A 57,671-nucleotide genomic window follows, 5' to 3' on the forward strand; every position below is an offset into this window, starting at 1 on the left:
CTGCTGCTGATGGAGCAGATGCAACAGGCGTCCTGCAGCCACCGGATGAACGGGAGTGCGCGAGCCCTTATGGCCCGCTCCGCTTCGTGGAGCCGCCCTTGGTGGTGGATGGCGCTCAACTGCACTATCGGCGGCCTCCCGTGCTCTACGGATCCTCCGTTCTGGCGTGGCGCTAAGACACCTCGCTGCTGCTAGTAAGCTCGGATGCATGAGTGTAATCCGCCACGCTACCGTTGAAGACGTCCCTGCGATCCTGCGTATGATCCACGATCTTGCGATCTACGAAAAGGAGCCGGATGCCGTCAAGAACACACCGGAGAAGCTCACTGAAGTGCTCTTTGGCGAGAACCCGCGGGTGTACGCCACGATCGCGGAAAACGCAGCCGGAACCGTACAGGGATTTGCCCTGTGGTTCCTGAACTACTCCACCTGGGAAGGCGTCCACGGGATCTACCTTGAGGACCTCTACGTCGAGCCCGACGCCCGTGGCGAAGGACATGGCAAGGCACTCCTGCAGCACCTGGCCGCGACCGCCGTCGAGCGAGGGTACGCCCGCGTCGAATGGAGCGTCTTGAACTGGAACGAGCCTTCCATCAACTTCTACAAAAAGCTTGGCGCTTTTCCCATGGAGGAATGGTCCACGTTCCGCCTCACCGGAGAGGCCTTGGAATCGTTTGGGGCAACAACCGTCGTCCAGGCTCAGGAGTCGTTTGCCCGTGGCTGAGACGCACTCATCCACCCCGGAACACACCATCCGGGCGCGCCACGAATTCCGCGGTGTGCGCACGGCCGAGCACTATTTCACGGTGCCCTTGGTGCATTCACCCGCAAACGACGGGGAAAGCGGCGAAACGATCACAGTCTTCGCCCGGGAATACTCCTCCACCGCACACACGGCGGAGGAAGCGGCAAAGCTTCCCTGGTTGTTGTTCCTGCAAGGTGGTCCTGGCGGCAGGGGGAACCGGATCACGTCCCTGGCCGGCTGGATGAAAGCCGCGGCTAGGGAATTCCGCATCCTGATGCTCGATCAACGAGGCACAGGTCTTTCGACGCCTGTTGAGCAGCGGTCGCTTGAGCTTCGCGGAGATGCCTCAGCCCAGGCGGAGTATTTGGCCCACTTCCGCGCCGATTCCATAGTTGCCGATGCCGAATTCATCCGTGGTGTCCTCGGCTCAGGTCCCTGGAGCGTCATGGGCCAGAGCTTTGGCGGGTTCTGCGCATTGACGTATCTGTCCTTCGCCCCTGCCGGCTTGCGCGAAGTCCTCATCACCGGCGGCCTGGCCCCGCTGGAGGGACCTGCAGACCGCGTTTACCAGGCCACATTCAAACGCGTTGCCGCCCGTAATGCCGAGTATTTCCAGTGGTACCCGGAAGACCGTGAAAAGGTCACAAAGATCGTCCGGCACTTGGAACAGACACCTGAGTTCCTCGCCAGCGGTGAAAGGTTGACTCCGGAAAGGTTCCAAATGGTGGGTTCGTTCCTGGGTGGCAACACCAGGGTGGATTCGCTGCATTACCTCCTGGAAGATGCCTTCATCGAGACCCTCGACGGTCAACGGCTCTCACAAACGTTCCTTGAGCAGGTGCGCAGCCTCGTCAGCCGGGCCGGCAACCCCCTTTACGCCGTGCTGCACGAATCAATCTACGGCCAAGGCGAAGCCACCAACTGGGCAGCATGGCGGGTCTTGGACGAATACCCGGAATTCGAGCCGGGAGCCGACCAGCCCCTGCTCACAGGAGAGATGGTCTATCCATGGTACTTCGAGCAGGATCCGGCCCTCGTGCCCCTGCGTGACGTTGCAGAGCTCCTCGCAGCCCGCAAAGACTGGGAGCCTCTGTACGACACAGCGGTATTGGCCACAAACACTGTTCCTGTTGCTGCCGCCGTATACCAGGACGACATCTACGTGGACCACGATCTTTCGCTTGAAACCGCGGCGGCCGTCCGCGGACTCCAAGCATGGGTCACCTCGGAGTTCCACCACGACGGTATCGCGGAGGACGGCGAAGGGATTTTCAAGCGCCTCCTTGGCATGGTCCGCAACGCGCACTGACCGAGGCCAGTGTTCCTCAGTTGCTGATGACGCTGGCACGCCCGCGGAGGGCCACAACGAGTGCCAGGACAAAAACTGCCGCGACCACGACGCTGGACGCCACGTTGAGTCCCTGGTAGCCAATCCAGGCCAGAAGAAGACCGGAGGTTGCGCCGCCGAGCGCTCCCGCGGCACCCATCAAGGTGTCCGAAACTCCTTGGACTGTGACCCGGGCATCGGGACTCACGCTCTCGGCAAGCAGTGTGGAGCCCGCAATGGTTGCCGCCGACCAACCCAGCCCCAGCAGGACCAACCCCGCAGTCACCAGCGCGGGTTGGTCCTGCCCCAAGCCCGCGATAAAGACTGCCAGCAAAAGCATGCCGTGGCCCATGGCAATCGTCTGAAGCCGTCCTGCCCTGTCCGTCAGCCACCCCCACAGCGGGGACAGCGCGAACATGCCGGCTATGTGAAGCGAGATGGTAATCCCGATAACCACCAAGGCATCCGTGTCGTCGGTGTTTCCCCCATGGTGGCTGGCGTGTGATCCTGCCACCAGCTGCTGAAGGTGAAGCGGCGTCATCGACATGACGGCCACCATCACTCCGTGGGCGGCGACTACTGCAGCCAGTGACAACACAGCCTGCCCGGACGCACGAACCGCGCGCAATCCGGACGCCACCGTTCCCCTGCGAGGCAGACCATTGGAATCATCACCGCCCTTTGCACTGGAGGCCAGCCTTCGGGCAAGCAACAAAGGGTCCGGCCTCAAACCCAGGAACAGAAGGACCGAGGCCAACAGCAGGCCGGCAGCCGAGAAGACGAAGGGACCGGCGATGGGAGGCAGGCCCAGCGCCTGGCCCACGACGGCCCCCGGCTGAATGAGGTTTGGACCGGCAACGGCCCCGATCGTTATGGCCCAGACCACCGTGGACAGCGACCTGCCCCGACGTTCCGGCTCCGCGAGGTCGACAGCGGCAAAGCGTGCCTGGAGGTTCGCTGCTGTGCCCAAACCCAGCAATGCGGCGCCCAGGACCAGGACGGGGAATGACCTGGTCATCACGGCGACGATGAAGAGAAGTGCTCCCATCATTGCCGCAACAAGGCCAGTGACCAGACCCACGCGTCGCCCGCGGGCCTCCGCCAGCCGTGCCAGGGGAAGGGCAGCAATGGCTGCCGCCAGCGTCAGCACCGTCGTAATGGAACCTGCCCACGCTTCAGATCCGGAGAGGTCGACGGCGAGCAAAGAGCCGATGGACAAGGTGGCGCCGTTTCCGACACCGCTGAGCAGTTGGGACGCACTGAGCAGGAAAACCGTACGGCGCTGGACCCGGTGTGGGTCCAGCGCCGTAGTTGAGGAGGTAGTCACGTGATGAGACTACAACTTCCGCTGAAGTTACTCTGCTTCGCTCATGCTCTTTCGTGCGTCTTCTTCCAGCCGGGCGTCCAGCTTGGCCTGGCGGGCCGCCGGGCTGAGCAGGCTTGCCACGACTGCCACGACGATCGTTCCGACGATGACCGCGAGCGACACGTAGGTGGGAATCTCCGGCGCCCATTCGATGTGGTGTCCGCCGTTGATGAAGGGAAGTTCATTGACGTGCATTGCGTGCAGGACCAGCTTGACGCCGATGAAGGCCAAAATGACCGACAACGCGTGCTTCAAGTACACAAGACGGGTCATGAGACCGCCGAGCAGGAAGTACAGCTGGCGGAGGCCCATCAGGGCGAAGATGTTGGCCGTAAAGACGATGAAGGCGCTCTGCGTGAGGCCGAAGATCGCGGGGATCGAATCGACGGCGAACAGGAGGTCGGTCAGGCCAATGGTCACGAAGACGATCAGCATGGGGGTGAAGACCTTCTTGCCGTCAACAGTGGTACGCAACTTGCCGCCGTCGAACTTTTCCGACATCGGAAGAACCTTGCGGAGGCGTCCGATCAAGGGGTTCTCGGCACCCTCTTCTTCATCCTCACCGGAATCCTTGGCCTGCTTCCAGGCGGTCCACAACAGGAAGGCACCGAAGATGTAGAACACCCAGCTGAACTGCTCGATGACCACGGCACCGAGGGCGATGAAAATACCGCGGAGGACCAACGCGATGATGATGCCCACCATCAGCACTTCCTGCTGGTACTTACGGGGCACAGCGAAGCGGGCCATGATGATGATGAAGACAAACAGGTTGTCGATGCTGAGACTGTACTCAGTGACCCAGCCCGCAATGAACTGGCTGCCGTACTCGGGACCCGTGAAGTAGAACATGGCTCCGGCGAACACCATGGCCAGGGCCACGTAGAAGGCGACCCAGAGGCCGGCTTCCTTCATTGAGGGTTCGTGAGGGCGCTTGACCACCAAAAGCAGGTCGATCAGCAGGATAATTCCGAGGACGACGAACGAGCCGACCTCGAACCAGACAGGGAGCTCCATTAAAGGGCCTTTCGCAGGGTACGGGAAAACGGTGTAAGTCTCTCCGGCCACCGCGGAGCGTTTGATGCTCTGACATGGTGACCCGCTAGGCCCGGCGAGGCAACCATGCCTTGCGTGCTGACGAACCTAGCGCTTGGGATACTCCCCTACGTGGCTTAAACCTTACCCTAGGCGTGGCCAGCGGTTTGCATCTGGCGTAATTCGCGCTTCAACTCCTTGACTTCGTCACGGATCCTTGCAGCTACTTCGAATTGCAATTCGGCAGCGGCACCATGCATTTGTTCCGTGAGCTGTTCGATAAGGCCCACCAGGTCTTCGGCAGGAGCAGCGGCGAGGCCGTCCTGACGGACAGTGGCGGCACCCTTGGCAGCGGACTTGCCACGTTTGCCGCCCTTGGCCAGCCTGTTGTTGTTGAGCAGCTCTTGGGTATCGGCGTCTTCCTTGGCCAACTGGTCGGTAATGTCGGCGATCTTCTTGCGCAGTGGCTGGGGGTCGATACCGTGTTCAGTGTTGTATTTGACCTGGATGGCACGGCGACGGTTCGTCTCATCAATGGCGTGCGCCATCGAGTCGGTGATCTTGTCGGCGTACATATGGACCTGGCCTGAAACGTTACGGGCGGCACGGCCGATGGTCTGGATCAGGGAGGTGGAGGAACGCAGGAAGCCTTCCTTGTCGGCGTCGAGGATGCTCACCAAAGAGACTTCGGGCAGGTCCAAGCCCTCCCTCAAGAGGTTGATGCCCACCAGGACATCAAAGACGCCCATCCGGAGCTCACGGAGGAGCTCCACGCGCCTCAACGTGTCGACGTCTGAGTGCAGGTACTCAACCTTGATGCCATGGCCCACCAGGTAATCGGTAAGGTCTTCCGCCATCCGCTTGGTCAGCGTGGTCACGAGGACACGCTCGTTCTTCTCGGTACGGATCCGGATCTCGCCGAGAAGATCGTCGATCTGGCCCTTGGTGGGTTTGACCACGACCTCCGGGTCGATAAGTCCGGTGGGACGGATGATCTGCTGGACGTAGCCATCGGCCTTGCCGAGCTCGTACTTGCCGGGCGTGGCCGAAAGGTAGACCGTCTGGCCGATGCGCTCCAGGAATTCATCCCATTTCAGCGGACGGTTGTCCATGGCCGAGGGCAGGCGGAAACCGAAGTCCACAAGGTTGCGCTTGCGGGACATGTCGCCTTCGTACATTGCACCGATCTGGGGAATGGTGACATGCGATTCGTCCACCACCAGCAGGAAGTCATCCGGGAAGTAATCGAGGAGGCAGTGCGGCGCCGTGCCGGGATCGCGGCCGTCAATATGCACCGAGTAGTTTTCAATGCCGTTGCAGAAGCCCATCTGCTGCATCATTTCGAGGTCATAGGTGGTTCGCATCCGCAGGCGCTGTGCTTCCACCAGCTTGTTCTGGGCTTCAAGGACCTTCAAGCGGTCGGCGAGCTCGTCTTCGATCCGCTTGATGGCCCGGGCCATTCGCTCGGGACCAGCGACATAGTGCGACGCCGGGAACACATACATCTCTTCCTCGTCCCGGATGACCTCGCCGGTCAAGGGATGAAGGGTTTGGATGTTCTCGATCTCATCGCCGAAGAACTCGATCCTGATGGCCAGCTCTTCGTACATCGGAATGATTTCTACGGTGTCGCCACGGACCCGGAAGGTCCCCCGGTGAAAGTCCATATCGTTGCGCGCATACTGCATGGACACGAACTTCCGCAGCAGATGGTCGCGGTTCATCTCCGCACCCTTGCGCAGCGTGACCATGCCGGCAATGTACTCTTCCGGCGTACCCAGACCGTAGATGCAGGAGACCGTGGCCACCACCACGACGTCGCGGCGGGTCAACAAGGCGTTGGTTGCGGAGTGGCGCAAGCGTTCGACTTCCTCGTTGATGGAGGAGTCCTTTTCGATGAACGTGTCAGTCTGCGCGACGTAGGCTTCCGGCTGGTAGTAGTCGTAGTACGACACGAAGTACTCAACCGCATTGTTTGGCAGCAGCTCCCGGAATTCGTTGGCCAGCTGCGCGGCAAGGGTCTTGTTTTGGACCATCACCAGCGTTGGCCGCTGAACCTGCTCGATGAGCCAGGCCGTGGTGGCGCTCTTACCCGTACCGGTGGCGCCCAGGAGAACAACGTCCTTTTCACCGTTCTTGATGCGCTCGGTCAGCTCCGCGATGGCCGTTGGCTGGTCACCTGCAGGCTTATAGTCGCTGACAACTTCAAAGGGCGCGACAACACGGTTGATTTCCTGGGCAAGGCTCATGCATCAAATCTACCCCCGCCCCAGGACAGTTACTGTCCGCGTTTGCGCACAGCGGAAGATGCGTACGACGGCGGTGTCCAGCCCGTGCGGTTGGCCCACTCTTCCATTGCGGGCCAGGCAACCGTGGTAAACCACGGTTCCTTGGCCTCGGCGTACGCAGCTGTCCCGTTGTCGCCGGAGTGGGCGGCCGCCAACTGGCGCTTAAGGGCTTCGTACTGCGCCAGGGCTGAAGGATCTGCGCGCAACCAATCGCGAAACAGCAACGCGTAGTGCCAACCGGCTGACCCGGCTGCACGGACATGCAGGTTAACGGGCCTGCCTGGATCAGCATTGGCATGTAACCGCTTCTGCCACATTGCCGGATCAGGGTGCGAGGGCTTTGGAGTGTCTTCCCTGACCCCGGGAACCGCCGGAAAGCCCGCCGCAGCCAGCAAGGGTGAGATCCGGTCCGCGGTTGCCAGATCCGGCACAGCCAGCTGGAGGTCCAGAACGTCTTTCGCGGACAGTCCCGGCACGGAGGTCGACCCGATGTGGTCCACAGCCAAAGCTTCAGGAACAGCCGCCAAGATGCGCCCGGCCAGACGCTGGGCTTGCGCGGCCCAATCCCCCACCGGCGTCACCATGACCGGGGCCACCGTCCGGGTTGCCCTGGCACCGCGCCTGATGTTGTCCGCGAAAGGCACCAGGCGGAGCTCCCACAGCGCATCGACCGAGGCCAGCAGCTCGTCCGGGCTTCCCGCGTTCTCAAGAATGACATCAGCTGCGGCGTTCCGTTCTGCCGGACCAGCCTGTGCCGCCATGCGGGAACGGGCGTCTTCAGGGTCCATTCCCCGGAACTCCACCATGCGCTGGACACGCACGTGTGCGGGCGCGTCCACTACCACCACCAAGTGGAAGTTGTGGACCTGTCCGGTCTCCACCAGGAGGGGGATGTCCTGCACGACGATATCTCCGGCGCCTGCGTTTTCCATGATGGCTGCCGCCTCCCGGCGCACCAGCGGGTGAACGATGCCGTTGAGGACCTCGCGTTGCGCCGGATCCCGAAATACTATTGAGCCCAGCTTTGGCCTGTCGAGCCGGCCATCCTGGTCCAGGATGTCAGGGCCGAATGCTTCGACGAGCTGCTCCAAGCCAGGCGTCCCAGGTTCCACCACTTGCCGGGCGAGGATGTCCGCGTCGATGAGGACAGCCCCGAGCTCCTGCAGCCTTGAGGCCACCAACGATTTCCCCGAGGCGATGCCGCCCGTCAGTCCGATTTTCAGCACCCCTCAACACTAGACTGAAGCGGTGGAAATTGAGGATGAGACCCGTGCGACCAGGTACACCACTCTGGCCGCAGGCCCGGATTTCCGGCATGAACTGGAGATCCGACGCTCGCGCTTCATCACCGTCCTGCGCCGGTCGGGCGACGAGCACACCGCTCGCGATCTTGTGGCCGGCCTAAGGCGCGAGTTCCATGACGCGCGGCACCATTGCTCGGCGTTCGTGATCGGCCCTGACCGGATGATCCAACGATCCAGTGACGACGGTGAACCTTCCGGCACTGCGGGCATACCGATGCTTGAAGCACTAATCAAACGCGAATCAATGCCAGGGGTGACGGACCTCAGCGACGTCGCCGTCGTCGTCGTCCGCTATTTCGGCGGGATCCTGCTGGGTGCGGGCGGCCTGGTTCGGGCCTACTCCGAATCGGTTTCAACGGCGCTGGACCTCGCTCCCCTGGTCCAGCGCCAAAGGCTGCGTTTGTGCGGCATCGAGGTTTCCCACGCGGATGCGGGGCGTTTGGACAACGAGCTCCGCAACACGGGCTACGTTATGGCAGAGACTCGGTACGAGGCCCGGCACGCCGTCCTTCGGATAGCGGTTGCGGATGAACCGGGGGTTGTCGCGGAGGCCCACGCTCGGGTGGCGGCACTGACGGCAGGGAACTCGCTCCTCAGGCCTGAAGGTACCGAATGGATTGACCTTCCTGCCTGAAGAGCAGGCCAAAGGGTTAAAGCACCCCAAAGCTTAAATGACGAAGGACCCCTGCCCGAAGGCAGGGGTCCTTTGTTGGCTATTCAGCACATCCCGTGAGGGAGGCGGAATTAGTTGCCGGTCAGCTTCTCGCGCAGTGCGGCGAGGGCTTCGTCGGATGCCAGGGTGCCGGCGTTCGACTCAGCTGCAGCAGGCTCCGAGGAGTAGCTGGTAGCGCCGGAGTCGCTTTCACCGGACGTTGCAGCTGCAGCGTCATCGGCAGCGTGCTGGGCAACCTGCTTCTTGTGGGCTTCCCAGCGGGTCTGGGCGTCAGCGTACTGCTGCTCCCAAGCGGCACGCTGTGCTTCGTAGCCTTCGAGCCATTCGTTCGACTCGGGGTCGAAGCCCTCGGGGTACTTGTAGTTGCCCTCTTCGTCGTACTCAGCGGCCATGCCGTACAGAGCGGGATCGAACTCGGTGCTGTCTGCGTCAACGCCCTCGTTGGCCTGCTTGAGGGAGAGGGAGATGCGGCGACGCTCGAGGTCGATGTCGATGACCTTGACGAACAGTTCGTCGCCAACGGAGACAACCTGCTCGGCGAGCTCAACGTGGCGGACAGCCAGCTCGGAGATGTGAACGAGGCCTTCGATGCCGTCTTCGACGCGAACGAATGCACCGAACGGAACCAGCTTGGTGACCTTACCCGGAACAACCTGGCCGAGGGCGTGGGTGCGGGCGAAGGTCTGCCATGGGTCTTCCTGCGTAGCCTTGAGCGACAGGGAGACACGCTCGCGGTCCAGATCCACTTCGAGGACCTCGACGGTGACTTCCTGGCCAACCTCGACAACCTCGGACGGGTGGTCGATGTGCTTCCAGGAGAGCTCGGAAACGTGGACGAGGCCGTCTACGCCGCCAAGGTCCACGAATGCACCGAAGTTGACGATGGAGGAAACAACACCGGGGCGGACCTGGCCCTTTTCCAGCTTGTTGAGGAACGTGGAGCGGACCTCGGACTGGGTCTGCTCGAGCCATGCACGGCGGGACAGAACAACGTTGTTGCGGTTCTTGTCGAGCTCGATGATCTTGGCTTCGATCTGCTGACCGATGTACGGAGCGAGGTCGCGGACGCGACGCATCTCGACGAGGGATGCGGGCAGGAAGCCACGCAGGCCGATGTCCAGGATGAGGCCACCCTTGACAACCTCGATGACGGTACCGGTAACGACGCCGTCTTCTTCCTTGACCTTCTCGATGTCGCCCCAGGCACGCTCGTACTGAGCACGCTTCTTGGAGAGGATCAGACGGCCTTCTTTGTCTTCCTTGGTGAGAACCAGGGCTTCGACCTGGTCGCCAACAGCAACAACTTCGCCGGGGTCGACGTCGTGCTTGATGGAAAGCTCACGGGAAGGGATGACACCTTCGGTCTTGTAACCGATGTCGAGCAGAACTTCGTCGCGGTCGACCTTGACGACGGTACCTTCGACGAGGTCTCCGTCGTTGAAGTACTTGATGGTGGCGTCGACAGCTGCGAGGAAGTCCTCAGCGGTACCGATGTCGTTAATGGCGACTACGGGGGTACCGGGCTTCTCGGTGGAGGTGATGGTCATGTAGTAGGGGCTCCGTTGTGGATAGTTAGTCGGTCAGGCAAACCGCTGCCGTCCGGGTCCGGACGGCAGAACACGGCACATCGCCGGGTCATCCTGATTTGTGGATTAGTACAAAATGGATGCATGCACGTAGTACACGCCCGTTCATTCTAGTCGCAAGGGCAAAGAAGGGTCAAAAGCAGTGCCATGCCTACAAGATGTCCCCGAGACGGCCAAAGGAAATACCCTTGTCCAGCAGCCGTGGGAGGATGCGCGCGTAGCCTTCCGCAGTCGCACCCGCCGGTTTGTTGAAGTGTGAAATGACGATGTCCCCGGGGCCGACCCGGCCCACCTCGGCGGCGACGGTGGCCGCCGGAAACGTTGCTCCGCCGTCGCCATTGATCGTGAAATTCACCGGCAACATTCCGAGCCTGCGTGTCATGGCCGCTGTGACGTCGTCGTAAAACGCCGTCCCGGGACGGAAGAACCGTGGCGTCTTCCCGAAAGTGTCGAACATGGATTGCTGGTTGCCGGCGAGTTCGTCATACGCCGCCGAAACATTGGCTGTTCCGACGATGCCGTAAGCGGACCTCCCGTTCACGGATAGGGGCAGGTGCGAGGTGCCGTGGTTGGCAAGTTCGAACAACGGATCGGCCGCCAACTCGGCGGCAAGTGCTTGATTGGCACGGGTCCAGCGGTTGTTGACGAAGAGGGTCGCTGGAACGTTGAGCCGACGCAGGGTCCGCAGCAGTTCGTGGTCGCAGTCCGAACCACCCGGTCCGCCGCAGGCATCGAACGTCAGCGCGGCCTGCTTGGAAGGAGCGTCATTGACGACGCCTGTGACATGCAGCCCCCATTCCTGGGGTTTCCTGCCCGCGAACTCCGCCACGACTGTCCCTTTGCCGGGCAGCACAAGGGGCCTTGGCGTCGGCTGGGCCCGTGCGGCTGCGGCCTGCTCGCTGGACTTGGCGGCGATGGAGGGCGGCGGCGTGGCAGGTCCTGAAGGCCGCCGGTGCTCCGCTGCAACGTCTTGCTCCGGTGCCGGTGGGACGTTTCCGCTTCCCGCTTCGGCGCATCCGGCCAAAACAGCTGTCGCCAAGCCTGCCATTCCAAGCAGCACCGATCGCCGGCCGGCCAATGGCCGCCGCTTGGAATCCCCCATGGATGTCCTTACTGACGTTGTTGCTACGTGATTTTGATGTGTTGCAGCACCGACTACACGTGCCGCCGTTAGAAGTGTGTCAGACAGTGGGCCGGGCGTTCCACTGTGAACAATTGCTGCGCCCGGAAGGCAGAACCTGGCGTGTGCTCGCGGATACGGCCGGCGGCGGCGAGCGTGACGGGCGATACCGCGCCCAGGTAGATGGAAGCGAGGTCGGCCACGTCCAGGCTGAGGTCAGGCGTCAGTCCCGTCGCGTCATTGACGACGGCGGCAGCACCGCCGTCGGACTCCAGAACCCAGGCGCCCTCCGCCAAACCCAGGGAGTCCGTAACCTGCATTACCAAGCGATCGGAGACGGGGAAGCTTCTGGCCTCCAACGCTGCCTTGGCATCGAGGATCCTGAGCCACAGCATGTCACGGACGTCAGAGGACCCGATGCACCGGGGATCGTCGAGCGCCCACGCCAGAGGATCGTCCACGGGAGCTTCCAGCCAGGTCACTTGCTCGATCAGGTCGATGCTTCCCAGGAAGCGCCAGAGGTCCAGGTACGCCGCGTTGCTTGCCGCCACGAGATCCACAATTTCCATGGTGTACGGCTTGTGGTCCCAGCCTTTGAAACGGTACGAGACGTAGCCGTCCAAAGTACCGGACGCGTCGTAGTGCAGTGCCGCGCGGACTGAGGGATCGGCCTTGCCGTCGTGTCCGATCGACCCTGAGGCAACAAGCCGGTAGTACTCCTGCCGGTCCACGGACCCGGGTGAAAGGTGGTGGACTTTGGCAAAGACCTGCGGCGCCACGTCCAGGAGGACAGACGGGTCTGCGACTTCAACAGTTCCCGAAGCCTGCCCCTTGAGCCGGAAACGTGGTCCGGTGTCCACCGTGATGCTGCGTTCAAAGGTGGCGACACCGAAACCGAACCGTCCATAAATGGAACCTTCGGAAGCGGTCAGTGCCGCCATGGCGAGGCCGTCATCCTTGGCACCTTCCAAGTCCGCGGTGATCATTCCCCGCAGGATCCCGTTGCGTCGGTGGGTACCGCGGACCGTCACGGACGTAATCAGGTTGGACTCGAGCGTGCGCCCAAAGCCAATGTTCAGCGTCTTGCGCATAGTGGCGTAGGTTGCCACGGGGACGTCGGCAGCGAGCGAATGCTCTGGCACCTGACCTGTGACGTAGACCCCGGTCAGCTCACGCTTGTCTGTTTGGTAAGCCGCCAAGGTCTTGGCGAGGTACTCCTCGTCCCGCCGCTGCTGGTGGAACCCGTGGGACACTGCCTGCACCCAACGGGTTGAACGGTCATACGCCGCATCATTGCGATCGGCAACAACGGGGAATCTTTGGACGGAATATTTTGCGGTGTTGTGTTCCTTGGAATCAGCCACGCCTTCGAGCCTAGCCAGACGCTTGGGGGCGCGCCACCATCACGGCGGCGCGCCCCCAAGCGATCAAGGAATTGCTTGACGCAGGCTAGTGCCCGGCCTCGTACCAGCTGGAACCGACGCCGATCTGGACATCGAGCGGAACCGACAGGTCCGCTGCCGAACCCATCTGCTCGATGACCAGCTTCTCCACCGCCTCCCGCTCTCCCGGAGCCACTTCCAGGACGAGTTCGTCATGGACCTGCAGCAGCATGCGTGACTGAAGTCCCTGGCTGGCGAGCTCGGCTGAAACGCCCAGCATGGCGCGTTTGATGAGGTCCGCGGCGGAGCCCTGGATCGGCGAGTTCAGCGCGATCCGCTCGGCTGCTTCGCGGGCCTGGCGGTTGGTGCTGGTCAGGTCGGGGAGATAGCGCCGGCGGCCTTCGATGGTGGCGGTGTAGCCATCGGTCCTGGCTTGGTCCACGACTCCCCGCAGGTAATCCCGTACGCCACCGAAGCGGTCGAAGTAGTCCTTCATGAGCGTCCGGGCCTCATCCACGGAGATTTCCAGCTGTTTGGACAGCCCGAAGGACGTGAGCCCATAAGCCAAGCCGTAGGACATCGCCTTCACCTTGGAACGCATGGCACTGGTGACTTCTGCGGGCTCCACATTGAAGATCCGCGATCCCACGAAGCGGTGCAGGTCTTCACCGTCACGGTACGCCTGGATCAGGGCCTCGTCCCCGGAAAGGTGCGCCATGATGCGCATTTCGATCTGGGAATAGTCAGCGGACAACAAGCACTCATAGCCCTCGCTGACCACAAAGATGCCCCGGACGCGTCGGCCTTCTTCGCTGCGGACGGGGATGTTTTGCAGGTTTGGGTTGTTGGAGGAGATACGGCCCGTGGCGGCGATGTTCTGCGCGTAGGTGGTGTGGATCCGCCCATCGTCGGCAACCGACTTTTTCAAGGTTTCCACCATCTGGGCCAGCTTGGAGGACTCCCGGTGCGCCATGAGCTGGACCAGGAATTCGTGGCCGGTCTTCTCCAGCAGCGCCTTGAGGGAGGCGGCGTCGGTGGTGTAACCGGACTTGATCTTCTTGGTCTTGGGCAGTCCCAGTTCCTCAAAGAGCACAGTCTGCAGCTGCTTGGGCGAGCCCAGGTTGACCTCATGGCCGATGGCGGCGAAGGCCTGCTCCTGGGCAGATTCGATCACCTTCGTCAGATCTGCCAGCTGCTCATCCATCCGCTCCTGGGAGACGAAGATGCCTGTCAGTTCCATCTGCGCGAGGACGCGCGCCACCGGAAGCTCCAGAGTGGTCAGGAGGGCATCGGCGTTGCGGTCCGCCAGTTCCTTTTCGAAGTGTTTGCTGAGAGCCAGCACGACGGCGGCATGCTGCACCAACGCTGCAGCCGCGGCCTGGTCCGTTTCACCGGACAGGTCAAGTTCCAGCTGTCCGGACTGGGCGGCCGCAGGGCCCAAGGCGATCTTGAGGTGTACTTGTGCGAGTTCGGCGAGATCGTAGCTGCGGCGGTCGGGCTGGATCAGGTAGCCGGAGATGGACGTGTCATCCACAACCCCCTCGAGGCCCAGACCGCGGTTGTGCAGGGCCTTGAGTGCCGATTTGAACTCGTGGAGCACCTTGGCTTCTTCGGGATCGCGCAGCCAGCGGGCCAGTACGTCCTCAGCCGCTGCATCCAGGCCGGTCAGCTCAATGTAGGCTGCCCCGTTGGCACGTACGACTGCCAGGGCGCTGGCATCGTCGCCGATGCGGCCCGGGACAAGCTGGACGGCAAGGGCGGACCGCACCCCGGAACCGGCGGCGAAAAACGCCTCCAGTTCCTGGGCACCCGTGAGCGTGGCGAACTCAGGGGCATCGATGGTGTCGGGTGCAGCTCCTGCTGTGTCATCCCCGTACAGATCGAACAGCCTCGTACGAAGGGTCCGGAACTCAAGCTCCTCAAAGAGTTCCTCAATGGCCTGCCGGTCCGGGCGCGGCTCGTGGAGGTCTTCCAAAGTGATCGGAAGGTCCAAGTCGGTGAGCAATTGGTTCAGCCGCCGGTTGCGCTTGACGTTTTCCAGGTTCTCTTTGAGCGCCCCGCCCACCTTGCCCCCGATGGAATCAAGGTTTTCCAGGATTCCTTCAAGGCCTCCGTAGAGGTTGATCCATTTGGCAGCCGTCTTGGGGCCGACACCGGGCACGCCCGGGAGGTTGTCCGCGGACTCCCCGACCAGCGCGGCCAGGTCTGAGTACAGGCCGGGCTTGACGAAGTACTTTTCTTCGATGGCCGCTGCGTCCATCTTGGGGATGTTGCTGACACCTTGCTTGGGGTAGAGCACAAAAACGTTTTCGTTGATCAGCTGGAAGGCATCCCGGTCGCCGGAAACCAGAAGTACTTCGAAACCGGCAGCGTCGGCCTGCGAAGCAAGGGTCGCGAGGACATCGTCAGCCTCGTATCCGGGCATGGCGATGGTCTTGATGCCCCATGCCTCCATCACCCGGGCGATGAGGCCGATCTGGCCGGCGAACTCCGCGGGCGTGGCGTTGCGGCCGCCCTTGTATTCGCTGTACTCCGCCTTCCGGAAGGTCGTGTCGTCCGAGACGTCAAAGGCGACGGCGACGTGGGTGGGCTTCTGGTCCTTGATCAGGTTGATCAGCATAGACGTAAAACCGTGCACGGCGTTGGTGTGCTGACCACGGGCGGTCGAGAAATTCTCGGCAGGAAGGGCGTAGAAAGCCCGGAAAGCCATGGAGTGGCCGTCCAGGACCAGCAACCTGGGCCGGCCCTCCCCCGTGGTACTGCTGGATGTTGTGGCAGAGGGGGCGGGTGCTGTGGCAACTGCAGCAGCCTGGGCCGTTGGAATCTGGTCCGGTTTGGTTGTTTCACTCACAGGTGCCAGCCTAGTTGGCATGATGGACAATTTCACGCCGAACAGCTTTGTGGACCAACTCAACGAGGCCGGTGTGCCCGAAGAGTTCCACGATTGGCTTTCCGCGCACGGAGTGGGGTCGCTCGTGGTGAAAATGGGAATCCGCTTCACCGAGATGAGCGCAGAACGCATGGTGGCAACCATGCCGGTTGAGGGCAACACGCAGGTGGCGGGCATCCTCCACGGCGGGGCGCACGTTGTGCTGGCAGAAACCCTGGGGTCTTTCGCAGCCTCATTGCACGCGGGCAGGGGGCGCCACGCTGTGGGTATCGAAGTGGGCGCAACCCACCACCGTTCCGTGGCAACGGGCATTGTGACGGGAACCTGCACCGCCATCCACCTCGGCGGCACGTTGGCCACGCATGAAATTGTCATCACTGACGAGTTGGGCCGCAGGCTCTCTACTGCCCGCATTACCAACATGATCCGGGACAACCGCCACTGAATCGCTCTGCCGGCAGTGGACCCGGCGGTCAACGTGGGCGTCGCGGCAGCCTGTAATGCAACTCTGCCGCGGCCCCGCCAAGGATCCTGGACGAGACCAACTCAAGGGGCGGCGTCGGCCCCTTGAGCGGCAAGAGCGGCTTCCCCGCGCCCAAAACGACCGGCACGACAGTGACGATGATCTCCTCGAGCAGGCCGGCGTCCGCAAACTGTGCCACGAGTTCCCCGCCACCGAGCAACCAGACATTCTTCGGGCCGGCATCCTCGAGCAGGTCCGGGGCGAACTCCGTGACGTCGCCCCGGACAAAAGTAATGTCAGCACCGGCGGGGGCGGAGTACTCGTGGTGCGTAAAGACCCAGCACGGGATGTTCGGGTAGGGCCAAGTGTCCGGCTGGTGCTCCATGAGCCATCGGTAGGTGTCCCCGCCCATGGCGATGCAGCCAACGCCGGCCATGAACGACTCGATGCCCTCGTTCACGCCGTCAACGCTTTCGAACTGCATGAGCCAGCCAAGGTCGTCGTCCGGTGATGCGATGAAACCGTCGATGGTGGAAGCTACGTAGTACTGGAAGGTCGACATGGCCCCAGACTAGTCAGTCCGAAGCAGGGTTCCCATACTCCACGCGGACGCTGCCGTTGTCCGGCAGAACCACTACCCGTCCCCGTTCCAACGACCATCCGTCATTCAGCAGGAAGATCCGTCCACCGCTGACTACCAGCAGGCGAAGACCGGTGTAACGGTACAACGGAGCTGCTTCCGTCCCGGCCGCCTCTTCCTTGACGTTGGGCACCGTGACGGCCAACCGCTCTTTGCTGTATACGACGGCGGTGGGCAGCAGGTGGGCACGTTCCTGGTAGTCGATGGCCGCTCCCCTGCCCAGCGCCTGCGCGTAGTCGGACGTGCCCCAGAACAGCAGCAGCGTGACCAGGACAAACACCAGCCACCCTTCGATTCCCCGCCGACCGGGTTGGCCGCCCTGGACGGCCAACCCGGCTGCCCGGCGTCGAACGCCAAGGCCCCACGAGCCCACCACCAGTCCGGCCGCGATCAGAAACGGCGCATAAAGCACACTTTGTCCAGGGCGGGCCGTCACAACGATCCACATGACGGCGGCAAAGATGAAGCCCAGAAGGAGAAGCACAGTAGCCGAGACCATCACCGGCTTCCTGTGCCGGGGTGATTCAAGGACGTGGGCCACGGCACGGTCGAGCATGAGCCAGAGCAGGCCGATCACTGCCAGCCAGGCCAGCGGCTGGAACAGGGACTGGATGCTCCTCAAGATGAAGTCCTGGACCGTATAGCCAAACAGGCTGACGTCCAATCCCATGGACTTGGCTTGGGCATCGGTGCGCGCCCACCCGAAGTAGACCAGCAAGGCCGTGACCACCGTCAGCGGCGGACCCACCACCGAGAGCACCTCGAGGGTCCGCTTCCAGCGGGTACTGCTGCCATCGGTGGCCGCGGGGACGTCGCTCACGGTGATGCCGTGGTGGAAGATTCACCAGCCGACGTCGATGGCTGGCTTGAGGGGCCTGGTTTACCTGTCGCCGGGGTACCGGTTCCCGCCGTACCGGAAGGCGATGCGGTGTTGTCATAGAAGAAAGTGGCTGCCCCTGCAATGTCCACAGTGTCCGTCACTGAAATCCGAATGGAGGCGCGTCCATTCGCAGGAGGCATGCGCAAATACACTTTCCCGTAATCTTCCCTGTCGCCCACGAACTCGGCGTCTGCGGGCACACCGTCGAACAGGACCTCGCCAATGCGGACGTAGTAGCCGTCAAGGCGGACTATCGTGCCCCCGGTAGCAGGACCGGACGCGCGGGGTGTTCCCGGCACGGGCCTGAGCTGTTCGTCCACCACGGTCAAACCGCGCAGTTGGCGGGGACAGGCTTCACCCACGCCGGGTTCCACCGTGAGAACGCCGTTGGCGCTGCTGCGGTGTTGGGCCACCATCATGGCCGACATGGCCGCGACCCTGAACTCGAGGCACTGGTTTTCCGGGATCCGTGGGGTGGCTGAAACGGCGTTCGATGCCCTTTCCCAATCCTCGGCCTTGCCGCTGAGAACAGCACGGCAGACGGCGGCTCCTGCCAGCCAGACAGCGTCGTCCCCGGCGCCCTCGACGCTTCGGGCCAAGGCGTCACACTGGAACTGCTGGAGCAGGAGGTAGCGCTGGCCGGATGTGGGGTCGTTGGGCCCGATCGGGCCGACGGGAATCCATCGAACAACCGGCGCGTTTTCCTGCGGGGCTCCGGGGCCGGCCGGACCGGCTGGCTGGACCGCTGTCGGGGCGCCAATGGTGGAACTGTTCGGGCCCGGGGTGCTGGCCGCCGGGGCACTGGAACCCTGCTGCGGTGACAACCCCTCGGGAGCGGGCGGCAAGCACGCTGCAAGGGCCAGCACCAGCACCAGCGCCAGTCCGAAAACGCTGCTTCGGGAAGGGCACATCATGACAGCCCCATATCTGCCGGACCACAACCACGCAGCCATACGCATGGCTACACAGCTGATTATTCTCCCGAATGGACCTTGCTGCCAGAGACAGTGCTACTTTCCGAAGTACGGAACAATCAGGTAGATGCCGAACAAAACGGCGATGCCACAGAGGCCAAAGCAAACGTAGGCCAGGGAGCGCACCAGGGCAGGTGACTTGTGCTGGATGTCACCGGCTATCGCAGTGAGCCGGACGCCCAGCGAATAGAGCACGACGAGCGTCACGGCGGCTACGAGCGTCACACCGGCCACCTGCAGCAGTTCCAACCATTTCATCGCTGCACGTCCTTGCTCGGGGTGGTCTTTCGTGACTTCTTCTTCTTGCGGAACCTGACGGCGTGGCCGGCTTCTTCAACCTCGACGGCGTTGTGGTGTCCGACGTGCGATTTGCGGGAAACGACGAACATGAACAGGATTGCTGCCGTTCCGACCACGGCGGCGATGATGACGCCCACGGTCCCGGCTCCCACGAGCAGGGCGGTCAACGCACCAACGATGGCGGATGCCGGAAGGGTAAAGAGCCAGCCCAACGCGATCTTGCCGGCTGTGCCCCAGCGGACGGAGGTACCCTTTCGGCCAAGCCCGGAACCGATTACAGAACCCGAGGCAACCTGGGTAGTGGAGAGAGCAAAGCCGAGGTGCGAAGAGGCGAGGATCGCGGAGGCGGTGCTTGTTTCTGCGGAGAACCCCTGAGCAGGCTTGACCTCCGTCAGGCCGGATCCCATGGTGCGTATGATGCGCCAGCCGCCCGCGTAGGTACCGATGGCGATCGCGAAGGCACATGCTGCGATGACCCAGAACTGCGGTCCGCTGCCGGGGGCCTGCGTTCCGCCCGCGATGAGGACCAAGGTAATGATGCCCATGGTCTTCTGGGCGTCGTTGGTACCGTGGGCCAAGGCCACGAGGCTGGAGGTGAAGATCTGCCCGGTCCGGAAACCGCCGCGCTTCTGGGTGAGCTTGTCGCCGGTTTCAGGATCGTGCCTGGAGGTAAGCGCATAGGCCAGCCGGGTACAGATGTACGCCACGCCACCGGCAATAAGCGGTGCAAAGACTGCGGGAAGGATGACCTTCTGCAGAACTGTTTCAAAGTTGATGGAGTGGAAACCGATGCCCACTACCGCGGCGCCGATAAGGCCGCCGAAGAGTGCGTGCGAGGAACTCGACGGCAGGCCCTTGAGCCAGGTGATCATGTTCCACAGGACTGCGCCCATAAGGCCGGCAAAGATAATGTCCGGGGTGATGTGGATTCCGTCGGAACCTTCCCGGATCAGCCCGCCGGAAATGGTCTTGGCCACTTCCGTTGACAGGAAGGCGCCCACGAGGTTGAGGACCGCAGCCAAGGCAACGGCCGTTTTGGGCTTGATCGCCCCCGTAGCGATAGGCGTGGCCATCGCATTGGCTGTGTCGTGAAAGCCGTTGGTGAAGTCAAAGAATAGGGCCAACGCTATTACCAGCGCGACCATGAAGGTGATATCCACCTGTTGCCCAATCTGCAGAGTCGACGTTCAGCAGTTCCACTTCCCCATACCTGCCATCCACAGCATAGTTCAGCAAGTGTTCAACTGACCCTGCTTGCGGGATTCACTCTGGCGGGCTTGAAACCTTAAGAATCCTACGTGCCATACACCGAGGGGCCAAACGACTGCGGCCCGGAATTCAACCGAGGTAGCTGCGGACGGCCGCAAGTTCGGCGCGGCTCAACCCCTTGCGGGGATCGGGTGAGATGCACAGCACACGGTCCTGCTGGTATTCCGCCCACGAGCGTGCGTCGGACTCCTGGCTGAGCTGGTCGTCGACCCAGGCGAAGCGCTGGCTCCCGCTGGCTGCCAGATCCTTTTGCAGGGCCACCAGCTTCCACCATTCCGGCCCCTGGTCCCAGCCCTGGCTGGACAACACAGGCCAATCGCGGCCGTTGAGACCTATGGCCGGGCACAGAAACTCCGGGGCCAAATGCTCCCATGTCGTCAGCCACACAAAGCGAGCGGCCGGATGTTCGGCGAGGGCGTTGAGCTCCGCGACGGCCTCAGGCGCAAAGGCCACCTCCAGGATGCCGGCGTCGGCGGTGCTCCATTCGCTGCCCCAGTCTGTGGTGCCCATCGGGCTAAAGGGGTTCACCACGCCGTCGACGTCCAGATAGATGGATACCGGTGTCACGGTGCCCTCCATGGAATCCTCATGCGTCCCCTTCCCCAACGGTTGAAGCCAGCCTACGGGAACGCTGCCTGACCGGACGCTGCTACCGGAAAAATCAATCCCTTGACGTTCGTCATGCAAATGATATTCTCGATGCATGGAAAAGCTCCCAGTCCATCCCTCACGCAATGTCCGCGACATCGAGGACTCCGTCCGCACCGATTTCCGGCACGCCATGTCCTATGGCGGATACTTGGACCTTGACCGCCTGCTCACCTCGCAGCACCCCTTGAGCAAGCCGGAACACCACGACGAATTGCTCTTCATCATCCAGCACCAGACCAGTGAACTCTGGCTCAAACTGGTGCTCCATGAGCTGCTGGAGGCGCGGCGGCTTTTCGACGCCGACAACCTGGGCAAGGCGCTCAAATGTATTGCGCGCGTCAAGGCCATCCAACGCACCATGACCGAGCAATGGTCGGTCCTGGGCACCCTGACCCCTCGCGAATATGCCCAGTTCCGTGGATTCCTGGGCAGTTCATCGGGTTTCCAGTCGTATCAGTACCGCGGAGTGGAATTCCTGCTGGGCAACAAGAACCGGGGGATGCTGCGGGTCTTCGAAAGTGAACCGGAAGCCCATGCCTTGCTCAGCACGCTCCTGGAAGAACCTACGCTGTACGACGCTTTTCTGGCCGTGTTGTCCCGGGCGGGCTATGACATCCCCGCCGACATTCTCGAGAGAGACACGAGCGAACCGTGGACCTTCCACCAGGATCTGGTCCCCGTCTTCCAAAAAATCTACGAGTCCGATGACACTCCGTGGGGGCTCTATGAGGCCTGCGAGGACCTTGTGGACATCGAGGACAACTTCCAGGCCTGGCGTTTCCGCCACCTACGGACCGTTCAACGCACCATCGGATTCAAAGTGGGCACGGGCGGGTCCTCCGGCGTGGACTTCCTCAAACGTGCTTTGGACCTGACCTTCTTCCCCGAGCTCTACGCCGTCCGGACCGAGATCGGCAATTAGCAGCGTGCCACACATTCCCGCAGGAGAAATGATGACCACCGAACAGCAGACCCAATGGCCGACGGCGGCAGAACTGGACGCGGCGGATCCCCTCGCCGCCCAGCGTGAAGCCTTTTACGCGCCCGACGCCGAACAGCTCACCTCGTACCTGGACGGCAACTCGCTGGGCAGGCCACTGAAGGCAACGGCGGAGAACCTCGCCTCATTCGTTCATGACGCCTGGGGCAGCCGCCTCATCCGTGGATGGGACGAACAGTGGATGGACGAACCGACCCTGGTCGGAGACCGCATCGGTGAGGTCACGCTCGGCGCGGCCCCCGGGCAGGTCACGGTAGGTGACTCCACGTCCGTCATGCTGTACAAAATGATCCGCGCGGCAGTGGATGCCCAGCCTGGCCGGGACGAGATCATCATCGATCGCGACAACTTCCCGACAGACCGTTTCATCATCGAAGGCATTGCACAGGAACGCGGGGCCACAATCAAGTGGATCGCGGCCAACCCCACCAGCGGCGTCCGCGCCGCTGACCTGGACGGCCTCCTGGGCGAGCGGACCGCCGTCGTGGTCCTCAGCCACGTTGCCTACCGCTCGGGCTTCCTTGCCGACGCCGAGGGGATCACGGCCAAGGTGCACGAGGCCGGTGCACTGATGCTGTGGGACCTGTGCCATTCGGTGGGATCGGTGCCCATGGAGCTGGACGCCTGGGGCGTGGACCTTGCCGTCGGCTGCACCTACAAGTACCTCAACGGTGGCCCGGGCTCCCCCGCCTTCGCCTACGTCAATGCGTCCCGGCAGGAACATTTGCAGCAGCCCATCTGGGGCTGGATGGGCGCGGACAATCCGTTCGGGATGACGGATGCGTACCGCCCGGCGCAGGGCATCCGACGCTTCATCACAGGCACGCCGCCCGTCCTGGCCATGCAGCCGTTGAAGGACATGGTGGAACTGATCGCCTCCGTGGGGATGGAGGCCGTCAGGGACAAGTCGGTCAAGCTCACGGAGTACGCCATTGCCCTCTCCGAGGAACTCCTGGTCCCTCTGGGTGCCCGGATTGTGAGCCCGCGTGAGGCCTCCGAGCGTGGTTCCCACATCACTGTTGACCACCCGCTCTTCGCCGACGTCACGGCCAGGCTCTGGGAGAAGGGCGTCATTCCCGACTTCAGGCCTCCGCATGGCCTCCGCATCGGGCTTTCACCGCTGAGCACGAGCTTCGCCGAGGTCGAGCTGGGGGTTTCAGCCATCCGGGACGTCCTCACCGAACTGCTGTGAGCCGGAAGTGAGTGCCGTCCTCGACGACATGGACTCCCGCCCAGGGAGTACGCCGTCCTTGCTGCGAACAGTCATCGGGCTGTACTTGCGCGATGTTGGTGGCTGGATGTCCACCAAGGACATCGTGGCGCTGATGGATGCCCTGGGGACATCGGCAACCGTGACGCGGACAGCCCTGGGCCGGCTGCGGAAGAAAGACGTCCTGAGCCAGGAGAACCGCGGAGGAACTCCGGGCTTCACCCTGACGCAAGGTGCTGCGGCCATGCTGGCCCGCGGTGACCGACGCATCTACAACCCCAGGAGCATGTCCCCCTCCGACCCTTGGTGTTTGATCTCGTTCTCCATCCCGGAGACGGAGCGGGAGAAGCGACACCAACTGCGGCGCAGGCTCCACTGGATTGGCTGCGGAACGGTCGCCGCCGGCTTGTGGATCTGCCCGGACTCCCTTCGGGTGGAAGTGGAGGAAATCCTTGCCGACCTCGAGCTGCGGGACATGGCGACGATCTTTGTTGCCGGTACGCCGCTGGTGGGTGGGAGCCTCCAGGAGGCAGCGTCGGCTTGGTGGGATCTGGACGCCGTAGCCGAACTCCACAGGGACTTCATCCGCGAGCACGCCCACGCGGTCGCTGATGCCGGACAGACAGTGGAACCGGGCGCAGCGGCCTTTGCCGGCTACGTCCAGTGCATCGACCGGTGGCGCATCATTCCCTACCTGGATCCCGGGCTGCCCTCGACCTTCCTCCCTGATGACTGGCCGGGCGCTGAAGGCGCCGGGCTGTTTGGCCGGATTGTCGCCGCCTACAAAGAGCCCAGTGCCGAATTCGTGCGGCACACGGTCCAAGGCATCCGCGTCGCCACGACCTTATGAAAAGGCGGGTCAGTTTTCCGCTTTCACCCTTGAAACGAAGCGGAACCTGTCCCCACGGAAGGTGCTGTGCGTCCATTCGACCGGAACACCGCCGCCGTCCTTGGCCAGCCGATGCACCACCAGCAGCGGCGCCCCCATTTCGATGCCCAGCAGCTCAACATCAGCTGGACCGGCCAAAGCGGTTTCGACAGTATCTTCAACCTCGGCGATATGTATCCCATACACGTCCTTGAGCACGGCATACAGGGAGCCGGACTTGGCGAGGTTGGCCTTGAAACGGGGAAGCTTCCCCGGGAGCCAGGCAACTTCGTGGGCCAGCGGCGCCCCCTCGATCAACCGGATGCGTTCGAGCCGGGTAACGGAGTCTCCCTCAGCCAACGCCAGGTGGGCTGCGACATCTTGGTCAGCTTTGACGACCTCCAGCGCCAACAGCGTGGAGCCCGGGCTGAGGCCCTGGGTCCTTGCGTCGTCGGAAAACGACGTCAGTTGCCTGACATGGGTCACCTTGGGAGGAGCCACAAACGTTCCATGGCCCTGGATCCTGCCGAGCTTTCCCTCCGCGACAAGTTCACTGATGGCCATGCGGACAGTAGTTCGGGAGGTCGCAAAGCTCTGCGCCAGGGCCCGTTCCGTGGGGATGAGGGTGCCTGGCCGGAGACCGGCCATGAGGGCCAGTATTCCGGTCTTGACGACATAGTATTTGGGCGTTGCACGCTTGATGTCAGCAGGCATAGGGACAACCTACCTGTAGACAAGGCGATTGGTCTATGCCAATCTTGCAAGGGGTCACAGTCACAAGGGGCCAAACTTGCAGGCGGACGCTGACCCCAGCGAGCCGATCCGGGACGAAGGGACGTCACATGCAGCAGTCCGGCGAAAACGGGGGCCCAGCAGCCGCTCCCGTCGTTCTGGGCCTCCACATCGGTGGATCCAAAACCCACGCCGTCCTTTCCGGCGGCGCAGGACAGTCCGGGGACGACAATGAGGCCGGCCTGGAAATCACCGAAGCACGCGCGAATCTGTCTTCCGTTGGGCACCAGGGAGCCGACGCGGTGCTGCGGCGGATTGCCGCACGCGTCGGGGGCGGTGTTCAAGCGGTGTGTGCCGGGGCGGCCGGCGCGGACACCCCTGCGAGCCGCGCAGTTTTGTCGGCGCTTCTCGCCGAACATTTTCCCGGCGCAAGGATCGACGTCGTCCATGACACCCGGATCATCCTTGCCGCGGCGGGGCTCGAGGCGGGCGTGGTCCTGGTAGCGGGAACCGGCTCGGTCGCCTGGGGCAGGAACCGGGACGGCCGGGAAGCCCGCAGCGGTGGGTACGGCTATTTGCTCGGCGACGAAGGCGGCGGCTACTCGGTGGTTCGCGACGCCGTTCGGGAAGCACTGCGCGAATACTATGCCGGCCTTGAACCGGGGCCGCTGGTCCAATCCCTGATGGCAGCTACCGCCAGCGTCGACGCTTTGCAGCTCATGGACTTCTTCTACGCCAAGCCCGAGCCGGACCATTGGGCGGGATTGGCCCCGCTCGTCCTCGACATGGCCAATGACGGCGATCCGGCGGCTTTGCGGATCCAGGCCGAAGCAGCGCATTCCCTGGCCTCCCTGGCCCGGCAAGTGCTGGGCGAACTCGGCTTGGACCTCCCGCTCGTGATGGCTGGCGCGCTCCTGGTCAACCAGAGCCAGCTTGCTGCCGCAGTAGCCAGGAAAATGTCGTTGGAAGATCCCTCGTTGGTTCGGATCCTCTCCCAGTCCCCCGTCTTCGGGGCGGTCAAGCTCGCACGTCAACTGATCGGGCAGTGACGGGCCACAGGTGATCCGCGCCGGCAACGGGAGTAGTCTGGATCCATGCCTTCCATCCGCGGCGGCGGGTAAAAATGTCCAGGGCCAGGCAGCGGTGGCTGCCCGCGTTCTTGATCTGCCTTGCCATGGGCATGGCGGTATTGTTTAGTGCCGTGCAAGCGGGTGCAAGCATTTCCCTGCCGCCCAAGACCGCGGACGAGGTCCTCGCGATGGTCGCAAACACCCAGGTCCGCGAACTCAGCGGCACGGTGGAACAAAACGCTGAGCTGGGACTTCCGGATATTCCCACAACAGGTCCGGGCGTCGCTCCCGGTGCCGCGTCCACCCTGGAATTCCTGACGGGTTCGCACACAGCCCGCGTCTACCTCAGTGCACCCGCCAAAGCGCGCCTGCAGATCCTGGACCCGATGGCTGAGCGTGACCTCGTGGTGAACGGAAACGATGCGTGGTTCTACAACTCCGCGGACAACAGCGCGACGCACCTGCGCGCTCCCTCGCCGTCGACGGGAACATCCAACGGATCCTTGCCCCCTGTTGCTCCGCACCCGGAGGTGCCAACACCGGCATCCATGGCATCGCATTTCCTCGCAGCCATTGACGCCGGCACCGAAGTAAGCGTGGACAATTCCTCCACAGTCGCCGGCCGCAGCGCCTACCGCCTCCTCTTGAACCCCCGCAGTTCCGATACGATGGTGGATTCAGTGGCGATCGACGTCGATTCTGAAACCGGCGTGCCGCTGGGTGTCGAGGTCAGGGCCAATGGACAGGCCGAGGCTGCCTACTCCTTGGCTTTCACACAGGTGGAATTGAGCGCACCGGATGCCGCGATGTTCGAGTTCACCCCACCGGCCGGGGCTACGGTCAGTGAGAAGGCGCTTCCTGCAGCACCGGCGAAGTCGACGCCGCTGCCCTCTCCGCGGGCCACCCACGAACAACATGGCGTGTCGGCCACCGGCAAGGGATGGGACGCCGTGCTCTCTCTGCCCGCGGGAACCGCTCCTGCCGGCCTCACGGCCGACCCACTCCTTTCCCAGGCGCTCCAGCCGGTTCCTGGTGGCCACGCCTTGACGACGTCCTTGGTCAGTGTGCTGATTCTCGACGACGGCCGCGTCTTCGCGGGCATGGTTCCGTTGGAGCGGCTACAGTCAGCTGCCCTTCAGCCACCGGCACCAACCCAGTGACGGACACAACCCAGTGACGGACACAGCCCAGTGACGGACACAGCCCGATGACGGATACCGCCCTGTGACGAAGGCCGCCGTCGAGGAAAGCCACCCAGGGGCCGGGACGGGGCTTGCCATTGAAACACGCGGCCTCGTGAAGCGTTTTGGCCACAGGGCAGCAGTTAACGGAATTGACCTGGCAGTACCCCGGGGAGCAATCTTTGGCTTCCTCGGACCGAACGGTTCGGGAAAAACCACCACCATCCGCGTACTGCTTGGCCTGGCCACAGCCGATGCCGGAACCGTCAGTGTCCTGGGCAAACCAATGCCTGAGTCTCTGGCTTTGGTGCTGCCCGAAGTTGGCGCCTTGGTGGAGGGGCCCGGCTTTTATCCGTTCCTGACCGGCGCGGCAAACCTCATACGCTTGGACTCGGCCGACCGCCATGCGGCGAGGTCAACCAGGAGGCAACGGGTCCATGATGCCCTGGATCGAGTGGGCCTGGGCCACGCTGCCGGCAAGAAGGTCCGTGCCTACTCCTTGGGCATGAAGCAACGCCTCGGCTTGGCCAACGCGCTCCTGCGCCCCCGGGAACTCCTGGTCCTGGACGAGCCCACCAACGGCCTGGATCCCCAAGGCACGCGGGAAGTCCGCAATCTGGTTCGTTCCCTCGCTGCCGGGGGGACCACTGTTTTCGTTTCCAGCCATCTCCTGGCCGAGGTGGAACAGATGTGCACCCACGCCGGCATCATGAGTGCCGGACGACTCGTGGCGCAGGGTCCGCTCGAGGAACTGCGCTCGGCCGGTGAGCCGCGTATCCTCCTGCAAACGCCCGACGTCGGCAAAGCCTTGGGTGTTTTCTCACGCCTGGGCCTGGTCACTGGAGAGGCGAAGGAGCATGGTGGTCCGCGTGAGGCCCAGCCGCTGCGGGAACGGACGCACGATGCTTGGACGGTAGCAGCCACGGGGCTCAACGGCGTGGTCCCGGAGGCCATCGTTGCCGCCCTGGTAGCCGAGGACGTCCGGGTCCGCGGCTTCTCCGTTGAGAACCCAAGCCTGGAAGAACGCTTTGTCTCCTTGACCGGAGAGGGGTTCGACGTTGCCGGCTGAAACCGTTGGGGCCTCCGCAGCCCGCATTGCCCGCCGAGGGGCCGGGTGGGCACTTCTCGCCTCCGAACTGTCGGTGCTTTTCCGCAGGCTCCGCACATGGGCCATGCTGATCGCGTTGGCGGCAGTGCCGGTCTTGATCGCGGTGGCGGTGAAGTTGTCGTCCCGGCCCGCAGCACCGGGCCGGGGTCCGCTGTTCCTGGACCGCATCACCCAGAACGGGCTTTTCGTGGCGGTCACCGCGTTGGTGGTCTGCGTGCCGTTGTTCCTGCCACTGACCGTCGGGGTGGTGGCCGGAGATACGATCGCGGGGGAAGCCAGCCTGGGCACCTTGAGGTACCTGCTGCTGGCCCCAGCCGGCCGCATCCGGCTTCTCCTGGTCAAATACGCCGGTGCCGTCGCTTTCTGTTGCACCGCGACTGCGACGGTGGCAGCGTCCGGCGCCTTGGCCGGCGTCGTACTTTTTCCCGTCGGTCCCGTGACGCTCCTGTCCGGTGACACCATCAGCGTGGGCGAATCAGCCGTGAGATCGTTGCTGATCGCCGCCTACATCACAGTCTCCCTGTTGGGACTCTCCGCCATCGGGCTTCTGATCTCCACCTTCACGGATGTGCCGGTCGGGGCCATGGCGGCAACCATTGTCCTGTCAGTCGTCTCCCAGGTGCTGGATAACCTTCCGCAATTGGAGTGGCTGCACCCGTGGCTGTTCAGCCACCATTGGTTGGGATTCGCCGACCTGCTCAGGCAGCCGGTCGACTGGACCTCGTTCGTCGACAACGCACTGCTCCAATGCGGATATATGGCCGTCTGCGGCGCACTGGCTTATGCGAAATTCTCCAACAAAGACGTGTTGTCGTAGCGATGTCGTAGGCTCTTCCCATGGCCAGATTCTTTGATGTGCATCCGGAGGACCCCCAACCACGTGCCATCGGCCAGGTGGTCAATATGCTGCGGGACGGCGGGTTGATCGCCTACCCCACCGACTCGTGCTACGCCCTGGGCGCGCAGATCGGGAACAGGGAAGCGCTGGACCGCATCCGGACCATCCGCCACCTGGACGACAAACACCATTTCACGCTCGTCTGCAAGGACTTCGCCCAGATGGGGCAGTTCGTCATGTTGGACAACGACATCTTCAGGAGCATCAAAGCTGTCACTCCGGGCAGCTACACGTTCATTCTTCCAGCCACGCGCGAGGTACCCAAGCGGCTGCTGCACCCCAAGAAGAAGACCGTCGGGGTGCGCATTCCGGACCACAGGGTGGTTCAAGCCCTTCTGGCGGAGCTGGGGGAACCCCTGCTGTCCAGCACCCTCCTGCTTCCGGATGAGGAGGAGCCGCTGACCCAGGGCTGGGAAATCAAGGAGCGCCTGGACAATCAAGTGGACGCGGTCATTGATGCCGGGGACACGGGCTCCGAACCCACGACGGTCGTCGACTTCTCCAGTGGAGTGGCAGAAGTGGTGCGTCGCGGGACGGGCGATCCCTCCCGCTTCGAATAGGCACGATCTACAGGCCCTGGGGGCCTATTCCTCAGGCTTGCGGGCCCGGCTTGGCTGGACGCGCATGGGCTCGCCGGGCATCTTGGGGAACTCCGGCGGGAACGGCATCTCGCCCTGGCCATTCTTGACGTCACGTTCCCACCACGCGAGCAGGACGTCGATGTCACCGGGGTGCTCGTGCATGGCTGCCCAAGGGTCCCCGATCTTTTTCAAACGGTCAGGGACCGTGGTGATGGTGTACTTGGCGGGATCGGCGTTCTCCAACTCCTCCCAGGACAACGGGCACGACACTTGGGCTGTGGGCACGGCCCGTGGACTGTACGCCCCGGCGATGGTCCGGTCCCTGTTGGCCTGGTTGAAATCGACGAAAATCCTTGTTCCGCGTTCCTCTTTCCACCAGGCAGTGGTGACCTTGTCCGGCATACGGCGCTCAAGTTCCCTCCCTGCCGCGATCACGGCGTGGCGGACCTCGAGGAACTCGTGCTTGGGATTAATCGGGGCATAGATGTGCAACCCCCGGTTGCCGGAGGTCTTGATGAACGAGTTCAGTCCGGCCTCTTCCAGGACGGAACGAAGCTCCAGGGCGGCAGGAATGGCGTCGTCGAAGTCCGTTCCGGGCTGGGGATCCAGGTCGATCCGCAGTTGGTCGGGGTTGTCGGGGTCATTGGCCCGCGAAGCCCAGGGGTGGAACACCACCGTGTTCATTTGGGCAGCCCACACCGCGGCTGCCGGTTCGTCAATGACCAGCTGTGGGTGCGCCCGCGCACTGGGGTAGGTCACCGTGACGGCACGGACGTAGTCCGGCGCTCCCTTGGGCGGATTCTTGGAAAAGAACATGTCGCCGTCGATGTTTCCCGAATACCTCTGGAGACTGACAGGGCGGTTTCCGTTGGCCGTGACAAACGCTTCGCCAACGTCGATCAGGTAGTTGGCGAGATCGAGCTTGGTCAGTCCGGCATCCGGCCACATCACCCTGCTGGGGCTGGAAATGCGGACCTCGCGGGGTCCGTGCGGACCGGGCACGGTAACAGTGGTTGCTTCACTCGCCATGGGCACAAGCTACCCCGGAACTGACCCGCGCGTCAGCATCCCGGCCGAAATCACGGGGTGTTTCACCGAGGGCTCCTGCGTTGTCCTCCCTGTAGGCAATGATGGGTACATGCCCGCTAACGAAGAACCACTGACCATCGCTGTTGGGGAGACCACGGTTTCTGCCCTGTTACTCCGTCCCGAAAACCCGTGGGCCACGCTGGTGGTGGCCCACGGCGCAGGCGCCGGGATGGAACATCCGTTCCTGCAGGGTTTTGCTTCAGCCATGGCCGATGAAGGCGTAGCCACCCTTCGCTTCAACTTTCCCTACCGCGAAGCCGGGCGTCGGTTCCCGGACCGGCCGCCGCTTGCCATCGCTACGTGGCGGACCGTGATGGAGGCCGCAGCCGGACTGTCGGACGGCGGGCCGCTGTGGGCGGCAGGCAAATCCTTCGGTGGCCGCATGGCGTCCATGGCTGTGGCCGAAGGCATGCCGGCGCAGGGGCTGGTTTATCTGGGCTATCCGCTGCACGCCCCGGGCAAACCCGAGAAGCTCCGTGATGAGCACCTGTATGGAATCACAGAGCCGATGCTGTTCCTGCAGGGCACCCGGGATACCTTCGCCACCCCCGGGATCCTGGAGAAGGTAGTGGCTGGAATTGGTCCGACGGCGACTCTCCACTGGTGCGAAGGCGGCGACCATTCGTTCGCCGTCAAGGGAGTGAAGCGAAGCGCGGCGGAAACCGGGGCATCCCTGGCACCTGAGGTGGCGGCGTTTATGAAGGCCAGCGGCTGAGGCTACTTCGGCAGGGGCTCGTGCCGAAGGTACGACCTCCTGAAATGTCCGGTGCCTGCTGTGAGGGCCCGTAGTTCGACGGCGTAGCGAAGCAGCTCCTGGTCGGGCACCTCGGCCAGGATCTCCGTTCCTTCGCCTTCAGCGGCGTTGGTGCCGTTTACCCGGCCCCTTCGGCCGGAGAGGTCGCTCATGACGGCCCCTACGTATTCCTCCGGAACACTGATGACCACTGATGACACCGGTTCAAGGAGCTGGATCTTCGCGGCAGCTGCGGCCTCCCGTAGCGCCAGGGCACCGGCAGCCTGGAAGGCAGCATCCGAGGAATCCACGCTGTGGGTCTTGCCTCCAACCAACGTGACCTTGATGTCCACCACAGGGAACCCTGCAGAGACGCCTTTGAGCATTTGCGCCCGCACCCCCTTTTCCACGGACGTGACAAATGTAGCCGGAATGGCACCGCCGACGATCCTGTCCGTGAACTCGAAGCCTTCGCCTCGCGCCAGCGGCTCCACCTCAATGTCGCAAATAGCGAATTGGCCATGGCCACCGGATTGCTTGACGTGCCGCCCGTGGCCTGTGGCCTTGCTGGCAAACGTCTCGCGCAGAGGAGTGATGATGTCCACCGTCTGCAGTTTGACGCCCTGGTTCCGCAAGCGGTCCAGGATCACCTCGGCATGCGCCTCCCCCATGCACCACAAGATGAGCTGATGGGTGTCCGGGTTGCGTTCGAGCCGGAGCGTTGGATCCGCGGCTGCGACTTTCCCTATGCTCTTGGCCAGGGCGTCCTCATCGCTGCGGGAGACACCCTCGACGGCGATGGGCATCAACGGTTCAGGCATGTTCCACGTCTCGATCAGGAGCGGAGCCTCGCGGTCCGAGACGGTATCGCCTGTCTCGGCACTTGCCAGCTTGCTGATCGCGCAGATGTCGCCGGCGATGCATTGTGGAACGGCCTTGAGGCTCGAACCCACGGGCGAATAGAGATGCGTGATGCGTTCATCGGCGTCGTGGTCTTCGTGACCCCGGTCAGCCAGCCCGCGGCCGCCGATATGGATTGATGAGTCCTCCCGCAGGGTTCCGGAGAATACCCGGACGAGGCACACCCTGCCAAGGAAAGGATCCACCGTGGTCCGCACGACTTCGCCGGCCAAGCGCCCGGCCGGATCACACTCCAGGCGCTTCAAGGAAGAACCATCAAGGGTCATGGCCGCAGGCGGGATCCGTTCAAGGGGCGAGGGCAGGGCATCGGTCAGCAGGGCCATCAGTTCCGCCAGGCCCAGGCCTGTCTCGGCAGCTGTTGGCATCACTGGAAAGAAACTGCCCCGTGCCACGGCCTTTTCGAGGTCCGCCACGAGGTCGGCCAACGGCAGTTCTTCGCCGCCGAGGTACCGGTCCATCAGGGTTTCATCTTCACTTTCGGCGATGATGCCCTCCAACAGGGGCTCCCTCGCCCCTTCAACGTCGGAATCCGGGATGAGCCCGTCCGCAGGACCGTGGAGTACGCCGACGAGTCCGGCGTTTCCCGGCGCAGGCAGATAGAGCGGCAGTACCGATGCCCCGAAGGCTTGCTGGCAACGCTCGACGGCGGCGCCGAAGTCGGCGCGGGGATGGTCCAGTTTGCTGACAACCACGACGCGGGGAAGGCGGATCTTTTCGCACTCGCCCCAAAGGGCCACTGTGGCGCCGTCGATCCCGTCCACAGCGGAGACAACAAAAAGGGCCGCGTCGGCGGCCCTCAATCCAGCTCGCAATTCGCCGGTGAAGTCGGTGTAACCCGGGGTGTCGATCAGATTTACCTTGGTATCACCCACCAGGATGGGGGCCACTGACAGTGTGACCGACCGTTGTTGATGGACGGCGGAGGGATCGGAATCACTGACCGTGGTTCCCTCGCTGATGGATCCCATTCGGCTGATGGCACCCGTGGCGGCGAGCAGTGCTTCCACCAGCATCGATTTGCCGGATCCCGAATGCCCGACCAGAGCGATATTGCGTATCTTGGCGGGGTCCTGGGCCATCAAGGCCGCGCCGTTCTCCCCGCGCCTGGTCTCGTTGGCGGGGCCAGACCCTTTTGCCGCTTCGCGCGTGCCCTTGGCAGACATGGGCGCCTCCTGGTGTCTTCCGGCATGGAGTCCGAAAGCTCGGGGTTTCGGACCCGGACATCCGAATCGTTAACCAGATTGGACACCCTGGGGCGACCACTGGGCAAGGGCTTGGACCCGCTAAACGCTGAGCATCCCCCACAGCAACCACAGTGATGCCACGGCGCACGCGGCGATGACAACGGTGAATCCCGAGAGCCACACAAATGCGGGGACTCCAGTGGTGCGGGCGAGGATGTAGGCGTCGGAGGCCGCCAAGCGATTGCGACGCTTCGTGTGGACGCCTGCGAGTTTGAGGAGGTCACGGACTCCTCCCACGGACAGGGCTACTCCAAGGGCCAACACCACGTAATTAATGGCTGCTGGCGTGGCGAAGAGGAGCAGTGCCTGTGCGATGACGGTGCTGGCAACAGCAACCACTATCCCGGTGAAGTTTCGCAGGAAAACCAAGGACAGCAGAAGAACCAGGGCACCAATCGACATGGCAGCCCCCGAGCGACCCGCGTGGACTGCGGCAATCAGGCTCAGACCAACAACGGCCGGAGCGGGATAGCCCCAAAAACCGGACCACGCGGCACCAAAGGAGCTCCGCCCGCTGCTGACCAGCCGTCCGGAGTGGTCAAGTCCGATCCGGAGTCCGTGAACGAATCTTCCCGTCATCAGGGCTGCATAGGCGTGCCCGAGTTCGTGGACAAACGTGACGTACAAGCCGAACCAGCGCCACGTGGCCCGAGGGATGCTGAGGATCACTGCACAGGCGAGGATGCCCAGCAAGGCGGGCAGCGGGACCGCCGTCGTGTAGCCCTCGGTGAAGCCGCGCACAACCGCGTCCCACCATGTTTCCAGCAGGTTCACCGCGCTGTTGTCCGGAGCCGGGAATGCAGGCCGGCGACGAGAATCTCCAACCCGAGTTCGAAGGCAGCCTCGCCGCGCTCTTCGGCAGGCGCCGAATTGTCCAACGCGCTGTTAAGCGCCGGGAATCCCTGAGCGGGTGGCGCCCAGACGACGTCGGGAGCGGCCAGGTCCAAGGCGAAGCCCAGCGCGAAACTGTCGATGGTGGAGATCGCGGACAGGACATCCCGGCCGCGGAAGCCGGCAGCTTGGAGGGCCACCGCAAGGCTTTCATAAAGGGCGAGGACCTGATGGTCCTGCACCGTCTGGAGTACCAGCAGGGGCGCAAGCCTCGGATGCCGCGCAAAGGCGTCCCGGTAGCTGCGCACAATGGTCCGGAGGGCAGCTTCCCAGTCCTGGTCGTCATTGAGCGTGTAGGGGCTCTCGGAGATGATGCGGCCACGCATGAGCTCAAGGATCTCTTCGCGTCCACTGACGTGGTTGTAGATGGACGATTGGCTGACGCCGATCCGCTTGGCCAGTTTGGGCAGGCTGAAGTCCCCTGCCTCGTCCACCAGTTCCAGGGCGGCAGTGACGAGGGCGTCGACGGAAATCAGCGGGACCAGCGGGCGTGCCATACGGGGTACTCCATTCACGGTTGATGTTACGACTCTAGCCAGAAGTTGGAGCCTGGGTATTGTGCCGCCGGTCACAAGGCCCTACGATAAACGAAAGCCTTTCGCTTATACCTTCTTCTTCCCCTGAAAAACCTCCCCCACACCCCCATAGGATCCCCATGTCTGATCTGGAAACCCGACCTCCGGCAGCCGAAGCCGGAAATGGGCTGAAACGGAACGCCATCGGCACCGGCGGCATCGCCTTCCTGGTGATTTCCGCAGCAGCCCCTTTGACCGTGATGGCCGGCGTGGCCCCGGTAGCCATTGGTATCGGGGGCATTGGCGCCCCCATGGGCTATGTCATCGCCGGTGCAGTGCTGCTGGTTTTTGCCATTGCCTTCATGGCGATGACCAAGCACGTCAAAGCCGCCGGCGGCTTCTATACCTACATCACGCTGGCCATGGGCAAGACAGTTGGTCTTGCCTCGGCAATCCTCGCAATCGTCTCGTACAACTGCCTGCAGATCGGCGTCTACGGGCTCTTCGCTGTCCAGACCCAAGCCATGCTCCAGACTCTTTTTGGCTTGGACGTTCCCTGGCCCGTGGTAGCACTGGCTGCCATTGCTGCCGTCTGGTTCCTTGGGTACCGCGGAATTGACGTCGGAGCCAAGGTCCTGGGCGTCCTGCTCATCGCTGAAACGGCAATCCTCGCCATCATGGGCGTGGGCATCCTCGCCCGTGGTGGCGCCGAGGGCATCAGCTTCGACTCCTTCTCCCCCGAGCATGCGTTCACGCCGGGCGTACTGGCCATCCTCGCCATCTGCTTCGCAGCGTTCATGGGCTTCGAATCAACGGTGCTCTACCGGCGGGAAGCGCGCAACCCGGACACATCAGTCCCCCGGGCCACCTACATCGCAGTGGGATTCATGTCTGTTTTCTACGCCTTCATTGTGTGGACAGTCATCCAGGCGTACGGCAACGGAAATGTCGTAACTGCCGCCGGCGAACTTGCCGACGGAATGTTCTTCGCCACCATCAACCAATACGTGGGCCCTTGGGCAGAAGTGGTCATGTACCTGCTGATCGTTACCAGCGTGTACGCCTCGCAACTGGCCTTCCATAACGCCATCAACCGTTACGTCTACATGCTCGCCAAGGACGGTATCCTTCCCTCGTTCCTGGGCAGGACCCACCCGAAGTACAAGTCCCCGCACCGCGCAGGACAGATCCAGACCGTCCTGGCCGCCGTCGTCATCCTCATCTGTGCCATCGCCAACGCCGACCCGTACAAGCACCTGTTGATCTGGGTCAACACGCCTGGAATCGTGGGCATCGTGGCCCTGCAGGGGCTGGTGTCGGTAGCCGCCTTCATGTACCTTCGCCGGAATCCCGCCGCCGTGACCAACCGCTTGCTTGTTCCCGTCAGCATCGCCTCGGCCGTCCTGCTGTTCGGGGTGGTGGCGTTGATCGCCATCAACATCGAACTCCTCACCTTTGCAGATGCCCTTACCAACACGATCCTCCTGACCGTTACCCCAACCGTTTTCCTTGCGGGCCTGCTGGTCGCCCGCCGCCTTAGGATTGCCCGCCCCAACGACTTTGCCCGGATTGGAAGCTTTGAAACCCATGACTCCTGACCTCATCGTCCTCGCCGAAACCATCCACACACTCGATGACCAGCACCGGCGTGAGCCCGTCCAAGCCGTCGCAGTCACTGACGGAACCATCACCGCCGTCGGGAGCCGTGGGGACGCGCAAGGCTGGCGCGGTTCGGGAACCCGCGTGGTGGACCTCGGCAGCGCGACGTTGACCCCGGGTTTGGTGGATTGCCACATCCACCCGGTGTTCGGCTTGGACCTCACCGTGGGCGTCGACCTCTCCGGCGCCTCAACGCTTGATGACGTCCGCTCGCTTCTCCGCTCGCAGTCAGGGAACGACGACGACTGGTTGCGTGGGTGGGGTCTGAACCCGAACGTTTTCGGAACGTTGCCCATGCACCGCAACGTGCTCGATGACGTCAGCGGCGGCAAACCGGCGCTGATCCGCTTGTTCGACGGCCATTCCGCGATCGCCAACAGCCGGGCGTTGGAGCTTGCAGACGTGCACGGCAGCCACGAATTCGAGCAGGCTTCGGAAGTGGTGTGTGACGCTGACGGAGTTCCCACCGGCTTGCTGCTCGAAGCCGCTGCCATGGAACTGGTGCAACGCCACATTCCCCAGGAGTCCTTCGAGCGGCGCAAAGCCAGGCTGCGTGAACTATTCCGGGACTTCGCGAGGTCAGGACTCACCGGGGGCCACATCATGGACCACAGCGAGGAATCCTCAGAACTGTTCCGGGCGCTGGAGGCCGAGGGCGAGTTGCCCCTGAGGTTGCGGTCTGCGCCGTGGTGCATGCCGGGCACCACCGAAGACGATTGGAAGGAGCTCGCACGGAGCATCGGCACCGGCGGACGCCGCTGGTCCGTTGAGGCCATCAAGCTCTTCGTTGACGGAACGGTGGACAACGGAACCGCCTGGCTCCATGAACCTGACCTCTATGGCGAATCCACCGCGCCGTTCTGGCCGCGGCCCGAGGAATACTCGGCCGCCGTCCATTACTTCGCGGCCCGGGGAATCCCGACGGCGACCCACTCAATCGGCGACGCCGGGGTAAGCCATGTACTCGATGCTCTGGAAAGCCTTCGGGCAACTGTTCCGGCCGACGTCATGAACCGGACCGTCCACAGGATCGAGCACCTTGAGACGGTGCCGGACGAACTCGTCGAGCGCTTCAAGGGTTCGGGCGTCGTTGCGAGCATGCAACCGACCCACTGCACCCACTACTCATTGGCAGATCACAGCGACAACTGGTCCACCCGCTTGGGTACCGAGCGTGCCAACCGTGCGTGGAGGTGCCGGGACGTCCGTGAAGCAGGCGTGGTACTTGGCATTGGCTCGGATTGGCCGATTGCCCCGTTCCAGCCCTTGCCGATCATGGCAGATGCCCGCCTGCGTCGGCGTTCGGGACACCCCGAGCAGGACCCCATTGCTCCTGCCCAGGCCCTGACGGCGCTCCAGGCGTTGGAGGGTTACACCTCCCACGCAGCGAAAGCCGCGGGATTGTGGGATGTCTCAGGCTCCATCACTGTAGGCAAGAGGGCTGACTTCACGGCCTTTGAACTGGACCCGCTCAGTGCAGCGCCGGATGAGTTCGCTGCGAGCAGCGTGCTGGCAACGTTCGTAGACGGGGAAATCCAGTTCCTTCTGGACCGGACGGCGTAGCTGCTCACATCCGGTTCTTGGTCCTGGCCGTGGCAGGTGCGGTCCATGGGTCTTCGGGCCAGGGATGCTTGGGGTAGCGTCCACGCATCTCTGCCCGGACCTGGGAATAAGGCCCCGACCAAAATGACGTGAGGTCGTCGGTGACGGCCAGCGGCCGTCCGGCCGGGGACAACAAGTGGAAAAGAACGGGCACCCTGCCATCGACCAGCCGCGGCGTGCTGTCCCAGCCAAAACATTCCTGAAGTTTCACCGCCACAACGGGCCGGCCGCCGTCGTCATCGACGTCCGGATAGTCAATGCGTACCAGGGAACCGCTGGGTACTTCGAGCCGTTCGGGCGCAAGCGCTTCCAGGCGGCCGGCTTCCGGCCAGGGAAGCAGGCGGTGCAGGGGTTCGGCAAGACTGATGGCTGACGCAGCGCTTCCAGTAGCCATCGCCTCCAGTTCCGGCGCGAACCATTCCTCCAGCCTGGCCAACAAACCAGCGTCGGTCACATCAGGCCAGGGATCGCCAAGCTCCCGGTGCAGCAAGGCCATGCGACGACGGAGCGCATCAGCGGTGGGCGACCAGCTGAGCATGGAAAGTCCGTTTTTCGCCAGGGCATCGGCCACCGCCTGGCGTGCGGACCCGATGCCGGCCCGGACCGGTGTGGATGAAAGCACGATGGCGCCGAGCCTGCGTTCCTGGCGCGCCGTCACGCGCCCATTGTCAAAGGTCGCGTTGACCTGTCCGGTCAGCAGATGGGGAGCCGCGGCTTCGGCCAGTTCTGCCGCCAGCGGCGCAGCAGCGCGTATCACCGCTCCCGTGCCTGCAGTGTCGCGGCCCTGGGCACGAGACACTTCAGCAACTGCCAACCATTCATGGCCGGACAGGGGACTTCCGGCCGGCAGTCCCGCCCGCGTACCCGAGGTCAGCAGGTAACTGGCCGGGCCGTCGCCGGGAACACGCTTGGCGATACGGTCAGGGAACGCCAGTGCAACCACGTAACCAGGCGCTTCGCCTGCCGTGATCCGGTGGCCTTCCCCAAGAGGCACGACGGCGGCTGCCTCCTGTCGGGCGATGGAATCCATCCGCTTCACGTCCTCGGCGAAGCGCCGGGCGGCCGGATCTGTTCCGGAACGCAGGATTGCCAGGAGCTTGGTGATATCCGCTCCCGGTGCGCGCTGGTCGCCGGCGACCAGCGCCACCGTTTCAGCCGCGGCGCGCCTGCCGACAGCAGCGGAGCCATCCAACAGGGCCCTGGCCAGTCGGGGGTCTGCGGGGACGCGGGCCAACACTTTGCCCAAGGCGGTGGCGCTGCCATCGTCCGCGACGGCACCCAATTCCCTCAGCACTTCCATGGCGTCCGTCATGGCGCCAGCTGGCGGGGCGTCCGGCAAGCCAAGACCGCGGCCTCCGGGCGCACCCCAACAAGCAAGTACTAATGCAGCGCCCGTCAGATCAGTGGCCAGGATCTCCGGGGTCTGATGCGCAGGAGCCGCGGCGAGGGACCGTTGGTCATAGCACCGGACCACCACACCCGGTCCTTGGCGGGCCGCACGGCCGGCACGCTGGGCCGCTGAAGCTTGGGAGCACGATACAGTCACCAGGCCGGACATCCCACGGGCGGCGTCGCGTCGCGGTTCGCGGGACAACCCCGAGTCGATGACCAAACGAACCCCCGGAACGGTCAACGAGGACTCTGCCAGGGACGTGGAGACGATGATACGAGGTGCCCCTCCAGGCTCACGTCCGGAAACTGCCCGGTCCTGCGCCGCCGGGCCCACCTGGCCGTGCAGCTCAAGAACCTCAACGTTCCCTGGAACCACTGCACGCAGGCGGGAGGCGACGTCGGACACTTCACGGACACCGGGTAGGAAGACCAGGGCATCCACGTCCGGGTTCGCAGCCGAGGCCGTTTCGTGGGCCGCCGCAGCGGTCCGGGCGACGTGATCCAGGAAAGAACGCGACACACCCCGGTCGTCCAAGCGTTGTTCGCGGGCGGGCTGCCACCGGACATCCAGAGGGTGCAGTGCGGAAGGGCAGTCGACGACGGGGGCCGGTCCGCCGTCGTCGGTGTGACCCAGCAAAGCGGCGAACCGCTGGGCGTCGAGCGTCGCGGACATGGCAACAAGCGTCAGGTCTCCGCGAAGCTCACGCACCTCCGCGAGCATACCCACGAGAAGATCGGACTCGAGGCCCCTCTCGTGGACTTCGTCGATGATCACTGCGTGGACGCCTTCCAGGCCTGGGTCATTGAGCAGCCGGCGAAGGAGAATCCCCGGAGTGACAAACTCGACCACCGTCTGGGCACTGGCCTTGTTCTCGCCCCGGACCGTGTACCCGACCCTGTCCCCGAGGCGGGTTCCGTCCAAGGACGCGAGGCGGCGCGCGGCAGAACGGGCAGCCACTCGGCGCGGTTGGGTGACGAGTACGCGTGGCTGGCCGGGATGCCGTTGTTCGAGGAGATTAACCAGCAGCGGGGGCACCAACGTGGTCTTGCCCGTACCGGGAGGGGCCTGCACGACCACCGCACCGCCGTCGCCCTGCTTCGTCAGTTGCGCCGCGAAGTCTTCGATGGAGTCGGCGAAGACCAAGCCCCGGCCGATGGTGTCCAGTCTGAAAGTCACCACACCATTGTCCCTGTTCCGTAAAGCACGAGGTCCGGGGTACGAAAAGGCCGCGCCCCGTGAAGGGCGCGGCCATTCGGGCAGTTGAGCCTTAGCCGATGGTTGAGGCGTCGATGACGAAACGGTAGCGGACGTCCGAGGCAAGAACACGCTCGTAGGCATCGTTGATCTCGCTGGCCGGAATGAGCTCGATCTCGGCACCCAGGCCGTGCTCGGCGCAGAAGTTGAGCATTTCCTGGGTTTCGCGGATACCGCCGATCATGGAACCAGCAAAGCGACGGCGGCCACCGATCAAGGCGAAGGCGTTCACCGGCAGCGGTTCTGCAGGAGCGCCGACATTGACCAGCGTTCCGTCGAGCGTCAGCAACTGAAGGTAGGCGCTGATGTCGATGGATGCGCTGACGGTGTTGATGATCAGGTCAAAGGTACCGGCCAGCTGTTCAAAGGTGGCAGGATCGCTGGTCGCGTAGTAGTGGTCCGCACCAAGTTTGAGGCCATCCTCCATCTTCTTCAGCGACTGCGAGAGGACCGTCACCTCCGCACCCATGGCGTGGGCGATCTTGACGCCCATGTGCCCCAGGCCGCCCAAACCGACGATGGCCACCTTCTTGCCCGGGCCCGCACCCCAGTGGTGCAGAGGGGAAAACGTCGTGATGCCGGCGCAGAGCAGAGGAGCGGCGACGTCGAGGTCCAACCCTTCCGGGATGGTCACCACGAAGTCTTCGTTCACCACGACATCGCTGGAGTAGCCGCCCTGCGTGATGGTGCCATCGCGGTCCACCGCACCGTATGTACCGACATTGCCCTTGAGGCAGTACTGTTCCTCGCCGGCCAGGCAGTTCTTGCACTCCTTGCAGGAGTTCACCATGCACCCGACGCCGACGCGGTCGCCGACCTTGTGCTTGGTGACCTCGGAGCCAACCTCCGTGACGATGCCCGCAATCTCGTGGCCCGGGACCAGAGGGTACTGCTGGGGACCCCAGTCACCGCGAACAGTGTGGATATCTGAATGGCAAATCCCGGCGAACTTGATATCGATGTGGACGTCGTTCGGGCCAACCTCGCGGCGTTCAATGGTGGTCAGGGTCAGGTCGCCCGTGGCCGAGGGTGAAGCAAAAGCGGAAGCGGTAGGCATGTTTCTCCTGCGTGTTGGACTAAATCTGATATTTACATCTAACACTCTCTGGCTGGGCGTTAGGAGTTAACGCTGTTAGGGGTACTGGCAGGGACCCCTTTGGCACTCACAAAAGTGCGATTTTCCGCTCCAGAGCAGTCCGTTCAGCGGCGTTCGAACAAAGATCGAGTGCTGCCTTCAATGCCTCCACGGCCTCCGCGCGACGACCCAGCCTGGCAAGCAATTCGCCCCGTACTGTTGGCAGAAGATGCGATCCCGCCAGCTCTCCCCTGCCCGCCAGCGAATCCACGAGCTCCAGGCCGGCAGCTGGCCCGGAAGCCATGGCCAGAGCCACTGCACGGTTAAGCTCGACGACCGGTGAGGGCGCCAGGGAGCCCAATGCCTCATACAGAATGGCGATCCGCTCCCAATCCGTCTCCGCTGCCGTCCTTGCCACCGCATGGCATTCTGCAATGGAGGCCTGCAAGCCATAGGAACCCAGTCCCCGCCCAGCCGCGACCGCCGTCGAAAGTGCCGCGCGACCGCGCCGTATCGCGGACTGGTCCCACCGCCGTCGGTCCTGGTCTTCAAGGAGGACGGGATTCCCGGCAGCGTCGACCCTGGCGGGGAACCGGGCGGCCGTCAATTCCATCAAGCCCAGCAGGCCGAAGACTTCGGGTTCAGGACTCAGCCGGACGAGGACGCGGACAAGTCGCCGGGCTTCGGCAGCAAGCTCCGTCCTCATCCAGGAATCCCCCGCTGAGGCAAATGACCCCTCAGTAAAGATGAGGTAGAGCACCTGGAGCACGGATCCCAGCCGCTGGGGAATTTCATGGCGCTCCGGAACGGCGAAGGGTATGTGGGCTGCTGCGAGGGTCTTCTTGGCGCGCGTGATGCGGGCCTGGATGGTGGCAACAGGAACCAGGAAGGCCTTGGCTATTTCGTCGGTGCCCATGCCCCCTACGACCTTCAACGTCAGGGCAATGCGTGCTTCCTTGGACAGCACCGGATGGCACGAAATGAACATCAGCGCCAGGACGTCGTCATCGATCGCGTCAGGGTTGAACAGTGTGTCCGTGTCCGGTACTTCCTCGGAAAGACCGTGGGCGAGCAGCGCGTACTTTTCGTCCTCGACCGACCTCCTCCGGAACGAATCGATGGCTCGGCGCTTTCCAGCCGTCATCAGCCAGCCTGCAGGCTCGCGGGGAATGCCATTGACGGACCATGACACAATCGCTTCCGCGAGTGCCTCCTGGGCAAGGTCCTCAGCAAGGGAGAAGTCACCGGTGTAGCGGGCAAGGGCGCCGACGATGCGGGCAGATTCACTGCGCCATACCGCTTCGACGGCGGCCCTTGCCTCGTTGCTGCTCACGTCCGTTGCCGTTGCCTACGCCAAGCGGCCAGACCTTCAGAGTTGTCCGGTCTGCTCACGCCAGGCGCGTTCCTTCTGAATCCACTCGTTGTCCTGCGGGAACTCATCGATGCTGGTGACGCGACGGATCTCGGTCTTGGTGCCGGCCGTCATGGGTGCCCGTTTGGCCCATTCCACGGCTTCCTGCTTGGAGGCGACGTCGAGGATGTAGAAGCCGCCGAAGAGTTCCTTCGTCTCCCCATAGGGCCCGTCCGTGACAACCGGGGTTTCACCCGTGAAGTCCACCACCACTGTTTCTTTGGCGTCGTCCAGGCCCTCGGCGGCGAGCAGCACCCCTGCCCGGATCAGTTCGTCGTTGAATTTGCCCATCGCTTCAAGGACGTCGTTGAAGTCGATGTTCTCGAACTTGGCGTAGGAATCGTCATCTGCCCGCATGATCAACATGTACTTTGCCATCTGGATCAATCTCCTGTGTCGTGGAAAGCCGCCCTTCGACCTTCTCACCCATAGGTCGAACAGGGCGAGGACAAATCGACAACGCTTTCTAAAAACTTTTCACGGCAACGCAAAGGATCCCTTGGATGCTTCCAAGGGATCCTTTTTGCCCGCCCACAGACGGGTCGGAGTCGACTAGCGGCCGCCTCCTCCGATAACGCCGGCTTCAACGGCCTTGGTCACGGCATCGGCCTCTGCCTGGGTGAGTTTTCCGTCCGTTACGGCCTTGTCGAGCCGGGTCTTAAGGGCGGCGGCACGTTCAGCCTGACCCTCGGAGCGGATTTCCTGCAAAGCGGTGGTGACCTTGGCTTCGTCAACACCCAGTGCTGATGCGAGCGACTTGGCCAATGCAGCCTCGTGCGCCGATGGGTCCGGCTTGGTGCCGTCGGTTCCTTCGGTCGGCGGCGTGGTCGGCTTGTTGGCTTCACGGAATGCCTTCAGGGCGTCAGAGACCTTGGTCTCGTCGACGCCGAGCTTGGTCGCGAGTTCCTGAGCGATCTTTCCGCCGTCGCGCCCGTGCCCGTGACCGCCCGGCTTTCCGGCGTGGTCTGAGGGCGTGGTGGCATCGGCAGAGGATGTGGCGCTCGGTGTTGGCGTTGTGGCCGCTGTAGCCATGCTGGTCACACCCAGTCCGGCGCCCAAGGCCAGCGCTCCGGCTGCGACGCCCAGGGTGATTCTCTTGGTTCTCGACATGTACCTCTCCTCGATCCGTTGCTACGGGTGTTGTCTGCGGGACGGCCCAGTGCACCGTCCTCTTAACACGTTGAGGGCCCAACCCCAGTCTTGGCTGTCCGAAAGCTATGACGAGGCTGTGAATCCATCATGGCCAATGAAAGGCATTGACCTCAGCGGAAGCGGTCGAAGGCTTCAAGGAGCCTGGTGACAGAGCCGCCAAGGTTCCATTCGGTGGCCAACCGTTCCAGTTCGGAGCGCGCGTCGCCCTCAATAGGCTCCAATTCAGCCCCCGCCTCCTTGAGGCTCGGCACCTCCAGGTCACGGACGACATTGACGACGGCGGGTGCCACCTTCAGGTAGTCGGCCGCCCCTGAGAGTTTGGCGCGGATCGAAGCCGACAACCCGCCATCGGGATCTTCTGCCGCCTCCAGCAGCCCCTCCAGCGAGCCGTGCTCCCCAAGCAGGGCGGCCGCCGTCTTGTCCCCGATACCAGCCACCCCGGGAAGCCCATCGGAGGCGTCTCCGCGGAGGGTGGCGAAGTCCGCGTACTGCTGGGGCAGGACCCTGTACTTGCCAACCACGACGACGTCGGTGACCACTTCGAGATTCTTCATGCCCCGCGCTGTGTAGATCACCCTGACATCACGCTGGTCATCCACGAGCTGGAAGAGATCACGGTCGCCCGTCACGACATCGGTGGGCATCGTGGCAAGGCTGGCGTAGGTGCCCGCCACGTCATCAGCTTCGTGTTCGTCCGCGCCCACTATGGCTATCCCTGCCAGATCGAGGACTTTGCGGATCAGGGGGATTTGCGCCTCGAGCGGGTCGGGGACTTCTTCGACGTCGGGACCGTCCGGCACGATCTCCGCAACGCGGTGCGCCTTGTAGCCGGGGATCAGGTCGACACGCCACTGCGGGCGCCAGTCGTTGTCCCAGCAGGCCACAAGGTGCGTGGCCTCATAGTCGGTCACGAGGCGGGCGATCATGTCCATCAAGCCACGTACGGCGTTGACGGGAGTCCCATCGGCGCGCTTGATGGAATCGGGCACACCGTAGAAGGCACGGAAGTACAGGGAGGCAGTATCCAGGAGCATCAGTCGAGGCATACCTGATCCTGACACGCTTCGGAACGAATGCGCTGGAACCGAAGGCTTTTTGCTCTCCACCCGCGGGACGGCTTGAACCGTGATGTGAGCCGCATTACGATGTTACGAGCGATAATAGAACAGTCAGTTCTATTATCGAACACATTCGATAGCGACCAGCCCACAAAGAAGTGAGGAAAGCCCGTGCAGTTCCACCACCACGGTTATGTTTCAGGTGACCCGCGGGTCGAGCCCGCCGCCGGCGTTGGGATCAACCGACCGGCCGAGCTCCCGGACGTAGTCGATGTCCTCATCGTGGGCACCGGTCCTGCGGGCATGCTGACGGCCGCGCAGCTGGCCCAGTTCCCGGACATCACAACCCGGATCATTGAGCGCCGGCCCGGCCGGTTGGCCATCGGGCAGGCAGACGGGATCCAGGCCAGGAGCGTAGAAACGTTCCAGGCCTTCGGTTTCGCTGAGCGGATTATTGCGGAGGCATACCGAATCACGGAGATGGCCTTCTGGAAGCCGGACCCGGCGGACCACACGAAGATTGTGCGCAGCGCCCGGGCAGTGGATGACCCGGCGGGCATTAGCGAGTTCCCGCACTTGATCGTGAACCAGGCCCGCGTGCTGGATTACTTCGCCGAGTTCGCGGCCAACTCCCCGGCCCGGAACAAGCCGGACTACGGCTACGAGTTCGTGGGCTTGAAGGTCACGGGCGAGGGCGAGTACCCGGTTGAGGTGACCCTCCTTCACACGGCCGGACCCCTTGAAGGGCAGCAGCGCGTGGTCCGCGCCAAGTACGTCGTCGGCGCCGATGGCGCCCGCAGCAAGGTCCGTGAATCCATCGGCTGCCACTTGGCCGGAGACCAGGCGAACCATGCCTGGGGCGTGATGGACGTCCTGGCGGTGACCGATTTCCCGGACATCCGCACAAAGTGCGCCATCCAGTCAGGCACCGGCGGCAGCATCCTGCTGATCCCCCGCGAGGGCGGGCATCTGTTCCGGATGTACGTGGACTTGGGTGAGGTCGCTGCCGATGACCACGGCGCGGTTCGGAAAACCACCATTGAGCAGATCATCGCCAAGGCCAACGACATCCTCCACCCTTACACCCTGGATGTCCGCAACGTGGCATGGCACAGCGTGTACGAGGTCGGGCACCGGCTCACGGACAGGTTCGACGACGTCCTGCCGGACGAGCGCGGCACGCGCACCCCGCGGGTGTTCATCACCGGCGATGCCTGCCACACCCACTCCGCGAAGGCGGGGCAGGGCATGAACGTCTCCATGCAGGACGGATTCAACATCGGCTGGAAGCTTGGCCACGTCCTTGAAGGCCGTTCCCCGGAATCCCTGCTGGACACCTACTCCGCCGAACGCCAGGTCGTGGCGAAAAACCTGATCGATTTCGACAAGGAATGGTCCACCCTCATGGCCAAAAAGCCCGAGGAATTCAAGGACCCCACCGAACTGGAAACGTTCTACACCAGCACCGCGGAGTTCCCCGCCGGGTTCATGACCCAGTACGCACCCTCCATGGTCGTCGCCGAGGCCACGCATCAGGAGCTCGCCACAGGGTTCCCCGTAGGCAAACGCTTCAAATCCGCGCACGTCCAACGGGTCTGTGACACCAACCCCATGCACCTGGGCCACCACGCCAAAGCCGACGGACGCTGGCGCTTCTACGTCTTCGCCGACAGTGCACCCGCAGGTGCCCCCGGCGCCGTCGCGGACCTGGCCCAGTGGCTCGAAACCGCACCCGCCTCCCCACTGGCGGTCACGCCGTCGGGCCTTGACCGTGACGCATGGTTCGACATCAAGGTGATCTACCAGCAAGACCACACCGGTGTGGACATCACCGCCGTCCCCGCGGTCTTCAAACCCACCGTCGGACCGTTCAAGCTCACCTACCTCGAAAAAGTCTTCGCCACCGACCCCGGCAACGACATCTTCGAGGCCCGCGGCCTCAGCCGCGATGGCGTCATCGTCGTGGTCCGCCCGGACCAGTACGTCGCCAACGTCCTGCCCCTGACAGCGACGGCTGAACTCGGCGAATTTTTTGCAGGGCAGCACTCAACGGCGCGGCCCGAAGCCGCACCAGCGCAGGCAAGCCTGGTGAGTAACCAAGCGTGAGTTCCTGATACATGCCGGGGAACCCTCTGAGGGTTCCCCGGCATGTGGCGTTATAGTGTCGGAGCCGTCAGGCAGAATGAACCTCATGGGGCGTTGGAGCGAAGAGAGAGTCATCAGTGCCGCTCCTGACGCATCATCACTGGCTGCTGCGCGCAAGCTCGCGCACCCCGGTCCGTGGTCGGAGTCGGGCAGCAGCGATGTTTTGGTGTGGGGCAAATGCCAGGGCAGCGGCAAAACGCCCTATCAGGTGAGCGTTGACGTTGTTGCCCCTGCCTACCGGTGTTCATGCCCGAGCCGTAAATTCCCCTGCAAGCACGCCTTGGCGCTGCTTCTGCTGTGGGCCCGCGGCGAGGCAGCCGGGTCCGCAACCGACACCGCCGATTTTGCCCAGGAATGGGCAGCGCAACGGGCCGACAGGGCATCGGCCAAGGAGCGGCGACAGACCGGTCAATCTACGGATCCCGAGGCACAAGCCAAACGCCTTGCAGCACGGCTGGAGCTGATGGATGCCGGGATGGCCGACTTTGCCCTCTGGCTGACCGATGTCGTGAGAACCGGACTTGCGGCAGCACGGAAGCAACCGTATTCGTGGTGGGACGGCGTGGCGGCACGCCTGGTGGATGCCCAGCTGCCCGGAGTGGCCGAACAAGTGCGGCAGATGGCTTCGGATGTTCATGGGGGAACTGATTGGGCTGATCATCTGCTGACGACCCTCGGGCGCTGGTGGGCCTTGACCAAGGCATGGGCGAAGAAGGACAGTCTTGCCCCCGATGAGTTCGCCGATCTCAGGTCAGCAGTCGGCTGGGCCACCCCATCGTCCGAAATCCAGGAGTCGGAGTCCTTGCCGGGACCGTGGCTCGTCCTGGGTGCGCACAGAAGCGACGACGGCCGCCTCCAGCAGCAGCGGACCTGGCTGAGGTCACCCGAGGGAACTGTTGTCGTCGTTCTTGATTTTGCAGCGCAGGGCCAAGGCCTTGCCACCCCGCAACTCTCCGGCGCCCTTCTTGAGGCGACAGTGGCCCGCTACCCGGGGTCGGCACCTCAACGCGCCATGTTCACCGGCCCCATCAACCCCCAGGGCGTGGCAACAACGCTAGGCGATGGCTGCACCATCGCCCAAGCCCTAGAGAACGAGTCCACCGCGGTGGCAGCTTCGCCTTGGCGGCTCCGTCACCCGGTGCTGTTGGCCAGCGTGAAGGTCAGTCCGGAAGGCAGCGGCTGGATCTACGACTCCCCTGGCCATGCCCTTCCGTTGGTTGACGCCCCACTTGATGCGCTCCTGGCTCTTACGGGTGGCCAAGAAGTGGACCTTTTTGGCGAGCTGGAGGACGGACGGATCCGCCCGCTGACCGTCGTGGTGAATGAGACGGTGGTGACACCGTGAACTGGACTGACGAGCTTCGAACAACTGCACTGGTGGGAACCGGCCGCCATGAGGCTCCCGCACTGCCCACAGAACTTGGTGTCGGTGCCCCTGAGGGCTTGTCACGGGAAGAAGCCCTACTTGGCCAGGCCGCGTTGGCGGACATGGTGAGCCGGGCGGCGCGGACGCCGGCCCCCTTGGCGTCCGGGCTTCAGGTGGTTCCGGCCCCACCGGACGACGAGCCGCAAGCAACAGGCGAAGCGGCACGGCTCTTGGAACTGCTGCTCAATCAGCCCCCGGTGGGACTGGAGCTCAGGAACCAGCTGCTGGTGGACTGGCTGCGCCTCGCAGCACAAACACGACGTCGGGTCCCCCACCGGCTGCTTCCGGCGTTGTTCACGATAGCCGGAAACACGTCCTCCGTGTTCAGGGTATTGGAGCCTGCCATTGGGACACGGGGGCGTTGGCTCCAAGACGTCAGCCCATCGTGGACCGCACGGCCGGAACCACGACAAGCCCCGCATACTGACTCCCTTGCGGACCCCGCGACGGATACCCCAGCGGACCCCGTGGCCACAGCCCGCGAGCAACTGTCCACTCAATGGAATGCGCTCAGTGCCCGGACGCGCGCGAACCATATGAAACTCCTTGCCGTCGACCTCCGCGATGACGACGAGGCACTGTTGGAGAAGGGCTTGGACGACAAAGCCAAAAGCGTGCGGGAAGTTGCCGCAGAGCTGTTGGACCGGCTGCCACACAGTGCCCGTGCCCACCGGATGGCTACCAGGCTCCGGTCGTTGCTGCACCTCAAGGGATTGCTCAACAAGCGCTTCGACATCGACCTTCCACCGGATCCGGATGCATCAGCGTTGCGGGACGGAATCGCGCCAAATCCACGCAATGGTGAACCGGACCGTTTGGGAAGGCTGGAGACCATCATCATGGGTGCCCCATTGGATGTATGGACTTCGGTTTCGGGCCGCGGTCCGGAAGCGACGGCAGCTTTCCTCAAAGACGAGCCGCGGCTTCTGGAAGCACTGACCTCAGCGGCCGCCGCCCGCAACGACCTCGAATGGGTCCGGGCCCTGCTCACTGTCAGGACCGATACCCGGTTGCTGCATTGCCTGCCTGCCGGGGAGCGGGAACGCTGGTTGGAACGGCATATCCAAGCAGGCGGAGAAGAGCCCGTCGCATTGGCCTCTTTACTGCGCGCCCTCCCCCAGCCATGGGGTACTTCGTTGGCAGAGGCTGTACTCACCGTTGTCTCCGGCAAGGAGGGCGGCCGTTTGGCATCAATGCTGTCCGACGTCCTTCCGACAGCACTGCCTTCGGGGTCCACCGCGACGTGCCGACGCTTGTTGGAGCGGACTGACGACGACGCCGGCCGGCGTCGGGTTCTCCGCGACGCCGTCCAATACCAATCATTCAGACAATCCTTGACGGAGGCCTTCCGATGACAGATCCACAAAATGGAACCGATGTTCTTCGCGCCCACGCGGAGAACGCGTTCGCTGATGAACTCAGCGCATTGTCCGCTGTTGACGACCGCCCCCGGCCGCCAAGCTGGCAGCTCTCGCCATGGGCTGTCACCAAGTACATCCTGGGTGGAACGCTGGCCAATGGGACGCAGATCACCCCGAAGTACCTCGGTTCGGAGCGACTCGTGGAAGTCGCCGTGGCGTCCCTGGCAACCGACCGGGCACTCCTGCTGCTCGGCGTTCCGGGAACGGCCAAGACCTGGCTCGGGGAGCATCTGGCGGCAGCCATCTCCGGTTCCTCCACGCTGGTGGTTCAGGGCACCGCTGGAACACCGGAAGAAGCACTGCGGTATGGATGGAACTATGCACGTTTGCTGGCCGAAGGTCCATCCAGGGCCGCGATGGTAGCGGGACCGGTCATGAGGGCCATGGAGACGGGAAGCCTGGTGCGGGTGGAGGAATTGACGCGCATTCCCTCCGATGTACAGGACTCCCTGATCACCATCCTCAGCGAAAAGACCCTGCCCATCCCGGAACTGAATGAGGAGGTACAGGCCCGGAAGGGTTTCAACGTCATCGCCACAGCGAATAACCGGGACAAAGGCGTCAACGACCTCTCATCGGCACTTCGACGCCGGTTCAATACCGTGGTGTTGCCGCTGCCGGACAGCATCGACCAGGAAGTGGAAATCGTCACCACACGGGTCCGCAGCCTGGGCGAGGCACTGGAACTGCCCGCGGATCTGGCTGCATTGTCAGAGATCCGGCGGGTTGTCACTGTGATGCGGGAACTGCGCGCCGGCGTTACACAGGACCAACGGACCACCATAAAGTCGCCATCAGCCACGCTGTCCACGGCCGAAGCGATCTCCGTGATGACCAACGGGCTTTCCCTGGCGGCACACTTCGGTGACGGCACGGTCAGGGCCGACGACGTGGCGGCAAGCCTTGTGGGCGCCGTCATCAAGGATCCCGTTCAAGACCGTGTGATCTGGCAGGAGTACCTGGAAACCGTCGTCCGCAACCGGCCCGAGTGGAAGGACCTCTACCGGGCCTGCCGCGATCTCGAATCCGCCAGCCAGACATGACAGAGGTCCACATCCTGGGTATCCGGCACCACGGACCAGGTTCGGCCCACTCGGTGTCCGAAGCTTTGGCAACGCTGCGTCCTGACCTGGTGCTGGTGGAAGGGCCGCCGGAACTCGACCAGGTCATTCCCCTTATCAACAACCCCGACATGCGTCCCCCTGTTGCCGGGCTCATCTATGCGGTGGACGAACCCCGGTTGGCTTCGTTTTACCCCATGGCAGCTTTTTCGCCGGAATGGGTGGCCATCCGTTGGGCCCTGTCCACAGGCACGTCTGTCCGCGCGCTGGACCTCCCTGCCGCGAATTCCCTGGCCTTGAGGGCCGCTTCCGAAGCCGAAGCCTTCAGCGCGGCTGAGCAGGGGTACCGCCCCGACGCCATCGGCATTCTGGCAAACGCTGCCGGCTACAGCGATGCAGAGCGTTGGTGGGAAGACGCTGTGGAGCACCGCAGTTCGGACCCTGCCGAACGCTTTGAGGCGCTCATCGAGGCGATCAAAGAGATCCGGGCACGGGATGAGCGCCCGGAAGACCATCCGGACGTCGTCGAAAACAACCGTCGGGAAGCGGCCATGCGGCGTATTCTGCGGGCCGCCATGCGGGACGGCCATGAACGGATCGCCATCATCTGCGGCGCCTACCATGCCCCAGCCCTGGTACCGGCGGACTTTCCGTCCGCCGCAGCAGACAACAAGGTCCTGTCCGGCCTCCCCAAAATCAAGGTGTCTGTCACATGGGTTCCCTGGACCTCGGACCGGCTCAGCCTGGACAGCGGATACGGAGCAGGTGTTGCAGCACCAGGGTGGTACCAGCACCTGTTCTCCCATTGGATGTCCAAGGATCGTGCCGGCGATGTCGCCACCACCTGGCTCGTCCGGGTAGCCCACGCCTTGCGGGAGCAAAACCTGGATGCCTCCACCGCGTCGGTGGTGGAGGCCAGCCGCATGGCCACAGCATTGGCGGCAGTCCGTGGCAGACCGAGCCCAGGACTCCCCGAACTGGACGACGCCGCGCAGGCAGTCCTCTGCGACGGCTCTGCTCTTCCTTTAGCCCTGGTCCATCGGGACCTCACCGTTGGATCCGAGCTGGGAAGCGTTCCTGACTCCGTTCCCACGCTTCCTCTGTTCGCCGACCTCACCGCCAACCAGCGGAAGCTGCGCATGAAGCCAAGCGCAATGGAAGAGGTCATGGTCCTCGACCTCCGCAAACCGAACCAACTGGCCCGTTCGGTGCTGCTGCATCGCCTGGCGCTCGTGGGCGTGGCGTGGGGCCTGCCGACGGAGACTGGCAGGACCACCGGTACTTTCAAAGAGGCGTGGAAATTGCAGTGGAGGCCCGAGCTGGCCATTTCGCTGGTTGAAGCGAGCAGATACGGCACCACCGTTGCCACCGCCGCGGCAACTTTCGTCTCAGAACAAGCCCTGGCCGCGGAAGGCCTGCCTGCAATGGGTGCCTTGCTGGAAGCGTGCCTCCTGGCCGATCTCCCCGATGGCATAGCCGGGGTCGTCACCGCCTTGGCCGCCCGCACGGCACTCCAACAGGACGTCCCGCCCCTGCTGGAGACCATCGCTCCCCTGGCCCGCACCTGCAGATACGGAAATGTGCGTGGTGTCGATATCAGGGATGTCCGGAAGATCCTCGAGGCCACCGTGGTACGGGCCTGCGTGGGACTGCCCACTGCATGCGCCGGGCTCGACGACGACGCCGCTGCCACAATGCGCAAAGCCATCGATTCGGCCCAGGACGGCATGACACTGGTACCTGAACTGTCGATGGTTGATTGGCATGCCGCTTTGGGCGCCGTAGCGCACTCGGACAAAATCCACGGTTCCGTAGCCGGTCGCGCCACCCGCCTGCTGATGGATGCCGGGTTGCTGGGCGGGGAGGATGTCGCGGCGGGCCTGAGCCGGCGTCTGTCCGTCGCGACGCCTGCGCCGGAGGCTGCCGCGTGGCTGGACGGGCTGCTGTCCGGCGACGCCACGTTGCTGACCCACGACCCGAGGCTCCTGAAGCTGGTGGATCAATGGGTGGAAGGAGTCCGTGACGACGTCTTCGAGGACGTCCTGCCGTTGCTGCGCAGGACATTTTCTGCTTTCAGCCGTCCTGAACGCCGGGAAATCGGCGAGCAAATAAGCCGCGGTACTTCCTCGGGGAACGATGTCCGCGATGCCGGCACGGACTTGGCCGCGGCACGGCCGGCACTGGAGACGATGGCGCGAATCCTGGGTTGGGAGGCCGTAGCGTGAACGAAGTTTCGGACCACAGTGTTGAGGCCCGCGATCGGCTGAGCCGGTGGCGGTTGGTGCTGGGCGGTGATGACGCGGACGGGATCTCAACGGACGACGGCGGACAGGTTCAGTTATCGGACGATGACGCCCGACGCGACCAAGCCTTGGAGGCTCTCTACGGCGATGGCTCCGGCCGACGGGGCGGCATGGCTTCTTCGAGTCCGCGGGTAGCCCGCTGGCTCGGGGATATCCGTGGCTATTTCCCGTCTTCGGTGGTCCAGGTGATGCAGGCTGACGCCATGGACCGTCTTGGACTCCGGCAGTTGCTCCTGGAACCGGAAATGCTCCGTACCGTGCAACCGGACATCAACCTTGTCAGTACCTTGGTGGGCCTTGGCAAGGTCATCCCGGAAGCTTCAAAGGAAACTGCGCGGTCAGTGGTCCGCCAGGTCACCAAGGAACTGGAGGACCGGCTCCGCGCCAAGACCGTTCAAGCAGTTTCGGGAGCGTTGAACCGCTCGGCCCGGACCCGCAGGCCACGTCACCGGGACATCGACTGGAACAGGACCATCGCAGCCAACCTCAAGCATTACCAAGCCGAATACGGGACAGTAGTTCCGGAACGGCTGCTCGGTCATGCCAGGCGCAGCACTGAGATCCAGCGGGAGATCATCCTTTGCATCGACCAATCCGGCTCCATGGCCGAATCGGTGGTGTATTCAAGTGTTTTCGGCGCGGTGCTCAGTTCGCTTCCCGCGGTGAACACACGGCTGGTTGTCTTCGATACCGAGGTTGTTGACCTGACAGATGATCTCGACGATCCCGTGGATGTTCTTTTCGGCGTGCAGTTGGGTGGCGGCACGGACATCAACAGGGCTCTGGCGTACTGTCAGGGGCAGATCACAAAGCCCACAGAAACCATTCTCGTGCTGATCAGTGATCTATACGAGGGCGGCATAGCCGAGGAGATGCTGCGTCGAGCGGCATCAATTGTCGGCGGCGGAACCACCATGATCGCCCTACTGGCCTTGAGCGACAGCGGTCACCCGTCATTCGACTCCCAACACGCCGCGGCGCTGGCCGGTATCGGAGTCCCGGCTTTCGCCTGCACGCCGGACCTGTTTCCCGAAATGATGGCAGCCGCCATCGAACGCAGGGATATCGGCGAGTGGGCCGCCTCCCAGGACATCGCGACAAGCCACGAACCATAGACAGCAACCACGGATCTGGCGGCGGCAGGCAATCGGCGCGAGAATGGGCACGTGGTCCTTCCACGCGCCCACGGGACCGGCGACACCATGAACCAGGCCGCCCGTAAGATCCAACGCGTCTACCTGACGTTGACGCTCGGCAATACCGTTGCGGCGTCGTTCATCTGGGGCATCAACACCTTGTTTCTCTTGGACGCGGGCCTGAGCAACCTCGAGGCATTTGCCGCCAACGCCTTCTTCACCGCAGGCATGGTCCTCTTCGAAATCCCTACTGGCGTGGTGGCCGATGGCTGGGGACGGCGTGCTTCCTTCCTTCTGGGCACAGTGACGCTCGCGGCATCGACGTACCTGTACTACCTGTTGTGGCAGACGTCGGCGCCGTTCTGGATGTGGGCGGTGGTCTCCGTTCTCCTTGGTCTTGGATTCACGTTCTTTTCCGGGGCGGTGGAGGCGTGGCTCGTCGACGCCTTGCGGTTCTCCGGTTACGAAGGCGGGCTCGAATCCGTTCTTGGTCGCGGACAAATGGTCCAGGGAGTCGCCATGCTGCTGGGGTCCGTGGCCGGCGGTGTCATAGCCCAAGCCACCAACCTGGGCGTGCCTTTCCTCCTGCGGGTCCTGGTGCTGCTGGCCATGTTCGCCGTCGCCTTCGGACTCATGCACGACGTCGGCTTCTCACCAGAACGCTCGACGCATCCACTGCGGGCGACCCACGCGGTACTCACCGCTTCGATTGAGAGCGGCTTGAAAAACCCGCCCGTGCGGTTCGTGATGCTGGCCGCCCCCTTCAGCGCCGGCGTCGGAATCTATGTCTTCTATGCCCTGCAGCCCTACCTTCTGGACCTCTTCGGCGACCCGCAGGCCTATTCGATCGCCGGACTGGCGGCAGCCATTGTTGCCGGTTCACAAATTTTGGGCGGTTGGCTGGCACCGCACGCCCGGAGTCTTTTCCACAAACGCACGTCCGTACTGATTCTGGGCGGAGTCGGCGGGTCAGTGATCCTGCTTGTCCTCGGTTTCACCCATAGTTTCTGGATAGCCCTGCTGCTGTTGGCACTGTGGGGCGTAGTGGGGTCCGCGGTCACGCCCGTCAGGCAGGCCTATGTGAATGACATGATCCCGTCCAAGCAGCGGGCCACTGTGCTGAGCTTTGATTCGTTGATGGGTTCAAGCGGCGGGGTGGTGATTCAGCCGCTCCTGGGCCGTGGCGCGGATCTCTACGGTTATCCGGCGTCGCTCGCCATGGCCGGCGTCGTCGAGCTCCTCGCGGTGCCCTTCCTGTTGGCGAGCCGCAAACACGGCGCAGCGGCCGATCGCGCCACCACTGCCGAGGCCGGGCAAAACAACTGAACGCACGCTACCGACGCCCCGAGGCATGGACCACGCAGTACGGCGTCCAGGGCCTGGCTTCCAGCCGACCTTCCGGAATGTCTATCCCACAGATTTCGCAATGACCATAGGTGCCCGCTTCGATCCTGACCAGTGCGGCATCGATCTGTTCGAGACCTTCCCTGCTCTGGCCAAGAAGAGCGGAGGCCTGGGAAAGCTCAAAAGCTATGGTGCTGCCCTCGGGATCGTGCTCGTCGTCGACATTGGAGTCCAGCCGTGCCTGGCTCACCGAAGTGATGTCGTTTCGAAGCGCCGAGAGCAGCACCAGCCTCCGGTCACGCTCCTGCTCCAGGAGGTCCCGGAACCGCTCTGTGTCAACCATGGAAGCTCACAATTCCACGGTACCGCTTTCGCCGACACTGAACCGGGAGTTGGTGACTTTGGATTTGACCCATTGCAGCACCGTGGCTGCCGTGCCGCCCGGGCTTGTCCAATATTCAGCGGAGTCGGAATCCACGTGGATCAGGCAAACCTCCGGGGTGTCCGGACCATCGGGGAACCAGGCTTCCACCACCTGGTTCCACATGTCGTGGATCTTCGCACGGTCTGTCACCACTTCGGCTGTGCCGGCAACGGAAACCCATTCCGTGTTCTTGCCAAACGAGACATTGACGCGGGGATCCTGCCGAATGTGTGCAACCTGGGAGGTTCCCAGTCCCGTAAAGAACCACATGTCGCCGTCGTCCTTCACTTCCTGGACGGCAAGCGGCCGGCTGACCAAGGCCCCTTCTTCGTTGACGGTGGTCAGCATCCCGATTTTGGAATCGTTGATGATGTCCGTGACCTTGCTGATGCCCTGCTCTTCAGTCATGTTCTGCACCACTTCATTTTTACGCTGGGACGTTCCCACCCCGACAGCCTAATAGTAAGTTTCCTTATTTACTAGGCGGTCAAGCGAACCTGCGCCGAAGGGAATCATGAGGGCGCGCCAACCGTTCTACTGATGCGTGGCCTGCCGAGGGCGGGCCTGCCCACGTCGGGCAAGCATCGCACGAGGAAGTTTGGGGACTGCCATGATGTTGAATGAAACCCTTGCCCACCTCCGGGCCGCTCACTTGATGGTCCGGGATGCCGAAGAATGGGATGCGCTGTCGGCGGCTCTGGCCGAGGCCTACAGTGCAAACGACGACGACCTCGTAGAGCAGCTGTTGCCCCAGTATCTTCAGTCTTGGCGGACCGTCACGCGCTATGTTCTGCGTGACACCTTCGACAACGCCGGGATCACCGTCGCCGATGCAACGGACCCCTGGGGAATTGCAGTCCTGACCTCGCGCGG

At 63.4% G+C, this 57,671-nt stretch carries 51 protein-coding genes (2 of these 51 cut by a window edge); 24 read left to right on the forward strand and 27 right to left on the reverse strand.

What is annotated here, in order from left to right; all coding sequences use genetic code 11:
• The 3 genes in view from PQ627_RS00790 to PQ627_RS00800 are tightly spaced (at most 32 nt apart) and all read left to right on the forward strand, a layout consistent with a single transcriptional unit that may run on beyond the window.
• A protein-coding gene (locus tag PQ627_RS00790) for a CoA transferase (protein ID WP_274257860.1) crosses the window boundary here: on the forward strand, window positions 1-176 show its final stretch. 1,195 nt of this gene lie to the left of the window's left edge; the window shows 176 of its 1,371 coding nt (coding positions 1,196-1,371); the start codon falls outside the window, past its left edge; it ends in the stop codon at window positions 174-176.
• Window positions 177-208: 32 nt separating this feature from the next.
• A complete protein-coding gene (locus PQ627_RS00795; RefSeq protein WP_274257861.1) occupies window positions 209-724 on the forward strand; it encodes a GNAT family N-acetyltransferase in 516 nt (171 codons plus the stop codon).
• Window positions 717-2,054: an alpha/beta fold hydrolase gene (locus PQ627_RS00800; RefSeq protein WP_274257862.1), complete on the forward strand. Its 1,338-nt coding sequence runs from the start codon at window positions 717-719 to the stop codon at window positions 2,052-2,054. The genes PQ627_RS00795 and PQ627_RS00800 overlap by 8 nt, the downstream gene beginning before the upstream one ends.
• Window positions 2,055-2,070: 16 nt before the next feature.
• Here the strand turns inward: PQ627_RS00800 and PQ627_RS00805 are convergent, their stop codons facing one another.
• The 4 genes from PQ627_RS00805 to coaE all read right to left on the reverse strand — a co-directional run bounded on the left by PQ627_RS00805 (window position 2,071) and on the right by coaE (window position 7,987).
• Complete coding sequence (locus tag PQ627_RS00805; protein ID WP_274257864.1) at window positions 2,071-3,399, reverse strand: MFS transporter; 1,329 nt, start codon at window positions 3,397-3,399, stop codon at window positions 2,071-2,073.
• Window positions 3,400-3,426: 27 nt separating this feature from the next.
• Entirely contained in the window at window positions 3,427-4,455 is a 1,029-nt protein-coding gene (locus PQ627_RS00810; protein WP_144658752.1) for a TerC family protein, read from the reverse strand.
• Between the two features lie 167 nt (window positions 4,456-4,622).
• Window positions 4,623-6,722, reverse strand: a complete 2,100-nt coding sequence (gene uvrB / locus PQ627_RS00815) for an excinuclease ABC subunit UvrB (protein ID WP_274257867.1) — start codon at window positions 6,720-6,722, stop codon at window positions 4,623-4,625.
• 29 nt (window positions 6,723-6,751) lie between these two features.
• Entirely contained in the window at window positions 6,752-7,987 is a 1,236-nt protein-coding gene (coaE, locus tag PQ627_RS00820) for a dephospho-CoA kinase (protein WP_274257869.1), read from the reverse strand.
• Between the two features lie 22 nt (window positions 7,988-8,009).
• Here coaE and PQ627_RS00825 point away from each other — a divergent pair, with 22 nt between their 5' ends.
• Window positions 8,010-8,699, forward strand: a complete 690-nt coding sequence (locus PQ627_RS00825) for an IMPACT family protein (protein ID WP_274257871.1) — start codon at window positions 8,010-8,012, stop codon at window positions 8,697-8,699.
• Window positions 8,700-8,809: 110 nt separating this feature from the next.
• On the opposite strand, the gene rpsA is transcribed toward PQ627_RS00825, so the two are convergent.
• The 4 genes from rpsA to polA form a co-directional block, all read right to left on the reverse strand.
• Window positions 8,810-10,285, reverse strand: a complete 1,476-nt coding sequence (gene rpsA, locus PQ627_RS00830; RefSeq protein ID WP_144658748.1) for a 30S ribosomal protein S1 — start codon at window positions 10,283-10,285, stop codon at window positions 8,810-8,812.
• A gap of 190 nt (window positions 10,286-10,475) precedes the next feature.
• Complete coding sequence (locus PQ627_RS00835; RefSeq protein ID WP_274257874.1) at window positions 10,476-11,426, reverse strand: polysaccharide deacetylase family protein; 951 nt, start codon at window positions 11,424-11,426, stop codon at window positions 10,476-10,478.
• Window positions 11,427-11,494: 68 nt separating this feature from the next.
• On the reverse strand, window positions 11,495-12,808 hold the full coding sequence (locus tag PQ627_RS00840; RefSeq protein WP_274257876.1) for a GNAT family N-acetyltransferase: 1,314 nt from the start codon (window positions 12,806-12,808) through the stop codon (window positions 11,495-11,497).
• Window positions 12,809-12,893: 85 nt separating this feature from the next.
• Entirely contained in the window at window positions 12,894-15,536 is a 2,643-nt protein-coding gene (gene polA, locus PQ627_RS00845; protein WP_274258317.1) for a DNA polymerase I, read from the reverse strand.
• Between the two features lie 160 nt (window positions 15,537-15,696).
• Between polA and PQ627_RS00850 the strand changes: the two genes are divergently transcribed.
• The gene (locus PQ627_RS00850; RefSeq protein ID WP_274257878.1) at window positions 15,697-16,161 is read left to right on the forward strand and encodes a hotdog fold thioesterase; all 465 of its coding nucleotides are present in this window, start codon (window positions 15,697-15,699) and stop codon (window positions 16,159-16,161) included.
• A 28-nt stretch (window positions 16,162-16,189) separates the two neighbouring features.
• Here PQ627_RS00850 and PQ627_RS00855 read toward each other — a convergent pair whose 3' ends face one another.
• The 6 genes from PQ627_RS00855 to PQ627_RS00880 form a co-directional block, all read right to left on the reverse strand.
• Complete coding sequence (locus tag PQ627_RS00855; RefSeq protein WP_274257880.1) at window positions 16,190-16,741, reverse strand: dihydrofolate reductase family protein; 552 nt, start codon at window positions 16,739-16,741, stop codon at window positions 16,190-16,192.
• A 13-nt stretch (window positions 16,742-16,754) separates the two neighbouring features.
• A complete protein-coding gene (locus PQ627_RS00860; RefSeq protein ID WP_260842278.1) occupies window positions 16,755-17,639 on the reverse strand; it encodes a hypothetical protein in 885 nt (294 codons plus the stop codon).
• Window positions 17,636-18,613 (reverse strand): hypothetical protein, encoded by a 978-nt coding sequence (locus PQ627_RS00865; RefSeq protein ID WP_274257885.1) that lies wholly within the window; start codon window positions 18,611-18,613, stop codon window positions 17,636-17,638. The genes PQ627_RS00860 and PQ627_RS00865 overlap by 4 nt, the downstream gene beginning before the upstream one ends.
• Before the next feature lie 96 nt (window positions 18,614-18,709).
• Entirely contained in the window at window positions 18,710-18,931 is a 222-nt protein-coding gene (locus PQ627_RS00870; protein WP_274257888.1) for a hypothetical protein, read from the reverse strand.
• Window positions 18,928-20,133: an inorganic phosphate transporter gene (locus PQ627_RS00875; RefSeq protein WP_144658740.1), complete on the reverse strand. Its 1,206-nt coding sequence runs from the start codon at window positions 20,131-20,133 to the stop codon at window positions 18,928-18,930. The genes PQ627_RS00870 and PQ627_RS00875 overlap by 4 nt, the downstream gene beginning before the upstream one ends.
• A 178-nt stretch (window positions 20,134-20,311) precedes the next feature.
• A complete protein-coding gene (locus tag PQ627_RS00880; RefSeq protein WP_274257891.1) occupies window positions 20,312-20,821 on the reverse strand; it encodes an HAD domain-containing protein in 510 nt (169 codons plus the stop codon).
• A 124-nt stretch (window positions 20,822-20,945) separates the two neighbouring features.
• Here PQ627_RS00880 and kynA point away from each other — a divergent pair, with 124 nt between their 5' ends.
• Genes kynA through PQ627_RS00895 form a run of 3 tightly spaced genes read left to right on the forward strand, consistent with a single transcriptional unit; the run spans window position 20,946 to window position 23,953 of the window.
• Window positions 20,946-21,815, forward strand: coding sequence for a tryptophan 2,3-dioxygenase (gene kynA / locus PQ627_RS00885; RefSeq protein ID WP_274257893.1), 870 nt, complete (start codon window positions 20,946-20,948; stop codon window positions 21,813-21,815).
• A 31-nt stretch (window positions 21,816-21,846) separates the two neighbouring features.
• The gene (locus tag PQ627_RS00890) at window positions 21,847-23,085 is read left to right on the forward strand and encodes a kynureninase (protein ID WP_144658737.1); all 1,239 of its coding nucleotides are present in this window, start codon (window positions 21,847-21,849) and stop codon (window positions 23,083-23,085) included.
• 7 nt (window positions 23,086-23,092) lie between these two features.
• Entirely contained in the window at window positions 23,093-23,953 is an 861-nt protein-coding gene (locus PQ627_RS00895; protein ID WP_274257895.1) for a PaaX family transcriptional regulator, read from the forward strand.
• A 9-nt stretch (window positions 23,954-23,962) separates the two neighbouring features.
• Here the strand turns inward: PQ627_RS00895 and PQ627_RS00900 are convergent, their stop codons facing one another.
• Window positions 23,963-24,685, reverse strand: a complete 723-nt coding sequence (locus PQ627_RS00900) for a GntR family transcriptional regulator (RefSeq protein ID WP_274257898.1) — start codon at window positions 24,683-24,685, stop codon at window positions 23,963-23,965.
• 128 nt (window positions 24,686-24,813) lie between these two features.
• Between PQ627_RS00900 and PQ627_RS00905 the strand changes: the two genes are divergently transcribed.
• The 5 genes from PQ627_RS00905 (at window position 24,814) to PQ627_RS00925 (ending at window position 29,520) form a co-directional block, all read left to right on the forward strand.
• Entirely contained in the window at window positions 24,814-25,752 is a 939-nt protein-coding gene (locus PQ627_RS00905) for an N-acetylglucosamine kinase (RefSeq protein ID WP_274257900.1), read from the forward strand.
• A gap of 152 nt (window positions 25,753-25,904) precedes the next feature.
• Window positions 25,905-26,933 carry a LolA family protein gene (locus PQ627_RS00910; RefSeq protein ID WP_274257902.1) on the forward strand — a complete coding sequence of 343 codons (1,029 nt, stop codon included), beginning with the start codon at window positions 25,905-25,907 and terminating at the stop codon, window positions 26,931-26,933.
• Window positions 26,934-26,997: 64 nt separating this feature from the next.
• Entirely contained in the window at window positions 26,998-28,023 is a 1,026-nt protein-coding gene (locus PQ627_RS00915) for an ABC transporter ATP-binding protein (RefSeq protein ID WP_274257905.1), read from the forward strand.
• A complete protein-coding gene (locus PQ627_RS00920) occupies window positions 28,013-28,879 on the forward strand; it encodes an ABC transporter permease (RefSeq protein WP_274257907.1) in 867 nt (288 codons plus the stop codon). Before PQ627_RS00915 ends, PQ627_RS00920 begins: the two co-directional genes overlap by 11 nt.
• Window positions 28,880-28,899: 20 nt before the next feature.
• Entirely contained in the window at window positions 28,900-29,520 is a 621-nt protein-coding gene (locus PQ627_RS00925; protein ID WP_144658731.1) for an L-threonylcarbamoyladenylate synthase, read from the forward strand.
• 24 nt (window positions 29,521-29,544) lie between these two features.
• Here PQ627_RS00925 and ligD read toward each other — a convergent pair whose 3' ends face one another.
• Complete coding sequence (gene ligD, locus PQ627_RS00930; RefSeq protein ID WP_274257910.1) at window positions 29,545-30,570, reverse strand: non-homologous end-joining DNA ligase; 1,026 nt, start codon at window positions 30,568-30,570, stop codon at window positions 29,545-29,547.
• 109 nt (window positions 30,571-30,679) lie between these two features.
• On the opposite strand from ligD, the gene PQ627_RS00935 reads away from it, so the two are divergent.
• A complete protein-coding gene (locus PQ627_RS00935) occupies window positions 30,680-31,345 on the forward strand; it encodes an alpha/beta hydrolase family protein (protein WP_274257913.1) in 666 nt (221 codons plus the stop codon).
• A gap of 2 nt (window positions 31,346-31,347) precedes the next feature.
• On the opposite strand, the gene PQ627_RS00940 is transcribed toward PQ627_RS00935, so the two are convergent.
• The 3 genes from PQ627_RS00940 to PQ627_RS00950 form a co-directional block, all read right to left on the reverse strand.
• Window positions 31,348-33,447 (reverse strand): elongation factor G-like protein EF-G2, encoded by a 2,100-nt coding sequence (locus PQ627_RS00940; protein WP_274257915.1) that lies wholly within the window; start codon window positions 33,445-33,447, stop codon window positions 31,348-31,350.
• Window positions 33,448-33,567: 120 nt separating this feature from the next.
• A complete protein-coding gene (locus PQ627_RS00945) occupies window positions 33,568-34,302 on the reverse strand; it encodes a M50 family metallopeptidase (protein WP_274257917.1) in 735 nt (244 codons plus the stop codon).
• Window positions 34,299-34,916, reverse strand: coding sequence for a TetR/AcrR family transcriptional regulator C-terminal domain-containing protein (locus PQ627_RS00950; RefSeq protein WP_274257919.1), 618 nt, complete (start codon window positions 34,914-34,916; stop codon window positions 34,299-34,301). Before PQ627_RS00950 ends, PQ627_RS00945 begins: the two co-directional genes overlap by 4 nt.
• Window positions 34,917-35,074: 158 nt before the next feature.
• On the opposite strand from PQ627_RS00950, the gene PQ627_RS00955 reads away from it, so the two are divergent.
• Both PQ627_RS00955 and PQ627_RS00960 read left to right on the forward strand, forming a co-directional pair.
• The gene (locus tag PQ627_RS00955; protein ID WP_274257920.1) at window positions 35,075-36,532 is read left to right on the forward strand and encodes an APC family permease; all 1,458 of its coding nucleotides are present in this window, start codon (window positions 35,075-35,077) and stop codon (window positions 36,530-36,532) included.
• Window positions 36,522-38,156, forward strand: coding sequence for an amidohydrolase (locus tag PQ627_RS00960; RefSeq protein ID WP_274257922.1), 1,635 nt, complete (start codon window positions 36,522-36,524; stop codon window positions 38,154-38,156). Before PQ627_RS00955 ends, PQ627_RS00960 begins: the two co-directional genes overlap by 11 nt.
• Window positions 38,157-38,160: 4 nt before the next feature.
• Here the strand turns inward: PQ627_RS00960 and hrpB are convergent, their stop codons facing one another.
• The 6 genes from hrpB to PQ627_RS00990 all read right to left on the reverse strand — a co-directional run bounded on the left by hrpB (window position 38,161) and on the right by PQ627_RS00990 (window position 45,526).
• On the reverse strand, window positions 38,161-40,926 hold the full coding sequence (gene hrpB / locus PQ627_RS00965) for an ATP-dependent helicase HrpB (RefSeq protein WP_274257924.1): 2,766 nt from the start codon (window positions 40,924-40,926) through the stop codon (window positions 38,161-38,163).
• Window positions 40,856-41,899, reverse strand: coding sequence for an NAD(P)-dependent alcohol dehydrogenase (locus tag PQ627_RS00970; protein WP_274257926.1), 1,044 nt, complete (start codon window positions 41,897-41,899; stop codon window positions 40,856-40,858). Before PQ627_RS00970 ends, hrpB begins: the two co-directional genes overlap by 71 nt.
• 106 nt (window positions 41,900-42,005) lie before the next feature.
• On the reverse strand, window positions 42,006-43,250 hold the full coding sequence (locus tag PQ627_RS00975) for an RNA polymerase sigma factor (protein WP_274257929.1): 1,245 nt from the start codon (window positions 43,248-43,250) through the stop codon (window positions 42,006-42,008).
• A gap of 36 nt (window positions 43,251-43,286) precedes the next feature.
• On the reverse strand, window positions 43,287-43,706 hold the full coding sequence (locus tag PQ627_RS00980; protein ID WP_144658720.1) for a YciI family protein: 420 nt from the start codon (window positions 43,704-43,706) through the stop codon (window positions 43,287-43,289).
• A gap of 174 nt (window positions 43,707-43,880) precedes the next feature.
• Complete coding sequence (locus tag PQ627_RS00985; RefSeq protein ID WP_144658719.1) at window positions 43,881-44,438, reverse strand: hypothetical protein; 558 nt, start codon at window positions 44,436-44,438, stop codon at window positions 43,881-43,883.
• A 152-nt stretch (window positions 44,439-44,590) separates the two neighbouring features.
• Window positions 44,591-45,526: a 5'-3' exonuclease gene (locus PQ627_RS00990; protein WP_274257931.1), complete on the reverse strand. Its 936-nt coding sequence runs from the start codon at window positions 45,524-45,526 to the stop codon at window positions 44,591-44,593.
• Window positions 45,527-45,709: 183 nt separating this feature from the next.
• Here PQ627_RS00990 and PQ627_RS00995 point away from each other — a divergent pair, with 183 nt between their 5' ends.
• The 7 genes from PQ627_RS00995 (at window position 45,710) to PQ627_RS01025 (ending at window position 56,356) form a co-directional block, all read left to right on the forward strand.
• On the forward strand, window positions 45,710-47,644 hold the full coding sequence (locus PQ627_RS00995; protein ID WP_274257933.1) for an FAD-binding monooxygenase: 1,935 nt from the start codon (window positions 45,710-45,712) through the stop codon (window positions 47,642-47,644).
• An 85-nt stretch (window positions 47,645-47,729) separates the two neighbouring features.
• Window positions 47,730-49,028: an SWIM zinc finger family protein gene (locus PQ627_RS01000; RefSeq protein ID WP_274257935.1), complete on the forward strand. Its 1,299-nt coding sequence runs from the start codon at window positions 47,730-47,732 to the stop codon at window positions 49,026-49,028.
• Window positions 49,025-50,464 carry a DUF5691 domain-containing protein gene (locus PQ627_RS01005; protein ID WP_274257936.1) on the forward strand — a complete coding sequence of 480 codons (1,440 nt, stop codon included), beginning with the start codon at window positions 49,025-49,027 and terminating at the stop codon, window positions 50,462-50,464. Before PQ627_RS01000 ends, PQ627_RS01005 begins: the two co-directional genes overlap by 4 nt.
• Window positions 50,461-51,573: an ATP-binding protein gene (locus PQ627_RS01010; RefSeq protein WP_144658714.1), complete on the forward strand. Its 1,113-nt coding sequence runs from the start codon at window positions 50,461-50,463 to the stop codon at window positions 51,571-51,573. Before PQ627_RS01005 ends, PQ627_RS01010 begins: the two co-directional genes overlap by 4 nt.
• Window positions 51,570-53,816 (forward strand): DUF5682 family protein, encoded by a 2,247-nt coding sequence (locus tag PQ627_RS01015; RefSeq protein WP_274257940.1) that lies wholly within the window; start codon window positions 51,570-51,572, stop codon window positions 53,814-53,816. Before PQ627_RS01010 ends, PQ627_RS01015 begins: the two co-directional genes overlap by 4 nt.
• Complete coding sequence (locus PQ627_RS01020) at window positions 53,813-55,009, forward strand: VWA domain-containing protein (RefSeq protein ID WP_274257941.1); 1,197 nt, start codon at window positions 53,813-53,815, stop codon at window positions 55,007-55,009. The genes PQ627_RS01015 and PQ627_RS01020 overlap by 4 nt, the downstream gene beginning before the upstream one ends.
• Window positions 55,010-55,096: 87 nt before the next feature.
• Window positions 55,097-56,356, forward strand: coding sequence for an MFS transporter (locus PQ627_RS01025; RefSeq protein ID WP_274258319.1), 1,260 nt, complete (start codon window positions 55,097-55,099; stop codon window positions 56,354-56,356).
• A gap of 7 nt (window positions 56,357-56,363) precedes the next feature.
• Here PQ627_RS01025 and PQ627_RS01030 read toward each other — a convergent pair whose 3' ends face one another.
• A complete protein-coding gene (locus PQ627_RS01030; protein WP_274257942.1) occupies window positions 56,364-56,717 on the reverse strand; it encodes a TraR/DksA family transcriptional regulator in 354 nt (117 codons plus the stop codon).
• A gap of 6 nt (window positions 56,718-56,723) precedes the next feature.
• Window positions 56,724-57,206, reverse strand: a complete 483-nt coding sequence (locus PQ627_RS01035) for a pyridoxamine 5'-phosphate oxidase family protein (RefSeq protein ID WP_274258321.1) — start codon at window positions 57,204-57,206, stop codon at window positions 56,724-56,726.
• A gap of 202 nt (window positions 57,207-57,408) precedes the next feature.
• Between PQ627_RS01035 and PQ627_RS01040 the strand changes: the two genes are divergently transcribed.
• A protein-coding gene (locus PQ627_RS01040) for a hypothetical protein (RefSeq protein ID WP_260842275.1) crosses the window boundary here: on the forward strand, window positions 57,409-57,671 show its 5' portion. It continues 178 nt past the right edge of the window; 263 of the gene's 441 nt are visible here — the first part of the coding sequence; the start codon lies at window positions 57,409-57,411; the stop codon falls past the right edge of the window.

This window comes from Paenarthrobacter sp. AB444, assembly GCF_028736865.1.
Classification (GTDB): domain Bacteria; phylum Actinomycetota; class Actinomycetes; order Actinomycetales; family Micrococcaceae; genus Arthrobacter; species Arthrobacter nicotinovorans_B.

Bases quoted from the DNA above. Each gene is read 5' to 3' on its own strand.
- PQ627_RS00795 (WP_274257861.1), top strand. From the start codon at position 209: ATGAGTGTAATCCGCCACGCTACCGTTGAAGACGTCCCTGCGATCCTG.
- PQ627_RS00810 (WP_144658752.1), bottom strand. From the start codon at position 4,455: ATGGAGCTCCCTGTCTGGTTCGAGGTCGGCTCGTTCGTCGTCCTCGGA.
- uvrB (WP_274257867.1), bottom strand. From the start codon at position 6,722: ATGAGCCTTGCCCAGGAAATCAACCGTGTTGTCGCGCCCTTTGAAGTT.
- rpsA (WP_144658748.1), bottom strand. From the start codon at position 10,285: ATGACCATCACCTCCACCGAGAAGCCCGGTACCCCCGTAGTCGCCATT.
- PQ627_RS00835 (WP_274257874.1), bottom strand. From the start codon at position 11,426: ATGGGGGATTCCAAGCGGCGGCCATTGGCCGGCCGGCGATCGGTGCTG.
- polA (WP_274258317.1), bottom strand. From the start codon at position 15,536: ATGGCTTTCCGGGCTTTCTACGCCCTTCCTGCCGAGAATTTCTCGACC.
- PQ627_RS00850 (WP_274257878.1), top strand. From the start codon at position 15,697: ATGATGGACAATTTCACGCCGAACAGCTTTGTGGACCAACTCAACGAG.
- PQ627_RS00855 (WP_274257880.1), bottom strand. From the start codon at position 16,741: ATGTCGACCTTCCAGTACTACGTAGCTTCCACCATCGACGGTTTCATC.
- PQ627_RS00865 (WP_274257885.1), bottom strand. From the start codon at position 18,613: ATGATGTGCCCTTCCCGAAGCAGCGTTTTCGGACTGGCGCTGGTGCTG.
- PQ627_RS00870 (WP_274257888.1), bottom strand. From the start codon at position 18,931: ATGAAATGGTTGGAACTGCTGCAGGTGGCCGGTGTGACGCTCGTAGCC.
- PQ627_RS00880 (WP_274257891.1), bottom strand. From the start codon at position 20,821: ATGGAGGGCACCGTGACACCGGTATCCATCTATCTGGACGTCGACGGC.
- kynA (WP_274257893.1), top strand. From the start codon at position 20,946: ATGGAAAAGCTCCCAGTCCATCCCTCACGCAATGTCCGCGACATCGAG.
- PQ627_RS00890 (WP_144658737.1), top strand. From the start codon at position 21,847: ATGACCACCGAACAGCAGACCCAATGGCCGACGGCGGCAGAACTGGAC.
- PQ627_RS00900 (WP_274257898.1), bottom strand. From the start codon at position 24,685: ATGCCTGCTGACATCAAGCGTGCAACGCCCAAATACTATGTCGTCAAG.
- PQ627_RS00905 (WP_274257900.1), top strand. From the start codon at position 24,814: ATGCAGCAGTCCGGCGAAAACGGGGGCCCAGCAGCCGCTCCCGTCGTT.
- PQ627_RS00925 (WP_144658731.1), top strand. From the start codon at position 28,900: ATGGCCAGATTCTTTGATGTGCATCCGGAGGACCCCCAACCACGTGCC.
- ligD (WP_274257910.1), bottom strand. From the start codon at position 30,570: ATGGCGAGTGAAGCAACCACTGTTACCGTGCCCGGTCCGCACGGACCC.
- PQ627_RS00935 (WP_274257913.1), top strand. From the start codon at position 30,680: ATGCCCGCTAACGAAGAACCACTGACCATCGCTGTTGGGGAGACCACG.
- PQ627_RS00940 (WP_274257915.1), bottom strand. From the start codon at position 33,447: ATGTCTGCCAAGGGCACGCGCGAAGCGGCAAAAGGGTCTGGCCCCGCC.
- PQ627_RS00950 (WP_274257919.1), bottom strand. From the start codon at position 34,916: ATGGCACGCCCGCTGGTCCCGCTGATTTCCGTCGACGCCCTCGTCACT.
- PQ627_RS00955 (WP_274257920.1), top strand. From the start codon at position 35,075: ATGTCTGATCTGGAAACCCGACCTCCGGCAGCCGAAGCCGGAAATGGG.
- PQ627_RS00960 (WP_274257922.1), top strand. From the start codon at position 36,522: ATGACTCCTGACCTCATCGTCCTCGCCGAAACCATCCACACACTCGAT.
- hrpB (WP_274257924.1), bottom strand. From the start codon at position 40,926: ATGCCTACGAGCGTGTTCTTGCCTCGGACGTCCGCTACCGTTTCGTCA.
- PQ627_RS00970 (WP_274257926.1), bottom strand. From the start codon at position 41,899: ATGCCTACCGCTTCCGCTTTTGCTTCACCCTCGGCCACGGGCGACCTG.
- PQ627_RS00980 (WP_144658720.1), bottom strand. From the start codon at position 43,706: ATGGCAAAGTACATGTTGATCATGCGGGCAGATGACGATTCCTACGCC.
- PQ627_RS00985 (WP_144658719.1), bottom strand. From the start codon at position 44,438: ATGTCGAGAACCAAGAGAATCACCCTGGGCGTCGCAGCCGGAGCGCTG.
- PQ627_RS00990 (WP_274257931.1), bottom strand. From the start codon at position 45,526: ATGCCTCGACTGATGCTCCTGGATACTGCCTCCCTGTACTTCCGTGCC.
- PQ627_RS01000 (WP_274257935.1), top strand. From the start codon at position 47,730: ATGGGGCGTTGGAGCGAAGAGAGAGTCATCAGTGCCGCTCCTGACGCA.
- PQ627_RS01010 (WP_144658714.1), top strand. From the start codon at position 50,461: ATGACAGATCCACAAAATGGAACCGATGTTCTTCGCGCCCACGCGGAG.
- PQ627_RS01015 (WP_274257940.1), top strand. From the start codon at position 51,570: ATGACAGAGGTCCACATCCTGGGTATCCGGCACCACGGACCAGGTTCG.
- PQ627_RS01025 (WP_274258319.1), top strand. From the start codon at position 55,097: ATGAACCAGGCCGCCCGTAAGATCCAACGCGTCTACCTGACGTTGACG.
- PQ627_RS01030 (WP_274257942.1), bottom strand. From the start codon at position 56,717: ATGGTTGACACAGAGCGGTTCCGGGACCTCCTGGAGCAGGAGCGTGAC.
- PQ627_RS01035 (WP_274258321.1), bottom strand. From the start codon at position 57,206: ATGACTGAAGAGCAGGGCATCAGCAAGGTCACGGACATCATCAACGAT.